This is a genomic window from Lysinibacillus sp. GW821-FHT14F06 (assembly GCF_058803665.1).
Genome location: NZ_JBXAPF010000006.1, coordinates 101634 through 159304, shown reverse-complemented (window position 1 = coordinate 159304; position 57671 = coordinate 101634). Strand labels below are relative to the sequence as shown.

Sequence of the window (57671 nt, the reverse complement as noted above, 5' to 3'; positions counted from 1 at the left end):
GTCCTCATCAAATTCATCTTGAATATCGCCGACAATTTCCTCAATAATATCTTCAATCGTCACTAAACCAGATGTTCCGCCATATTCATCCATTAAAATGGCCATATGAATGCGTTCACGCTGAATTTTAAGTAGCAAATCGTTAATTTGCGTCGTTTCCATCACGCGAATAATCGGCTGCATATAGTCAATTACTGGCTTATCACCATTTGCAGGGTCTTTAATGTAAGCGGTTAATAAGTGTTTCATATTGACTAGGCCGATAATATGGTCCTTGTCACCATCAATAATCGGATAACGAGTGTATTGCTCTACTCCCATTAAATCGAATACTTCTTTAATGGTAAGTTCTTTTTCGATTCCAACGATTTCAGTACGTGGTACCATGATTTCCTTTGCAAGACGTTCTGAGAACTCAAAAATACTGTTTACATATTCATATTCTGAATTATTAATTTCTCCACCTTTTAAACTATCTGACAAAATCATACGTAGCTCTTCTTCAGTATGAGCAACTTCTGATTCTGACATCATCTTTAGACCGAAAAGGCCTGTTAAGCCACGTGCAGATCCGTTCAATAACTTAATGACCGGGTACGTAATGTTGTGGAATAAAATTAATGGGCCAGAAAAGTTTAATGTCACTAATTCTGCTTTTTGGATGGCAAGTGTTTTTGGCGCCAATTCCCCTATAACTACATGCATAAACGTTACGATTGAAAATGCAAGTATGAATGAAAGGATAGATGTAATACTACCATTCAAATTTAGAAACTCAAACACTGGGTGCAATATAATTTCAAAAGTAGGTTCACCAAGCCAACCTAAGCCAAGTGCTGTGATTGTAATACCTAGCTGACATGCAGATAAGTATTCATCTAAATCTGAAACAACACGTTTTGCATTTTTTGCTTTTTTATGACCTTCTGCTAGCAACTGATCAATACGTGTTGATCTTACTTTAACAATTGCAAACTCCGTTGCAACGAAAAATCCTGTCATGATTATTAGTAGGGCGAATGCCGCCAACCTAATGGTTATCTCCAATATGTCTCCGTCCAAATAATTCCTTTGTCCCCGCCCAAATGAGGGAAGTAAACAAAGTGTACACCTCCTATGATTTAAAAAATTGTTGGATGATTCAATCATAAAATATTTAGATGCAAAACACAAATATTGACAACAATTTTTTATCTCTCGATAATCAATCCGTAATTTGGAAAAACTAACACCAAAAGATTGAAAATCAAAAATCATTATGCTACCTTTAAAAGGAGCAAAGATAGTTTATTTAGAGAAGGAAGCATTTGCATCTCATATAAAAACGACACGTCAAAAAATCTCAAGAGAGCTTTATCTGCGAATTTTTTAAATGAATTATTTTTAATAGCATCAAACAAGGAGCCTTCTCAGCTAGTGAGAGGGCTCCTTTTGCTTTAAGTATTATTCTTGTTGGAAGCGCAATTTTAAACACGCTTTTTCAACATCATGAAGCATTTCTTTTAATGGGATTTCGCCTGTAAAGCACGATATGGTAACAGGTGCCTTTTCCGTAATACCCTGCTGTGTTAAAAGATAATTTTTGCCATTATATGTTACATACATACTTTTTACAGATTTTTTTCCGAATGAACTAGTTGGCGTGTCGAATAATGCTTTTAATTGGCTACAATATTCATTGTAAAAATCACTTTTAAAGCCAGAAAGTGACTCGAATTTTTTACTATTGATAGTGCCAGCTTCATCTACTAATTCGAAAATTTTAGCGGAAAATTCAGAAAAAACTTCTTTTACTTTTGCACGAATTAATGCTTTTGAATTATAACTGTTTAAGTCATCTAAAAGTGTGACTTTACTCATTGAAATAGCCCCCTGCATACAAAACATTTATTATCAACTTGATAACATAAATGTATAAGAAAAATGCTGCAATTTCAATAGATGGAAATATTTTTAGCATAAATGATGTGCAAACACTAGTAAAAAATGGGTATATATAGAATCGCTGTTACACGAATAATTTACTATTTTTGTTAATCGTACACATGATACAACATAAGCTCATGAATCATTTTTTTAACATTTTCTTCGTTTGGTGGAATAGGCCCAGTCCATTGGATATTGCCATCCTTTAAATACTCAGCTGTAAAGCGTTCGCGTTGATAGAAAAAGGAAATAGCCCAGCCAGGAAGCTGAGAATTTTCAAATAAAGGCTTAAAGCTGAAATGCTGAATCATAATCAAACCCCATTTCTTATATATGTAGTTAATATTATTCAAGGATAGTAGTAAATTTGCAACTATTCTACCTGAAGAAAATGATGCAAGGTGTTTAATTATCCAAGGGTTTTTCTTTCGTTGAAAATCCTTGCTCTGCTATAATGAGTGCAACAGGCGACAAAATCCGCCAATCATGAATACAATTGAAATGAGAGGGTACTAATGGATAATTTTCTAGTGACTTTACTATTTATGGCCATTATTGGAGCCGCTATCGGCGGTGTAACGAATCACCTAGCCATAAAAATGCTTTTTCGCCCACATGAAGCAATATATATTAAAAATTGGCGTGTACCATTTACACCAGGGCTTATCCCAAAACGACGTGACGAATTAGCAAGGCAGCTTGGATTAACTGTTGTAAACTATTTATTAACACCTGAAACCTTTAGAAAAAAATTCTTTTCTAAAGACATTCAAGACAAAGTAGAACAGTTTGTGCAAACAAAGGTAGAAGAAACTATTTTTACGAATGATAAAACAATTCAAGATTGGCTTACATTAGCTGGATTTTCTAACATGCCAACAACAATTGAGAATAAGATTGAAGCAATTGTTGAGGGACAATTTGAGTCAATGAAGAATACATTATCAACGAAGTCAATTCATACACTGTTATCAGCAGATATTCAATATACAATTGAAGCAAAGATTCCAGTAGTAGTTCGTCATATATTAGAGAAGGGTGAGGATTATTTTTTATCACCTGAAGGCGAATTAACAATAAAAGCGATGATTGATGATTTTTTGTCGTCTAAAGGTTCACTTGGTGGAATGATCAATATGTTTTTAGGTGACTCTTCTTCGTTAGTGGCAAAGGTTCAGCGTGAACTTATAAAATTTTTACAGGCACAGGGCACAACGGCATTATTAACGAAAATCTTTACGCAGGAGTGGGATAAATTAAAAGAACGTCCTGCAATGGATTTTTTACAGGATATTCGCTTTGATTCAATATTAATGAAAGTGCAAGGTTATGTAAAAGAGCAGCTAGCAGTTGAGGAACGTTTGAATCAGCCTATTTCATATTACTGGACAGAGGGCAATACATGGATGAAGGAAACAGTCATTCCGCAAGCTATTGACAAAGCCTTTGTTAAAGCCGAAGAGAAATTAGAAGATGTATTAAAACGCTTAAATTTACAAGAAGTAGTTCGTGAGCAGGTTGATACTTTCCCTGTGGCGAAACTAGAGGAGCTTGTACTAGGTATTTCAAAACGTGAGTTTAAAATGATTACAGTACTAGGTGCAGTTCTTGGCGGCTTGATTGGAATTGTGCAAGGATTAATTGTCTATTTTATTTAAAAAGGGGAAATAAAAGAATGATTAATATTTATAATGAAATTAATGCTTTAGAGGGAACATTCCGTAAAACATCGGAATTCGAAGAGTTGAAAGAGGCGGTTGAACTAGTAAAGAATGATGAAGAGGCATTAAATGTTTTTAAAAACTTTCGTAAAATTCAAATAGAGCTGCAAAAAAAGCAACTAGCTGGTGAGGAAATATTGGAAGATGAATTAGTATACGCTCAAAAGGCAGCTCAACTGGCGCAGCAAAATGAAAAAATCTCTTCAATGCTTGAAGCTGAAATGAAATTAAGTAAGGTGATTGAAGAGGTAAATCGTATTTTAGTAAAGCCTATACAAACATTGTATGAGGGAATATAACGTAATCGTTGCTGTACCAAAGGAATAAATACACTATTAATTGCACATATAACAAATAGGAAAGAAACGTGTCTCCATGGTTGAGGCACGTTTTCACTTTATACACAATTTAAAAATAATGGAGGCAAGTACTATGCATGTAATTATTGAATGGACATATAAAGCACTAAAGGGTGCAACAACTGTACTACGTTCAGAAGAAATGCCTGCAGCTCAAGCATTACTACTGGCTGAGGATATGGAGCGAACGGGGAGAGTTAATTCGTTGCATTGTATTGATCGACAGGAAACAAGCTGGTCGATAAAGGAGCTGAAGGCCTATTTAAAGGAAATTGAGACAGAGCCACATAACATTACCGTTTATTTTGACGGCGGCTTTGATCGTGCTACAAAACAATCAGGGCTAGGATGTGTCATTTATTATGAGCAAAATGGTAAACCATATCGATTAAGAAGAAATGCCTTTTCATCAGAGCTAAATTCCAATAATGAGGCAGAATATGCAGCGCTTTATTTAGGAATCGTTGAGCTTGATTTACTGAATGTTCATCATTTGCCTGTTTGTTTCACTGGTGATTCTCAAGTAGTAATTAATCAATTAAGTGGGGAATGGCCTGCGCTGGAAAAGGATCTATCGAGCTGGGCAGATAAAATTGATGCAAGGTTAGAGGAGCTTAGCATTCAACCTGAATATCAGCTAATATCCAGGAAAGAAAATTCAGAAGCGGACCGACTAGCTACACAAGCCTTGAACGGTATAGATATTACTGGATTAAGCGAAATTGTAAGAGATAAGTAGTCACTGAAACATTGACTGAAAACCATCAATCAAATGATGGTTTTTTTACTTCTTTTAATGAAACTTTTACCAATTTAAAACGACTACTTTTATGAATCTAAATAATAAGGAGAGATTTTATGAACATGAAAAAATTCGCACCTGTAGCAATGACAGTATTATTATTTGGGAGTGCAGTAGTTCCAGTCGCTTCAGCCAATGAAAAACCTACAGAGGCACCGCAAATTCAAATTGATCCTGTGCACATTTTCAACAATACACATGGGGCAGTTGAGAAAGTCCATGCTGGCAAAAAAATTACATATTACACGGTAAAAGATGGCGATCAAACGAATGTTTTAGAAATTACAAATGAAACACCTGTTTTCGATAATACAGGGAAGAAAGTGGAACTTAAAGAGGGAGATAAAATAGTTGCGTATACATTTGCAAACAAGCCTCAAAAATTAATTTATCCACCACAATTCAATCCTGATGTTGTCATTGTTGAAACGGAAGAAGTTGGATTTGTTGAGGTTGATTATTTCTTTGAAAACTTAACAAATACTTATGATATTTTAAAATTAAACATTGGGGAACAGACGGAGCTTGTCAATTCACGGGGAGAAAAAGTCACAGCTAAGGATTTAGCAGAGGAGCATCTAGTTGTTTTCTATACAGCTTCTACAAAAAGCATCCCAGCTCAGACAACACCTTCAAAAGTAATCGTTCTTGATAACAAATTTGCCAATACAGTAGAAAATACTATTGAAGCAGAGATTGCAGCCATTATTGAGGCAGATTCGTATGAAGTAGAAGGAACAAAGATGGTTCCTTTGCGCTTGATTGCTGAAAAACGTGGTTTTACAGTGGAGTCGACAGGTAAAGGGGCAATCGTAACAAAGGGTAATTTATCTTACACAATTACTCGTGGCGAAAAAATGTTTGGTATTAACAAAGCTTTACACCCACTTCATGTAGCACCTGCATTGTTAGAAGCGAATAAAACATATGTACCAATTGAATTTGCAGAGGAATTTTTAAAATAATGTTTCAAAGTAAAACAGTAAGCTAGAGGAGGTATTCTAGCTTACTGTTTTTACTTTCAGGAGTATTTAAAATAAACTTCGGATACTTCTTCGCAAAGGCTTGAACACTTTGCTTGAAATGAAAGGTTTGCATAAATTTTTTTGCTACTATTAATTCATCTGAATACAGTAATGCATGTCGAAAATGCTGCTGGATAAATTTTCGTGCCTGTTCGTAGTGCTTGTTGATAGAGATAGCACCGTAAATCTCTTCTTGATCCATAATATAAATAAAATCACAAGGAACTTTATGCATGCGATATTTTAATAAAACAGTAATGTAAAAGGTCTTTTCATCACAACGCTCTAAATCAAAGTGATGAAATAATATTTCTAGCTGGTGAATAAAGCTTGGAGCGGAAGAAAAATAATTATTTTTTATAAGAACCACTATCAACACCACCTTCACTAAAAATTATAAAGAGAATAACTTAAATTGTCTATCTTTAGACAGAATATTCTGTTATTTAAAACTTCTATTTGTAGCTTTGCTTAACCTAATAAAAATTTGTTACACTATGGTTGCCGTAATTTTGAAAGAAGAGAGCGAAGAAAATGAAAATTATTCACATAGATCAAAATTATCCTGAGGATTGGATTCGCGTATTAAATCATATTGCGAATTTATTTTTTGAGGAATCCAAGCTAAAAGTAAAGTCTGAAGGAGCTGACATATCCATATGCTTCGAGCATCATGTTGCTGAGGATTTTTCTTTATCAACAAAAGCAGTATTAGAGGTAGAGGGAAAGTATTTTACAAATGAATATCATATTCAATATGACACACAGGCTGAAGGACGTGAACTAAATATTCGTATTAAGCGTGCCCTGTCTCATGTTTTTTTAGATGTGCTTGAACAATATACAGGGATGCAACAGCAATGGGGAATTTTAACGGGTGTCCGTCCAACTAAGCTCTATCATAAATTTAGAAAAGAGGGCATGACTGAGAAAGAAATTGCTGACATACTTATTCGTGACTTCCGACTGTCTGCACAAAAGGTTGGACTCTTAAAAGATATTGTTGAACGACAATTAGTAACGATTCCTGATATCGATAACATTGGAAAGGAAATAAGTATTTATATCGGAATTCCTTTCTGTCCAACAAAGTGTGCCTATTGTACGTTCCCTGCATATGCGATTGGAAGCAATCGAAAGCAAGGCCGTGTCACTACATTTTTAGAGGGGCTGCATATTGAATTAAGAGAAATGGGTAAATGGCTGAAGGACAACGATATGAAAATCACATCCATTTATTGGGGTGGTGGAACACCAACTTCTATTGAGGCACACGAAATGGATGCGTTGTATCAGACGATGTACGATTCCTTCCCACATCCTGACACAATTCGTGAAGTGACAGTTGAGGCGGGTAGACCAGATACGATTACTACAGAAAAACTAGAAGTGTTAAAAAAATGGGGGATTGACCGTATAAGTGTTAATCCACAATCTTATACAGATGAAACGTTAAAAGCGATTGGACGTCATCATACAGTTCAGGAAACCGTTGATAAATTTTGGCTTGCGCGTGAATCAGGTATGAACAATATTAATATGGATCTGATTATTGGTTTACCAAATGAAGGTATCGAAGAATTCCAGCATTCTTTAGAGGAATCTGCTAAGATGCAACCAGAGTCATTGACTGTTCATACACTATCATTTAAGCGCGCATCAGAGATGACTCGTAATAAGGATAAATACAAAGTAGCGGATCGTGATACTGTTGCAGAAATGATGCAAATGGCACAAGATTGGACAAAAGAAAATGCCTATGTTCCGTACTATTTATATCGACAAAAAAATATTTTAGGTAATTTAGAAAATGTCGGCTATAGTAAAGCTGGTGAGGAAAGCATCTATAATATTGTGATCATGGAAGAGGTACAGACAATTTTAGGGATCGGCTGTGGCGCTTCTTCTAAATTTGTTCATCCTGAAACAGGGAAAATTACGCAGTTTCATAATCCAAAGGACCCTGCTGCCTATATCATGACATTTGAAGATGCTATAGGTAAAAAAATTGAGTTTTTAGATGAATTATATAAAGCATAAAAGGTAAAGGCAATCTGAGTTGTTCAGGTTGCTTTTTTCACGCTCACAAGAGTGTTTGCTCTGAAGTATAATCATGTTAAAAATAAATGAAGTGGAGGAGTAAAATGAAAGTCGTTATTAGTCCAGATTCATATAAGGGGACCTTGTCAGCCAGTGAGGTGGCAAATGCAATGCAGGCAGGAATCATGGATGTGAACCAGGCAATTAAAACTGTGATGTTACCAGTTGCAGACGGTGGAGAAGGCACATTGGAATCACTTGTTATGGCTACAGATGGTTACTATTTTTCGACGCAGGTGCTTGATCCATTAGGGAGAGAAGTAGAGTCGAAATATGGTGTTCTAGGTGATAACGTTACATGTGTCATTGAAATGGCTCAGGCATCTGGCATTATGTTATTGCAGGACAATGAAAAAAATCCTGAACTGGCATCAACATATGGAACTGGTCAATTAATAAAAGTTGCACTAGATCAAGGATTTAGGAAGTTTATTATTGGAATTGGTGGTAGTGCTACAAATGATGCTGGTATTGGCATGTTAAAGGCATTAGGACTGCAATTTAGAAAAGAGAATGGTTTATTAATTGATGAAGGAGTGTCAGCTTTACTAGAACTAGCCTTTATTGATAGTAGTTGTCTAGATTCGCGATTAGCTGAAGTGCATTTTGTTATTGCATGTGATGTTGATAATCCTTTAATTGGAGAGCAGGGGGCAACAGCTATATTTGGCCCTCAAAAAGGTGTAAAAGAGCAGCAAATTGCTTATTTTGATTGCTGTTTAAAGCAATTTGCAGATATTGTTGAAAAACAATATGGCATTCGATTGCATGATTTCAAAGGGGCAGGTGCTGCTGGAGGCATGGGCGGTGCATTCATAGCCTTTTTAAATAGTAGCTTCTCAGCCGGCATTGATATTGTAATGGATGCCATTCAATTAAAACAACATATAGAAGGTGCTCAATTTGTTATAACAGGGGAGGGGAAATCAGATCGTCAAACATTACATGGAAAAGCACCGCTAGGAATAGCAAAGGCATCCAGATTAGCTAATGCGCAGGCAATCTTATTGTCAGGGAATATTGATGATATTGATAAAGCTGCATTGTACGATTATTTTACGGTTGTTGAGTCTTTAGTAGATGAAAAAGTTAGCGTGCAACAGGCAATGCAAAAGCCTTATGAATGTATTCGTTTGAAAACAAAAAAAATATTTGAGAATCTCTTACAAAAGAGTAGTTCATCATAGAAGATTTTAGAAAATAGTGGGCAGTTCCAAGCTGCTCTTTTTTGTATAATAGAAAAATAGAAAGGAAGTAAGAATATGAAAAAAATAATAGTAATACTTCTTTGTATTTTTTTATTAGCGGGCTGTACAGAGGTTTTAAAGACAGAAAAAGTACCAGTAACTGCTGGACAAGAAATGCGTGTTCATTTCCTTGATGTAGGGCAGGGAGATTCTATTTTTATTGAGTCAGCAAGGGGTAAGACAATGCTTGTGGATGGAGGTGTTAAGGGAGCAGGTCAGCAGGTGGTTTCCTATTTAAAAGAGCTAGGTGTAAATAAACTCGATATAGTTGTAGCAACACATCCTGATGCTGATCATATTGGGGGCTTAATTCCTGTGTTACAATCAATCGATATTGGTCAATTTTATGATTCAGGAAAGGTACATACATCTCAAACCTTTGAAGAAATGCTGACACTAATTGATACGAAAAATATTCCATATCATGTTCCAACAACAGGAGAAAATATAGCGTTTGATGATGATCTTATTGTTAAGGTATTAAATGCTAATGAACATGCTACAGATAATAATGATGCATCCATTGTTTTAAAAATTATGTATGGTAATGTTTCATTTTTATTAACAGGAGACGCGGGAATAGCATTGGAAAAAGATATGCTACAAAATGATATACAAGCAACAGTCTTAAAGGCAGGTCATCATGGCTCAAATACGAGTAGCTCAGAGAAATTTATTCAAGCAGTGCATCCAGAAGTAACTGTCTTAAGCTATGGGGAAGGAAATAAATATGGGCATCCTCATGCTGAAGTCGTTGAGAGATTGCAAGCTGTTGGTAGTAAGATTTATGCAACTGCAGAAGCAGGAACGGTTATCGTATCCACAGATGGGGTAAACTATGATGTGCATTCAAAAGAATGGTCAGGAGCCATTGCCTCAACACCACCTCAAAATGCCACAACTGTAGAGATTGTTAGTAAGGACTTAGTGGATGAGATTGTCGGTATTAAAAATAATGGCAGTGAAGCAGTATCGTTAAAAGATTGGCAGCTTATTTCAATAGAGGGGAATCAAGTATTCCAATTTCCAAATGTGACATTACAGCCAGGTAAAATTATGTATGTGACAAGTGGAACAGATGCGAGAGAAGGCCAAAATTATTTAAAGTGGACGAAAAAACAAATTTGGTTAAATGATGGAGATGCTGCACAATTAAAGAATGCGAAAGGGGAACTTGTTAGTGAGCTCGACTAAATATACCTTAGACCGTATTGAAGATGGCTATGCAGTTTTCTTGAAGTACCCAGAGGAAGAGGAACAACTAATCATATTACAGTCCGCCATGAATAAGCCAGTACAGGTGGGCGATCGTGTGTTAATTGAAGAAATAAACGATATTTATCATATTGAAATTTTACTAGAGGAAACAGAGCAAAAAAAAGCTGAGGTAAAGAGCTTAATGGAACGTCTGCGTAATAAAAATAAATAGTATAAGTACATGACAGGCTGTGCGGAAGGTTACGCATAGCTTGTTTAATTTAGAAGGAATGTGCATAAAATGCCATCCTAAAAATTTTGAAAATATGCTAAAATAAGCAGTATTAAAGGAAGCTAGGAGCTGACACAATGTCAATTAATACAATTATTTTTGATTTAGATGATACACTGCTGTGGGATAAAAAATCGGTTAAAACAGCATTTGAAAAAACATGTCAATATGCAGCAACTATACATAATGTAGATCTGGCAGAGCTAGAGGAAGCGGTGCGAAAGGAAGCTCACACACTCTATGAGGGCTATGAAACATATGATTATACAGTGTTAATTGGTATTAACCCATTTGAAGGTCTTTGGGGAACATTTGATGATCCAACAGATTCCTTCCAAAAAATGAAGGGAATTGTACTAGAGTACCGTACAGCTTCATGGACAAAGGGCTTAGCAGCATTAGGAATTGATGATGCGAAGTTAGGTGCAGAGCTTGGCGAGCGATTTGTGGCAGAACGTAAGGTATCTCCTTTTTTATATGAGGATACGTTTGCTGTGCTGGATGAGCTAAAAGGAAAATATCAGCTCATTTTATTAACGAATGGAGCTCCAAGCTTGCAGAACTTAAAGCTGACAATTACACCAGAAATAGCGCCATATTTTGACCATATTATTATTTCTGGAGACTTTGGTAAAGGAAAGCCAGATGCTTCAATTTTTGAGCATGTTATGGAGAAAGCAGGCATTACAGCTGCTGATGCCATTATGGTAGGCGATAATTTAAATACTGATATTTTAGGTTCATCACGTGTGGGCATGCGGAACGTATGGATTAATCGCGAAAATAATGTTCCAACTGGTACTGTTACACCAACATATGAGGTAGACTCTTTAACTGCACTTTTAGAACTTGTGAATAAGCTATAAGTCAAAAATGTACTGATTCATCAAAGGATCAGTACATTTTTTTTTTTGAAGTTTATCAATGCAAATTCATATTTTACCGAAATTCCTTCCTAATAATTTGAATTATCAATAAAATAAATTTATGCTATTATTGAAAATAAAAATAAACACTTTCAATCTAGTGATTTCGATTTGGAGAAATGTACAAGCCTTTTTTGTTGTAAAGACTGCAAGTTTATGGGGGTGTATATAGTGAAAGCAAATCGTTTAGTGTTTGAAAATGCCATTGATATTAATCCGCGTTCGGGCATTATAAAGTTCAATGGAAATCGAATGATCCTAAAATCAGCTGAGGCACTTGGATTTTTTAGGCGTGATATTATTCAAACGTTGAATATGGAGCGAGCAAAGGGCTTTTTATTACGCTATGGTTGGGCGTGCGGCTATAGTGCTGGTGGCTCTATTGAGAAAATGTACAATTGGAAAGAGTTAAAAGAGTTGATAAGAGCAGGTGCTGCAATCCATACATTAGAGGGCGTTGTCAGTGTAGAAATTGATGTACTTGAAATAAGTGACGATAAATTTGAAATGGAAGGCAAATGGTTCCATTCTTACGAGGCGGAGGAGCATGTTCGCCATTTTGGCTTTAGTGACGAAAGTGTATGCTGGACCTTGATTGGTTATGTAGCAGGCTTTCTAGCAAAAACTTATTCGAGAGAAGTCGTTGTTTTTGAGGAAAAATGTCGTGGTAAATGTGATGACTATTGTAAATTTGTCGTTCGAACTAAGGAGCATGCCACAGCAGAGCAATTAGATTTATTACGATATTTTCAAGAAACTTCTTTATCTGATGAATTAGACGCTACGTATAATGAGTTAAAATCACTGAATAATTCTATTCTACATTCTGACACCATCCACAAACAAATGACACATGCAATGCTTGAGGGCTATACGTTAAATCAACTCTTACATCTTTTAAGTGATGCGTTGCAATGTAGTGTAACAATAGAACGTAGATACTTAATGAAGCCAATTGGTTATTATTTTATGCATAAGGATGATGAGCACATCTATTTTGAAGGAAATCGTAAGAAAAAAGAGTTTCGACGTGAATATGAGATTATGACGATGAAAAAACAATTGGGGACTTTAGTGATTCTTAGTCATAATGAGCTAATGCGAGAGCAGGTAATGATTATTGAACGCGCTGTGACGGTACTCTCAATTTATTTATATACACAAATGCAAATTGCTCAATCACAATGGCAAAGAAAGTCCGATTTTTTAGATGAAATTATGAATAGACAATCTTCCACAGAGGCACTTATTAAAAAGGCTCGTAGCATTTTCTATTTTGATCCCAGTAAAAACAATCGTGTAATTGTCATAACTTCTGAGTATGAGGAACTGGAAACTTTGCATAGCTTTTTAATGACAGAGTATTTAAATATCGAGTGCTTTATTAAAAATCAAGAGATTTTACTTATTCTGGAGGATTGTGAAAAGAATATCAAATATATGTCGGACTTTGTTAGCCTATTAACGAAACGATTAAAAGAGCGATTTAAGCAATCTATATTCCAAATTGGTGTAGGGAAAAATGCCGATAAGCTAGAGGAAATTGGAAACAGCCACAATGAGGCTAGACTGATTTGTCAATTTCTACGATATGCAGCACCTGGACAGACACAATCTGCTATTTACGAAAACTTTCAGCATATTATGCTATTTTTAAAGACAACCAACCCAAGGGAACTTTTACAGTTTTATGAAGAGGTGCTAGGTCAGCTTATCAAATATGATGAGCAAAATAATGCAGCACTTGCCCATACGCTAGAGGTTTTTTTAAACCATAGTGGTAATGTCAATAAAACAGCAAAGGCTTTAAGTCTTTCAATTCCAGGTTTTCGTTATAGAATGGAAAAAATCGAAGCTTTATTGCAGGAAGATTTACGGACAGGAGATGGACGTTTTCGATGCCAGTTGGCCCTGAAAATCTATTATGTAATGAAAGCATTAGAAAATAAAAAGTAAGAAAAGTCAGCGATTTTGCTGGCTTTTTTCTATTTTTTGCATATATTCCTTTCAATTTTGAAGGAAAAACAGTAGAATTCTATACTTTTTATTAATTATCTAAAAATTCCGAAAGAATTATATTTAAATAGACATGTCAAACAAGAAAAAATAATTGTAGGGGGGAAGGGAATGGTTGTAAAACAAGGTACGAAGCCATTGACAGGGCAGGAATATTTAGAAAGTTTAAAGGATAGTCGGGAAATTTGGTTACATGGTGAACGTGTAAAGGATGTCACGACTCACCCAGCCTTTCGGAATTCAGCACGATCGATTTCACGTTTATATGATGCCATGCATGACCCAAAATACAAAGATATTTTAACTTGTGAAACGGATACGGGTAGTGGAGGTTATACCCATAGTTATTTCCGAGCAGCACGCAGCGCGGATGATTTAATTAAAGGACGGGATGCTATTGTTGCTTGGGCCCGCCTTACATATGGGCAGATGGGACGGACACCAGACTATAAAGCATCCTTCCTAGCAACACTTGGCGGGAATCCTGAATACTATTCACCTTATCAAGAAAATGCGAAGCGTTGGTACAAAGAGTCACAAGAACGAAATTGGTTCTTTAATCATGCAATTGTGAATCCACCTGTTGATAGGCATAAAGATGTCCATGAAGTAGGGGATGTTTTTATCCAAGTGGAGCGCGAAACAGACAAAGGCTTGATTGTTAGTGGTTCGAAGATGGTAGCTACAGGTTCAGCTATTACTAATTACAATTTTGTGGGCACGTATGGTTTACCGATTAAAGATAAAAAGTTTGCTGTTGTCTTTATTGCACCAATGGATGCTCCTGGTGTAAAGCTTATTAGTCGAGCATCTTATGAAATGACGTCTGCGATTATGGGTACTCCATTTGATTATCCACTAAGTAGCCGTTTCGATGAAAATGATGCAGTACTTGTATTTGAGCAGGCGCTTATCCCATGGGAAAATATTTTAATTTATGAAGATATGCAAAAGACAACTTCATTCTTTGTAGAAAGCGGTTTCATTAATCGTTTTACTTTCCAAGGGGTCACACGCTTAGCGGTGAAATTAGATTTTATTATTGGTGTACTGTTGAAGGCATTAAAAACGGCAGGCACTGACCAATTCCGTGGTGTTCAGGTTCATATTGGAGAAATTATTGCTTGGCGTCATATGTTCTGGTCATTAAGTGACGCGATGGCATTGAATCCTGAGAAAAAAGAAAATGGCATCGTTATTCCGAATTTAAATGGTGGACTAGCATATCGCGTATTTTTACAGGAAGGTTGGCCAAAAATTAAAGGCATTATTCAGCAGATTGTAGCAGGGAATTTAATTGTCCAGCCATCTAGTGCAAGAGATTTTTTAAACGAGGAATTCCGTCCAACATTAAATAAGCTTTACCGTGGTTCAAATGGTATTGAAGCACTTGAAAAAATTAAAACAATTAAGTTGCTTTGGGATGCAATTGGTACTGAATTTGGTGGTCGAAGTGAATTATACGAACGTAATTATGCTGGAAATCATGAGGATATTCGATTACAAACATTGTTTGGTGCTCAAGGCAGTGGTAAAACAGATGAGTTTATCGCTTTTGCAGAGCAATGTATGGCAGATTACGATTTAACGGGGTGGACAGATCCGACTTGGGTTAATCCAGATGATGTGAATTATTTTACAAATAAATAATGATAACAGTAGGGGGAATGTTTGATGACAAATTTTGATGTAGCGCAACTAGCGCATGTGGAGCTTTTCACACCAAAGCCAGAGGAATCTTTAAAGTTTTTCACAGATTATATGGGGCTACAAATTACAGCACGTGAGGGGCAATCGGTTTATCTACGAGGTTATGAAGATTTTTATCATCACACACTAAAGCTTACAGAAGGAAAAGAAGCGGGTCTTGGACATTCTGCATGGCGAGCAAGTTCACCAGAAGCGCTGGAGCGTCGGGTCGCATCTTTAGAAAAAAGCGGTTACGGAAAAGGTTGGATTGATGGTGATTTAGGTCATGGTCGTGCTTACCAATTTGTCACACCAGATGGACATAATCAAGAAATTTTGTGGGAAGTGGACTATTTCCAGGCAGCTGAAGATCAAAAAACATTATTAAAAAGTCGTCCGCAAAAGCGTCCATTAATGGGTGTTCCCGCTCGTCGTTTAGATCATATCAACTTAATGTGTAGGGATGTAGCAAAAAACCGTGAGTTTATGTCTGAGCATTTAGGCTTCAAGTTACGGGAACAAATTGTATTGAACAATAATGAAGAAATCGGGGCATGGATGAGTGTTAGTCCACTTGTACATGAGGTAGCGTTAATGAACGACCAAACTGGCAATAGTGGCCGCTTCCATCATATTGCATTTTGGTATGGCTATCCACAGCATCTTATGGATACGGCAGATATTTTTGTAGAAAATGGTATTCAAATAGAGGCTGGCCCTGGTAAACATGGTGTAAGTCAAGCGTACTTCATGTATGTAATGGAACCTGGTGGCAATCGAGTTGAATTATTTGGCGATTCAGGCTACTTGATTTTCGATCCTGATTGGAAGCCGATAACATGGCGCGAGAATGAGTTAGATGAAGCGATTATTTGGTATGGCTCTCCACTACCAAATGAGTATTTCCTGTATGGCACACCAGATCGAGCAGTAAAGGTTCCAGTGAAGTAAAAAAGTCCAAACAGCTGTCTTAAATACTACTACAAAGTATTTGAGACAGCACTATATCATGAGGAGGTTATGTAATGGAGGATCGTCTATTTAGAAATGCGATGGGGAAATTTGCAACAGGTGTCACAGTGATTACAACAAATGTAAAAGGCAAAATTTATGGCATGACTGCAAATGCGTTCATGTCTGTTTCACTTGATCCAAAATTAGTTGTCATCTCTATTGGTGAAAAAGCTTCTATGCTAAAGCATATCCAACAAAGTGGAACATTTACTGTCAATTTTTTATCGGCCCAGCAGCAAGAGCTGTCAATGCTATTTGCCGGACAAATCAAAGAAAAGCGGAATGTAACATTCGGTGATTTACAAGGTGCGCCAACAATTGAAGGTGCTATTGCGCAAGTTAGCTGTGAGGTGGCAAGTACCTATATAGAAGGTGATCATACGTTATTTATCGGACGAGTGAAAAACATTCATCTAGAAGATGGGGAGCCATTGCTATTCTTTAATGGACGATATGGTGCATTATCATCAGAAACACCAGTGCAGATATAGGAGGTAGGCTATGGATAGACAATTATACGCAGAGAAATTACAGGAAGCTGAGGTATCGAAGCAACCTATCGCTCCTTTAACATCTACTATTCCAGATATAACTGTAGATGATGCTTATGCTATTCAATTACTTCAAATTGCTTCAAAGCAACAGGAGGGGAAGCATATTGTTGGTAAGAAAATCGGCTTAACGAGTAAGGTGATGCAGCAGCAATTTAATGTGTCAGAGCCAGACTACGGTCATATTTTATCGAATATGGTGGAGGTCGATGGTGCAACAATTTCACTCAATCATTTTATTCAACCAAAGCTGGAATTTGAGATTGCGTTCGTTTTAAAGAAGGACTTATATGGACCACATATTACAGTGGAGGATGTTATTGAGGCAACGGATTACATCGTCCCTGCATTAGAAGTAATTGATAGCCGGATAGTTGATTGGAAAATTTGTTTTGAAGATACGGTTGCAGACAATGGTTCCTCTGCCATGGTGATTATTGGCGGAAAGCCTACAAAATTGCTAGATGTAAATTTACCACATATTGGGATGAATGTTTATCGAAACGGCGAGCTATTTGATAGTGCCGCCGCTGCAGCTGTAATGGGTGATCCATTACGTGCAGTTGCATGGTTAGCTAATAAGCTTAGTAAATACCATATCGGTTTGCATGCAGGTGAATTTGTGTTGGCAGGTGCTTTGACAGCCGCAGTCACAATTGAGGACGGAGATACGTTTGTAGCAGAGTTTGCTCATTTAGGTGCTGTATCCGCTACGTTTAGGCTGAAGGAGGAGAAATGAAAATGGCAAAACTAAAGGTTGCGATTTTAGGCTCGGGTAATATCGGTACCGATTTAATGTACAAAATCGAACGTAGTGAGTACTTATCAATGAGTGTCATGGTAGGAATTGACCCTGCCTCTGAGGGAATTCAACGCGCAAAGTCTCGTGGTTATCTTACAATCACCAATGGAATTGAAGGATTAGTGGCCTGTCCAGAGCTCTTTGATATTGTTTTTGATGCCACAACGGCAAAGGCACATTCGATACACAGTGAGAAAGTGCTAGCTCTTGGTAAAAAGATTATTGATTTAACGCCAGCTGCTATTGGTCCATTTGTTGTGCCGTGTGCTAATTTGGAAAAATTCGCAACGGCCGACAATGTCAATATGGTGACTTGTGGTGGGCAAGCGACTATTCCAATTGTCTATGCGATTAATCAAGTAGCTGATGTTGAATATGCGGAAATTGTTGCTACCGTAGCAAGTAAAAGCGCTGGACCTGGTACTCGGGCTAATATTGATGAGTTTACACGAACTACAGCAAGGGCAATAGAGGACGTGGGCGGAGCGAATAAGGGCAAGACCATTATTATTTTAAATCCAGCTGATCCGCCGATTATGATGCGTGATACTGTGCATGTTTTAGTAAATGAGCGTAATAAGGAGCAAGAAATATTAAAAGCTATTGAAGATATAGTGCAAGCTGTTCAACAATATGTACCAGGATATCGACTGACAAGTGTACCTATTTTTAATGGTCAACAAGTATCGATCTTTTTAGAGGTTGAAGGGGCAGGAGATTTCTTCCCGACTTATTCAGGAAACCTCGATATTATGACGGCTGCAGCAGTACAAGTAGGGAATGAAATCGCTAAACAGCAACATGAAACAGTGAAATCGAATTAAACGGAGGTGAGTGTTATGAAAAAAATAACAGTTTTAGATGTAACATTGCGTGATGGTAGTCATTCTATGCGTCATGCATTTACAGAGCAGCAGGTGAGAGAGGTTGCGCGTGGTTTAAGGAAGGCAAAGGTGAAATATTTTGAGGTATCCCATGGAGATGGATTAGGGGGCTCCTCATTACAGTATGGATTTTCCAAAGTAGATGAGCTGAAGTTAATCGAAGCAGCACGAGAAGAATGTGGGGATTCGGCTATTTCGGTGCTAATTTTACCGGGCATTGGTGTAAAGGAAGATTTAAAAAATGCAGTAAAGGCTGGAGCTAAAATGGCTCGTGTTGCAACCCATGTAACCGAGGCCGATGTTGCTGGTCAACATATTTACTTAAGTCGAGAGCTAGGGTTGAAAACAGTTGGATTTTTAATGATGGCACATATGGCTCCAACATCTGTAATAGTTGAACAAGCAAAGTTATTTGAGAGTTACGGCGCTGAAATTATTTATGTGACGGATTCAGCAGGCGCTATGCTACCGCATCAGGTTAAGGAACGAGTAGCTGCATTAAAATCGCATGTGTCCTGTGAGATTGGCTTTCATGCACATAATAATTTATCACTTGCAATGGCCAATACGATTGCTGCTATTGAAGCGGGTGCTACGTATGTGGATGGTAGTTTACGCTGTTTAGGTGCAGGTAGTGGTAATACACAAACGGAGGTAATGGTGGCTGTTTTTGATCGTCTGGGCTATGAAACTGGCATTGATTTATATAGTGTAATTGATGTTGCGAATGAAGTGGTTGCACCTTTTATGCCTCGTCCTCAAGAAATAACAGGCTCTAGTTTAATAATGGGCTATGCAGGTGTTTACTCTAGCTTTTTATTATTTACGCAGGAAGCGGCAAAAAAATATAACGTAGATGAGCGTGAAATTTTAGTGGAGCTTGGCAGAAAGAAGGCGGTAGGTGGGCAAGAGGATTTAATCGCAGAAATTGCTCGTGAGATAGCCAATCATAAGCAGACAGTAAACTAGAAGTGGAGGAACGCGCGATGATGAAAACCGATACGTTAGATCAAATTGCGTATGAGTTGTATAAAGCAGAGCGAGAAATGACAGAGGTTACGAAGTTTGTTGATCAATACCCAGAGCTGACGGTGGAAACTGCCTATAATATTCAAGACAAATTAATTGAACTGAAGTGTATGCATGAGGAAACAACCATTTCAGGGCTAAAGCTTGGGTTAACGAGTAAGGCAAAGCAACAAATGATGGGAGTTCATGAGCCTTCTTACGGTATGCTGTTAGCGAATATGGAGTTAAATGCAAAGCAGCCGATTTCATTAAAGTCTCTCATTCATCCGAAAATTGAACCGGAGATTGCCTTTGTATTTAAGCAGGATTTAGGTGGCCCGATTGTAACCGTTGCACAGGTGTTGGAAGCAACTGACTATATTGCGCCTGCAATGGAGATTATCGATAGTCGTTATTTAAATTTCAATTTTACATTACCGGATGTGATTGCTGATAACTCTTCTTCCTCGCGTTACATAGTGAGTTCGCAAAAATATGCGGTGAACGAGGTGGATCTTGTGAATATGGGCTGTATTTTCACACAAAATGATGAGATTTTTGCGACAAGTACAGCAGGTTCTGTAATGGGACATCCGGCACGAGCCATTGCGTGGATGGCTAATAAATTGATCGCTCGTGGACAGCATATTCGAGCTGGAGATATTGTGCTAAGTGGCGCGCTAACAGGCTCTGCAACAATGCATGCAGGTGATAACTTTACTGTAAGCTTTGACGGAATGGAGTCGTTAATAGTTCAAATAGAACGATAGCAAAGGGGGCAGGTGTAATGCCATTTATTCAAGTAACATTCATTGAAGGACGGACACCCGAGCAAAAGGAACGGTTAATTGCAGAAGTAAGCCAAACTGTTTCATCTGTTTTAGATGCACCACTTGAAACAGTTCGTGTGTGCTTAAATGAAATCCCAAGCACTCATTGGGGAATTGCAGGGAAGTCTATCCAGCGTCGTCAAAATGAATAATAAGGAGTGGTCTACGATGGAGAATACACAAACGAAATTGAAAGAAGTTAAATTATTTATAAATGGAGAATATGTAGAATCTTCTTCTCAAACATTATTCGAGGTGAAAAATCCTGCGACCCAGGAAATTATTGCAAAAGTCCATGAAGCAAGCTTTGAAGACGTGGATCGGGCGTGTGAAGCGGCACGGCAAGCTTTTGAAGTAGGTCCATGGCGAAGAATGCCTTTATCTGAGCGTTTAGCCAAAATTCGTCGAATGGCAGAAATTATTTTAGAACGCAAAGAGGAGTTAGCGCGCCTTGAAGCATTGGATGTAGGTAAGCCTTATCAAGTAGCATTAGAACGTGAAATTCCTCGTGCCGCGGAAAATTTGAAGTTCTTTGCTGATTTTATGGAACAGCAAGGCGGTGAAGTATATCCGATGGATGATGCTTATTTAAATTATACACGCTATGAACCAGTTGGGGTTGCAGCATTAATAACTCCTTGGAATTTACCGTTTATGTTAACAACATGGAAGCTTGGTCCATGCCTAGCTTCAGGAAATACAGCAGTCATAAAACCAGCAGAAATTACACCATTAACTGTATCGTTACTTGGTGAGATTGCACAACAGGCGGGCATTCCAGACGGGGTCGTTAACGTTGTCCACGGCTTTGGAGTGCAGTCAGCAGGGGAATTTATGACGACACACCCCGAAGTTGATTTAATTTCCTTCACAGGGGAAACAACGACAGGAAAAGCAATCATGAAAAACGGTGCTGACTCATTGAAAAAGGTTTCCTTTGAGTTAGGGGGGAAGGCAGCGAATATTATTTTTGAAGATGCGAATTTAGAAAAAGCCATCCCCGTATCGATTCAAGCGGCATTTATGAATTCCGGTCAAGTTTGTCTAGCGGGTTCGCGTATTTTAGTGCAACGCGCGATTCTAGATGAATTCCTTACACGTTTTAAAGAAGCAGCGGCAGCATTAGTAGTTGGTGATCCGCAAGATGCTAAGACGAATATGGGGCCAGTCGTAAGTGAAGCACATTATAACAAGGTAACAAGCTATTTAAGTGTAGCTGAATATGAAAATTCTACGCTTATTTATGGTGGTAAACGACCTAAATTACCAGCTCAATTGAGTACGGGTTATTATTTACAGCCGACAATTTATTTACAAGAAAATCCGCAAGCTCGCATTTGCCAAGAGGAGATTTTCGGTCCTATCGTTACAATTATCCCGTTTAATACAGAGGAAGAGGCACTTGCAATAGCTAATGGAACAGAGTACGGTTTAAATGCAGTTGTCTGGACCGAAAATTTACAGCGTGCACACCGTATTTCTCATGATGTACGTGCAGGTACAATTTGGGTAAATTGCTGGTTTGTGCGCGACTTACGAGCTCCTTTTGGAGGCTTTAAAAAGAGTGGCATAGGACGTGAAGGCGGCCACCATAGCTTGGAATTTTTCACAGAAGCAAAAAATATATGTATTGCGTTGAAATGAAAATAATCAGTGGAGGACGAATTGGCCCTCCACTGATTAAAATGCACTTTATCGAAACTATTTAGAGAAATATCGATTAAAAGTGTACATTAAATGCAAGATACAGCCATGTAAAGGCAGCTGCAATAAATAGTTGAACCACAGCGCTCGCTATTAGGTAACCTCGAGGTTCGCCAGCTTTTTTTCGATAGTATATTTGCATTATAGAGTAGATTGTAAATAAGCTATATATTGTCATTACGTGTATCGAATGCCAAAGTAAATAAATAGCGTATAAAATACCTGAAAACAAGACAAGCATGACGGCATTTGCGATGGCATGTTCAACTGTTGCAGCGAAAAAGCGTCGTTCAGTATGAGGCATTCTTTTTTTAGCTAGCCATAGTGTGAGGTGTGTAAGTAATATGAAAATATTTACTATAATCATCTTGGTGGAACGTTTATCATCGTAGTAATACCCTATTGAACTAAACGCATTTTCTGATTGAATGGCATGCTCAGTTTGGATATTAAAGAGAGTATCGTTGTTTAGTACCTTCCATTTCTCTTGAGTTCCATCTGAATAGACAATCAATAAGTCTTGAGGTTTAATGTAACCATTTTCTTCCCACTGTTGAGCTGTTACAGAAACTGTAGGCGCATGTTCCATTTGTTCTTCTAGCTGAGATAATAGTTGTTTATTAGTATAGCATTGCTGAGGTATATAAAGGCATGATGCTTTTGCGATAAACGTTTTTTTATTTTCATTAGTTTGTACATAGACTTTAGCAATTGTTTTATTTGCATCTGCTGTGAGTGGCAGGTCAGTCGGTCTTTGGATAAATGACAAAATTAATATCGAAAGAATGGTCATAAATAGTAGAGACACTACAGGCATCTGCCAAGCTTTTTTTGTTGGCCGTTTTTCTATTATCGTAGGTGTAGTAATATGGTGTAGTATTTTTTCCTGCTGCTGCTTTGTTAGCTTTAAGTCACGTAAATGTTGCCAAGACTTATCATAGCTCTTCATCAAATTCACCTCCAAGTTGCTTTTTTAATGCAACAAGTGCACGTTTTAAAGTGTTTTTTACTTTCCCTTCATTCCAGCCTAAGACATCACAGGTCTCCTGAATGGTTAAGTCCTCAATCTTTCGTAAAATAATAACATCTCGATAAGTAAGCTTAAGTTTGCTAATTGCAAGATAAAGCGTCTGTGCATCTTCTTGCTGAGTTATCCATTGATGTGGGGAGGTAGGGTCTTGCTCCTCATGATCGTTTAAAAAAGGGACAAATTGAATAAGCCTTTTGCGGCGGTAATGATCGTAGGCTAGATTACGTGCAGTGCTCCTTAACCATGCTAGTTCAGCACCTTCTTTAATTGTCTGCTGGTATTTGAAAAAGCGAATAAATGTCTCCTGTGTGAAATCCTCCGCTAACTTTTCATCATTGAGTAAGTAATATAAGTATTTAAAAATGGTTTGATTATGTAGATAAAATTGTTCTTCAAACATCCAGCCTCTGCACCTCCTTTTCTTTAAAGACGAATGACTTAGCAAAAAGTATCGTTTAAGCTAAAAAACGCACTTGCCATAAATGGCTAAGCACTACGAAATGATGTCTTTTTCTTATTAAATCTAGGAACAGACTGAGCAGATTGCTGCAGAATCTAAATCCATCCTATTATCACATCATTTTTCTCGTTTCACTTATATATTTGTAAAACTAGTTTTGGTTTCTGCAATTTTTTTAGTAATAAAAAAAGACCCGAGTATTTAACCTCAGGTCCTTACCATAAACTCTATTAAATTATAGGCTAATCGCTTTTACTTCATCAATATTTTCCAATTGTGCAACGAATTTTAAATCTTCTTCTGTTACCACATTGTCGATTGTAAGCATCATGACAGCTGTTCCTCCAACCTGTGCACGGCCAACCTGCATTGTTGCGATGTTGATATCTTTTTCAGCTAGCTTTGTGGCTACGCGACCGATTGCACCTGGTTTGTCCGTGTTTTTAATGTAAAGTAGGTGACCTTGTGGAATCACGTCAACAACATAGTCTTCTACTTTGACAATACGTGCACCTAGACCGTTTAATAATGTACCAGCTACAGTATGTGTTTCATTCGCTGTTTTAATTTCAATCGTAATTAAGCTAGTGAAGCCTTTAGCTGTTGTAGTCTTATGCTCATTAATTTTCATGCCGATACGCTCAGATAAGTAGCGAGCATTTACGTCATTCACATGGTTACCGTGATTTTTAGATAATAAGCCTTTTAATGCATTTGATGTTAATGGTCGCACATCATAGTTTGCTACCTCGCCAGCATATGATAAATTGATTTCCTTTACAGGCTCAGCTGTCACTTGAGATAAGAATGAACCTAGTTTTTCCGCTAACTCGAAGAACGGTTCAACTTGTGCAAGTAGCTCTTTCGGAATAGAAGGCATATTCACTGGGTTAGTTACAGTACCAGTTTTATAGAATTTAATAATATCATTTGAAACATCCACAGCTACAGATTCTTGAGCTTCAATTGTAGATGCACCTAAGTGAGGTGTTGCGATTACTTGTGGTAAAGTAAGTAGCTTATGATCCGTTGCTGGCTCAGATACGAATACGTCAAGAGCAGCACCTGCTACCTTACCTTCTTCGATAGCATCGTATAAATCGTCCTCATTAATAATACCGCCACGTGCACAGTTAATAATGCGTACGCCATCTTTCATCATAGCAAATTTCTCTTTGTTAATAAGATTACGTGTTTCTGGAAGAAGTGGTGTGTGTACTGTAATGAAATCTGCATTTTCACAAATTTCTTCAACAGTTGATTTTGTAACGCCTAATTCTTTTGCACGTTCATCTGTTAGGAATGGATCATATGCCTTTACGTTCATACGTTGACCTTTAGCACGATATGCTACTTCAACACCGATACGACCGAAGCCTACAACACCTAATGTTTTATTTTTAAGCTCAACCCCAACATATGATTTACGATCCCATTTCCCATTTTTTAATGTGTTAAATGCTTGTGGTATATGACGTGCAAGGGAAGTCATCATGGCAATAGTGTGCTCTGCTGCAGAATTTGTGTTACCATCTGGTGCATTTACTACGATAATACCATGCTCTGTTGCCGCAGTAAGATCGATATTGTCCACACCTACACCAGCACGTCCAATTAGCTTTAAGTTTTTAGCCGCTTCAATTACTTCGCGTGTTACAGTTGTTTGAGAACGCACTAATAGAACATCTACATCCCCAATTTTTGCGATTAATTCTTCTTGTGCTAAACCAGTATCAACAATGATATTAAGATCTAAATCTTGTTCTTGACGAAGTGGGAAAATACCATCTTCACTTAGTGGATCAGCGATAAATACGTTAATTGTTTTTGTTGCAGTAGTCATTTGTAATTAGCTCCTTTTAATTAAAATTTAATGGTTTCTATATACGATAGTCTGAAATTTGTAAAATTCGTACATCTTACAGCATACAAACAAGCTCCTTTCAATATTCGTGACATCCGCCAGTAGCTTTATCTTCATTCAGTAGTTACTTACAAAAACATTTTATGTTGTCGATTCGCTTTCGTACTGAAAGAAGTGCAGAATGAAAATAAAAAAGCCTTTCACCCCTTACAAACACAGTTATTGCGTTGTAAGGGGCGAAAGGCTTAATAAACATTAGTTCGCGGTACCACCCTTAATCACTGCTAGTAGAAATTTTGCAGTCTTAGCTATATGCGTAACGTGCATGTGACGGATAAGCTTACTTTGGAATGTTCTGCCTATCTATTCAGGAGTGGAACTATTATCGTAGAAATCACTGATTTACACCAACCATCAGCTCTCTTGAGATTTTCTTGCGACTAGCGTGTCTCCGTCGTTATATTTTTGTGTAATTAAATTTGTTAACATCATAATCCCTATTGTTCACCTTTGTCAATAATATTTCTGAAAAAGTTAAAAAATATTGACTTCAAAAGTCTGAAAAATACCTAAAGACGAACTTTTTATTCCATTTATTTAAAAATAGTTCGTCTTTTTAGAGAGGACAATGAAAGCGCTAACGAAATGTCTTAAGTCAGGTAACAAGGGCATTTGAGATAAAGTTGAGGTGAAAAATTATATGGCAATTTATTGGGAGATGATTGCTGCAATGAGTGGAATTTTCAATGTTTTCAGGAAGAAGGCGAACGTTATTTTCTTGTCACACTTTCGTCAAAAATATGAAAAGTAGAAGGTAAACGAACTATTAGAGAAGAATGTAAGTAAAGTACGATTGATTTTTTGGGGGTGTGAAATGTTGTATGATGTTGCAATTATTGGAGCAGGGTTAGCAGGTTTAGTCGCTGCATGTGAATTAGTAGATGCCAAGAAAAAGGTTTTATTGGTAGACCAAGAGCCTGAAAATTCAATGGGGGGACAGGCATATTGGTCTTTTGGCGGTATATTTTTAGTAAATTCACCTGAGCAAAGACGACTTGGTATTAAAGATAGTAAAGAGTTAGCGTGGCAGGATTGGCAAGGTACTGCAGGCTTTGATCGCTTGGAGGACGAAGATTCGTGGGCATTTAAATGGGCAAAGGCTTATGTTGAATTTGCAGCGGGTGAAAAATATGAGTGGCTAAAATCGTTAGGTATAAAGTTTTTTCCTGTAGTTGGTTGGGCTGAGCGGGGAGGCTCATTAGCTGGAGGTCATGGAAATTCGGTGCCTCGATTTCATATTGTATGGGGAACAGGACCTGGTATTGTAAAGCCTTTTGTAGATAAAGTAAAAAAGGCAATAAAGGATGGTTTTGTAGATTTTAAACCAAGGCATCGTGTAGATGAATTTATTCAACATGAAGGAAGAATTGACGGAATTAGTGGAACAATTTTAGCTGAAAGTTATGCAAGCCGCGGAGAGAAAAGCTCAAGGATTGGAATAGGTGAGTTTTCCTACGAAGCTAAAGCTATAATTGTTGCTAGTGGTGGCATAGGGGCAAATTTTGATTTAGTAAGAAAAAATTGGCCACAACGACTGGGCACACCGCCTAAAAATATGGTTTGTGGTGTACCTGCCTACGTAGATGGCAGAATGCTAGAGATTACAGAGCATGCAGGAGGGCGTATTGTTAATAGAGATCGTATGTGGCATTACACAGAGGGCTTAAAAAATTGGGATCCAATTTGGCCTAATCATGGTATTCGCATTTTGCCTGGCCCATCATCATTATGGTTTGATGCAGAGGGAAATCGTTTCAGCGCACCAAATTTCCCAGGCTTTGATACACTAAGTACGTTAGAAGCCATTCAAAAAACAGGCTATGAGTACTCGTGGTTTATTTTAACGGAAAAGATTATTGAAAAGGAATTTGCCTTATCGGGTTCTGAACAAAATCCTGATTTAACCAATAAAAGCATAGGAGAAGTCCTTAAACGTATTTTGCCAGGCCCACCAGCTCCAATTCAGGCATTTAAAGAGCATGGGGAGGATTTTGTTATAGCGGATAACTTAAAGGAGTTAGTTGATGGTATGAATAAGTTAGCCGGTAACGAGCTTCTTAATTTTATGAAAATTAAGGAACAAATAATGGCAAGGGATCGGGAAATGGATAATAAATTTACAAAGGATTTGCAAGTTAATGCCATTCATGGAGCAAGGAATTATATTGGAGATAAATTAGTTCGAGTTGCCAAGCCACATAAGATATTAGACCCTCATAATTGGCCACTGATTGCGGTACGTTTAAATATTTTAACGCGGAAAACGTTAGGAGGCCTACAGACAAATTTAGATGGCGCTGTGCTCGGGATAGATGGTCAGCCAGTACCTGGTCTATTTGCGGCTGGCGAAGTAAGCGGCTTTGGAGGCGGCGGTGTTCATGGTTACCGCGCTTTAGAGGGAACATTTGTGGGAGGCTGCTTATTTAGTGGGCGACAGGTTGGGCGCTATTTAGCTAAAGGAAAATAAGAAAATTAGGAGAAAGCTCCGTCGCGATGGGAAAGTGCTCGGGTAAGGCGTGAAACAGCTCAGGTACAAGTGAAAAACGCTCAGGTAAGGTGTGAAATTGCTCAGATCCAAGTGAATAACGCTCAGGTAAGGAGTTGAATTACTCGGGTTCAAGTAAAAAGCGCTCAGCTCAGGCAAGCAACTGCTCAGAGATTAAATAAAAATAATTCGCCAAAAGATAAAGCATCACCCGCCAATTGGATGATGCTTTACATATATATAATCATATGAAACTCATTAAACTGCTTGAACTTGAGCAATTTTAGCAATTTGTTCTTCAATCTGCTCCGATGTCCAGCCATTCGCTTCAACGAAGAAGTTACGCTTTGCACGGCGGCAATCATCTGAACAGCTACGCATATAAAATGCTTCGTGCTTTTCCTCACAAAGCATTAATCGATGGCATTCGGGGTTTGCACAATTCGTATAGCGTTCAGAAGGCTCGCCCGTGAAGAAATCTTGTCCGATAACCACGTGCTCAACCTGATTAATTGATACACTGCGACGCCGATCAAAGACAAACATTTGTCCATCCCAAAGCTGCCCCTTTACCTCAGGGTCTTTCGCATATGTGGCAATTCCTCCGTGTAATTGAGCTACGCTTTCGCCATAACCTTCACGCTTTAACCAGCCTGAGAATTTTTCACAACGAATCCCACCTGTACAATATGTTAATATTTTTTTACCTGTAAATTCCTCTTTATGATCCTCCATCCATGCGGGAAGATCGCGGAAGTTTTCGATATCTGGACGAATAGCACCGCGGAAATGTCCAAGATCATACTCATAATCATTACGTGCATCAATAATGACGGTCTTGTCTTCTTGCATGCGCATCATAAACTCTTTTGGTGATAAATAATCTCCTGTTATTTCTAAAGGATTAATATCATTCTCTAAACCAAGATGCACAATCTCATGACGAGGACGAACATGCATCTTTTTAAAGGCATGCCCTTCCGCTTCATCTATTTTCCACATGATATCGTTAAAACGAGAGTCAGCCTTCATCAGCTCCATATAAGCGTCCGTTTGCTCTATGGTACCTGACACTGTGCCATTAATTCCTTCATGCCCTACTAAAATACGACCAAGAAGCCCAATTTCTTTACATAGCGATAAATGTTCTTCCGCAAATGCTACAGGGTCTTCAATGGCAATATATTTATAAAAAAGTAATACACGATAGTCTTTCTGTGTCACAATACTTAACCACCTTTAAACAATATTCGACCTTTAATATAGCATATCAAGTGCAAGTTTGCGCAGCATAGAAGGAGTTTTCTAAAAAAACTAGAATAATACATAGTGAATGACTATTCATATTTGGGGGTGCAAGGATGGAATTTTCAACAATTACTTTGGAAAAATTAGAGCGTCGAGCAACATTAACATTAAATCGTCCAAAGGCGATGAATGCTATGGATGATGTGATGATGCGTGAGCTGGCAGAATGCTTTGAGGCACTACAACAAGAACAGGATATACAGGTGCTTGTTATTCGTGGGGAAGGGAAGGTCTTTTCAGCAGGTGGTGATATTAAAGCGATGTTAGATCCAAATAAACCGCTTAATATTGAAGAAGCAATGGTTTATTTATCTCGCATTGTAAAAGCCTATTATCAATTACCGATGATTGTTATTGCTGCAATTCACGGAGCATCTGCGGGATTAGGCTTTAGTCTTGCTTTAGGGGCAGACATTGTTGTAGCCTGTGAAAATAGTAAGCTTGCGATGAATTTCATTGGCATTGGACTTATCCCTGATGGAGGCGGTCATTTCTTTATGAAGGAACGTGTAGGCACTGTTAAGGCAAAGCAAATGATATGGGAGGGCAAAGTATTAACTGCAGCAGAAGCACATGAAGCCAGATTAATTGACTACGTCGCTCCAGAAGAATCTGTTTTTGCTGTGGCTGACCAACTCGTTGGAAAAATGTTGGCGTCCCCAATTGCATCTATGATCACAACTAAGAAAATACTGCATGCTCAAAATTTACCACAATTAGAAAGTATGTTGGCAATGGAGGCAGAGGGGCAAACCGCTATGCGGCAAACAGCTGATCATTTAGAGGGGATTCATGCATTTGTAGAGAAGAGAACACCAGTTTTTTCAGGAAAATAATTAGGGACAACATAGTGAAAGGCGCGTAGAATTATTACTACGTGCCTTTTACTAGTCACTTTTAGACATGGAATAGGATTAATTTACCAGAAGAGTTGACAAGGCGATGAGTTTTATCGGCAACACCTTTTTCTTCGATTTGCTGTTGACCGTTAATTTTTGCAGTCTCATCGTTTTCGAAAGACCATGTTTCATCAAACAATGTTTCCCCTGTTTTTTCAAAAGCTGTGAAACGATAATTCTCCATTCTACACCCCACCCTTACTTAAATATATATCTATTATACATAGAAGATTTATAAACTTCACGGTAAATCTAGCGGAAATTTTGATAAATTACGAAAATTGTGGAAAATTGAAGGCGATATTATTAGGGAATATATATTGAATAAATTTCTCATCTAATGAGAAGTATGATAAAATAGAACAAATATTCGGTTTGAGTTGATGCTATTTTATCTAAACTTCTTCGTAACTGAGAATGTAGATATGATATTACAAAGGTTCAAATTATTTATTACTTGAGGTGATTGGATGTCTGCAATTCGTTTTTTTCATATGGCGGATTTACATTTAGATAGTCCGTTTAAGGGCTTATTTGGTTTACCTGAACACCATTTTAAAAAAATTCGAACGAGTACTTTTGAGGCTTTTAATACAATTATTGATAAAGCTATCCAAGAGAAACCTGATTTTTTACTAATAGTTGGTGATATCTATGATGGTGAAAATCGTAGCTTACAGGCTCAGCGCCGATTCCAGGAGGCAATGGAAAAGCTCTTTCAGCATAATATCCCAGTTATTTTAAGTTATGGCAATCACGATCACTTAAACGGTTCTTGGACTCGCTTTGCCTTACCAAGTAACGTCTATGAATTGCCAGCGGAGACGAGTGTTGTTCAGCTAAATATACGAGGGCAGCAAGTGAATATCTATGGCTTTAGTTATAGTGAACGACATGTAAAGGAATCAAAGATAGAGAGTTATCCTATTGCCTCTGACCAACATGTACTTCATATTGGTATGCTCCATGGCAGTGAGTTTAGTGATACCACACATGCAGTTTACGCACCTTTCACAAAGGATCAACTGCTTGAAAAAAACTATCATTATTGGGCTTTAGGACATATTCATAAACGCCAGCTGCTACATCAAAATCCACCTATTGTGTATCCAGGTAATATTCAAAGTCGACATCGTAAGGAACAGGGAATCAAGGGTTTTTATGATGTCACTTTATCGCAAGCCTCTGTTGAACTGGATTTTGTACCAACATCTGCTGTTGTTTATAATACTGTGGAGGTAGATTGCAAAAATATTTTTCATGCAAATGAACTTTTAAAAAAATGTGAGGAAGCACTTTCTCTCAATCGACAATCCTATGGGGCGACCGTTGTGGAGCTTCACTTAAAAAACATTGATGAACAAGCCTCTTCTTTATTTGAACATGCTACTGTGGATGCATGGCTAGAAACTATACGGGAGGCAGAAGATGGAATGGAACCAATGTGTTGGGTACAGAAGCTAGTGCTGCATAATTCGTCTGCGCTGTACGAACATACTGCTGCAACTGAATCTGTGGTGAATTTAATGGAGCAATGGGACATTTCAGCCTGGAGGGATATATTAAAAGACCTATATCAACATGCAGGTGGAGCAAGATTTATCGACCCTTTAACAGAACAAGATATTAAAGCCTTAATGCACAATGCACAGGAATTATTAGCAGAAGAAATTCAAAGGACGTGAATGACATGCTGACAATACGAAAAATCCAAATTTATGGTTTTGGGAAGCATGACAATATCACAATCTCTTTATCTGATGATATTACTATTTTTTATGGCATGAATGAGGCAGGAAAAACAACGATTCAACAGTTTATTTTACAATTGCTCTTTGGTTTTCCTACAAAGCAGCAAACACAACGCAAATATGAACCGAAAACATCAACTAGATTTGGCGGCCAGCTTACAATTTGGCATCCAATATACGGACAATGTACCATAGAGCGTGTTAAAGGAAGGGCAGCTGGAGATGTCACGATTTATCTTGAAGATGGTACAGTTGGACAGGACGAGCTATTAGCAAAACTGCTTTATGGCTATTCTAGGGCTTCCTTTGAGTCAATTTTCTCCTTCTCTATACATGAGCTACAGGGCATTGAGAAAATGTCTGAGGAGGAGCTGACACATTTGTTGATTGCCTCTGGGACAACAGGCGTTCAACAATTGTCTACTATTGAAAGGAAAGTGGAAAAAGAGGCTGGTGATCTTTTTAAAAAGTCAGGCAAGATACCTATTATTAATCAAAAGTTAGAGCATTTAAAGCAGCTTGAGCGCACAATTAAACAGGAGCAGAGCAATATACAAAGCTTTGAGGACAAATTGCTGCAATTAAAGCAGCTTGACCAAAAACTTGAAGACTTGTATAAGCAGCAAAAATTACAGCAACAGAATTGGCAGCAGCTCAATATTCTTAAGCAGGCAATGCCCTTAATGAAACAGCAGAAGGCTCTGGAGCAAACATTAAAGATTTATGAGCATGTGCAGTTTCCACCAGAAGGAATAAGACGCTATGAGCAATTAAAGGATCGGCTAATGCACGAAACATTGCAATTGCAGCAGCAAAAAGAGCAGGCCCAAGAACTACAACGCAAACTGTCATTAACAATAGACGAGCAAGCTATTCATGAAATGTCTCGACTTTTGAATAAGGAAGCAACGTGGAATCAGTTAATTGTAAAAGAACAAAACTTAATGGATAATTTGTATTTATTAGAGCAAGAAATAGAAGCACAGTTTCGATTATTAGGTGTACAGGAAAATGAAGCACAGCTGAATCTCCTTGAGGAGACGGTCTCATTGCAACAAGAGGAGCAATTTCAACGACAACTAAGTTTGCTGGAAGAAGCGGAGGAAGAGTTAAAATTTCATTTACGTTCCCTAGAGCAAATACACATCGAACTAGATTCAATTGCCCAGCATAAGCAGCGTCTTCAACAAGAGGCATTAACAGCGGAAGAAGAACATATTTTAGCACAGTGGCCGCAACGTAAACGAAAGCTTGAGCAATACCGTCATGTAAGGTCACAGCGCTCAAAGCAGAAGCAATCCAGTGCTTTAATATGGATTTTATTAGCTATAAGTATATGTTCAATTATATATGGTGTTTTTGGAAAAAATATGGCTGTCATCGTTTTAGGAGCAGCTATCGTTTTATTCCTTATTTTATATTTGAAGTTTTCGAGGGATGAAAGTCAAGCATCGGGGCAGCCCAATCAGCAAATTCGCGAATTAGAGCAGGAGGAAAATATTGCTCAGGCGATTCTGCTGAAAAAACAAAGGCAAGAGGAGCGTTTGTTGCAGATCCATGAACAGCAGCAAGAAAAAGAACGTCAATATGTGCAGCTAGAATATAAAATACAACAGGCTGAAAGGGTGAGTGAGGAAGCAACTCAATCCTTACAACAATTTTTAGGGCGTTTTCATTTAGAGGGGAATATAGCGAGAACATTGTTACCAGAGCTTTTTATGCGAATACGGGGAGCCCAAGAGCTAGAGGCAAAAAGAAAGAGTACGAGTAACCTTTTACAAACGATACAGGTGGAAAAGCATGAGCTATATGAACAGCTACAACAAGTTCTGAAGGCGGAGTACAGTGAACAAGAAATTTTTATGCATTTGCGTACTACATTCCTTACTATACAGCAAGAGCAAAAAATGACTCAGCATACAAAAGAGCAATTGACTAACCTTACTATTAATATCCAAGGGATACAGTCTCATATAGAAAACGTTGAATCGCAAATTGCTCAATTATTTAGTGCTGCAAATGTTCAATTAGATAAGGAGTACTACGAGATACATGAACAATTTGAACAACAGCAGAAATTCAAAGCTGAACTTCTTACAATAAAAAGTCAACTTGCTTCATTGGATATACCGAACGATAAGTCAATGATGCATGACAGCCAGCTCAGTGAACGTTTAAATACTTTGGAAACGGAACAGGAAGCGAGTCAGTTAGCTATCGATCATTGCTTAGAGCAACGTGCTACACTACATGTCCAAAAGGAGCAACTACTAAATGACGAGAAGTATGGTCAATTGCTTCAGCACTTTGAGCAAGAGAAATCCATACTGCAACAGCTGATAGGGCAATGGGCAACAAAAAGGGCATTGTCTAATGCTATTCATGAAACATTATTTAGCTTAAGAGAAGAAAAACTACCCTATGTTTTAACAGAGGTTAATGCTATCTTTTGTTTATTAACAGGTGAACGTTATACAAAGCTATTCATTAATGATGCTGGCTATTTTGTTGCTCAGGATGCTGCTAGTGGCTTACATTATCATATGGCTGAACTATCACAGGCGACGAAGGAGCAAGCTTATATTTCACTACGTATGGCACTAGCAAAAACACTTTCAACTTCTGCACCATTTCCATTTATTATGGATGATCCTTTTGTCCATTTTGATCGAATCCGAACAGACAAAATGGTACAATTAATGAAAGAAGTAGGATATGAATGCCAAGTTTTATATTTTACTTGTCATGACACGATGCTCAAATATTGGCGCAAAGATCAAATTGTCGATATAAGCGCATTAGCAAATGAAAGGGGAGTGGCGTCAACATGAAAGGAATAACGACGCTCCAGGTTGGAGAAGCAGTTGATCAATTTTTATTAATTAAACAAGCGACAAAAGGGGTTACAACGGTTGGAAAGCCCTTTATGTCGTTGTTATTACAAGATAAAAGTGGAGATATTGAGGCAAAGCTGTGGGATACAAATGAAGATCATGAAAAAATGTATCATGCCGAGGCTATTGTGCGTGTCGGTGGTGAAATACATGACTATCGTGGAAAAAATCAATTACGAATAAAATCCATTCGCGTAGCTAAACCAGAGGAGGGAATTGCAATCCATGATTTAGTTCCTTCTTCTGCTACGCCTAAAGAACAATTATATGAAGAATTAACACAATATTTCTTTGAAATTAAAAATCCTCATATTTCAAGAATTACACGTGCAGCTATTAAAAAACATCAGGATGCTATTTTAGTATTTCCAGCAGCGACAAAAAATCATCATGATTATGCCTCAGGATTACTTGATCATATGGTATCCATGTTGAAACTTGGCAAAGCCATTGCTGATTTATATCCTACATTAAATCGTGACTTATTGTTTGCTGGCATTATTTTGCATGATATTGGTAAGGTAGTGGAGCTTTCTGGCCCTGTCGCAACAATGTATACAGTTGAAGGGAATTTACTAGGTCATATTACGATTATGGTAAATGAGATTGCTAAGATTGCTAGTGAACTAGAAATTGAGGGAGAAGAGGTTATGCTTTTGCAACATATGGTATTATCCCATCATGGCAAGGAGGAATGGGGAAGCCCTAAAAAGCCAATGCTTCAGGAAGCTGAAATTTTGCATTATATTGACAATATTGATGCAAAGATGAACATGCTAACACGAGCACTTGGTAAAACAACTCCTGGTGAATTTACAGAGAGATTATTCCCACTCGATAATCGATCGTTTTATAAGCCGACTATATAGTGAATGAAAAAGGGGTTACGCTGATACAAGCGTAACCCTTTTTCGTAGAGTAAGATAATCACTATTTAGATTCTTTTTCAGTATCTTCAGCTTTCTCTTCTTTGTCTTTAGCTGCTTCTTCAGCTGCCTTAGCTTCTTCCTCAGCCGCTTTAGCTTCTTCCTCACTTGTTATGCTCAAGGTCTTTAATGCTTCTTGTAAAGATTTATCAGATGTTTTAAAATCAGCCTCTTTCACTAATTTTGCGACAACATCTTTAGCAACTGTTTGAATTTCACCTGATTTTTTCAAGTTTTCAAGCATAGTTTCACTAATTTTCTTCTCTTCATCTTTAAAGGAGCCAATATCTTTTACATCACGCTTGTCCGTTACTTCGATAATATGGTAGCCAAATGCAGATTTTACAGGCTCACTAAGTGTATTTACTGGTAATGCATAAGCAGCATCACTAAATTCAGGAACCATTGAACCAACAGAGAACCAACCAAGTTCGCCCCCTTTTTGTGCAGAGCCTGTATCAGTTGAGAATTCTTTGGCTACATCCTCAAATTTAGCGCCACCCTTAATTTTTTCAATCACTTCTTTAGCTGTGTTTTCATCTGCTACTAAAATATGGCGAGCATTTAGCTCTGTTTTCATTTGTTCATAATATTTTTTTGTATCAAATGTATCCTTTACAGCTTTATCTTGAAGAAGTTCAATGCGTAAAGAATCTTTAAAGCCTTCTTTTGTAAAGCCATTTTTAGCAAGTGCTTCTTCAAAGCCATCACCGAATTGCGCTGCATAATTGTCATAAGCTTCTTTAAATTCTTTATCTGTTACTTTGTATTTTTCACTTAATACTTTTTCAGTCGCCATTTGTTGAAGTACAAAAGAACCTGCTAAAGTTTTCGCTTGTTCATTAAAGTCAGCTACTGAAATATCACCGACTTTTGATGTTGCAATTGTTTTACTGTCCCCTCCGCTACAAGCTCCAAGCGCTAAAACAGAGGCGGCTAATGTTAAAGATAATACGGTCTTTTTCATTGTGGATATTCTCTCCTAACATGGTTTTCGTCCATTTTTTACTATAACATAAACGTTTTAAAAACAAAATGGTTCCCCCCTTGAGTATAGCCTATATTTCCATTTTTGAAGCGCATAGGATATAGAAAAGAAAGGGGGTGAAGTTATGGGCAACGGAGGATATGGCGGCGGTGGCGGCTACGGCTCAGGCTTTGCTTTATTAGTTGTGCTATTTATTTTATTAATTATCGTTGGTGCAGCGTTCCTATACTAATTAATAAAATGTCGAAAAGCTAAGGGTATAATATCCTTAGCTTTTCTTAACAATGAAAGGCATTCGCGTCGCACGCTTGAGGTCACATTCAAAACAAGAATCCATCAGCAAGAGTTGATACACTTCCCTCGTTGCGTGCGAACGGGCGCGGATGCACTTTTTTAACTATACTGCATATAAAATTTCAATATAAAATGAGACAAGTAATATTGTAATGAGTATATTTATAGTTCGGAATATTTTTGGCTGATTTTCTTCGGGAATTTCACGTCGCATGCACAGTGCATATGTCATGCGGTTTATTTGAAATAAATAGAATACCGAGAATAGAACCACGATCATTAATAGCAAGTCTATTCCTCCCCTCTTTCAATAGTAATAGCATAACAAAAAACGTCAATAAAACACAAGTACAAGCATTTTAATGAATAGTAGGCGGTACTAAAATTTCATAGCCCTTTGGTGTTTCTTCAATTTGGGAGTCCCTAGGTGAATTCAATAAGTATTTTACATATAGGATATCAATTAAACATAAACTACAATGATAAGCTAATAGCAATGTGCCGTAATGTGTGTAGGCAGGTAATAAAAGTGTACCTATTAATATGGCTGTATTAAGCACGAAAAATGGTGTAAGTAATGCCATAATATAACGACTTTTTGATAATGGCTCACGTATGCGCATATGTAGAACAGGAATTACATAGAATTGCGAACGCACACGTAATGTTAAATGCTCCCGTAGATCATACAATGCTAGAAAGTGTAAGCATTTATGAATTGGATAAAGGGCAAATACTGCAATGACAAATAACCAAAATAAATGATCAGTATAGTGTTCATCATTAAATAAATTAAATGTTACATAAGATAGAGAAAAAACGGTTAAAAACACAAATACAGACATTATTATAATACGCGTTGTACCGTAGTGATGTTCAAGATTTAATATTTTCCAACAGTGCATGCTTTATCAACTCCATAATTGGAAGGGTCCTATTTAATGTAAATTGATTTATGTTAGAATGCAAGAAAAAGGAGGTATCTCAGAAACATTTTCTGAAATACCTCCTTTAACATGATGTTTTAACGTATCGTAAGGCGCATACCCCAGATTGCGATTTACGAACGTTTATCCTCAATTGATTGACTTATAATCAGTAGGAGAAGAAGCAATTCCTACAAATAAGTTTCACTTTATCCTTTTACAGTTGAACGTTCTTCTAGCTTGTCAAAGGAATCACGGAAGTGTTGAAAGGAGCGCTCAAAAATGTCAATGAAGTCCTCCCCATAAATATTGCGGATTACAGCCATAACATCTAAAAATTCTGGGAAGCGACCATATAAGTCTTTTAAAGCTAATGAACCTTCGAGGACAGAATGATACGTATTATGATAATTGCTATTCATTTCAACAATTAGTTCTGTGCCTGCTTCAGTTAGTTCAACATACGTATTACGTTTGTCGTCATCACGCTTTGAAAACTTCAGGAATCCACGTTCTTCTAATTTTTTTGAAAAGTTAAATGCTGTGGAAACATGCATCACGCCAAATTTTGCTACATCGGAAATCGAAGCGCCTTTTAGATGATACGAAATCCATAAAATATGATGCTCATTGATGTTTAAATCGTATGGTTTAATCCATTGTTGCCAATCTTTTTCAACCGCTTTCCATAAGGCTTTTGATAATTGCGCAATTCTTTGACTATAAAGCATCGCCTCTTTTTGTGTGTATAGTTCCTCTGACAAAGCCATCACCTACTGCTTTCTTTAACGTTTTAAAAATATTATAGCAATAAAGAAAAAAAGTTTAAAGTTAGAAAAATTAAATAATTGAAAAGTGGTTAAATAATAATATTTTATAACATTTTTTTAATAAAAAAATAGATTTATTTTTATTTAACAAGGACTTTAGTCGCTTATTTTTTCTTGCGATTTTTTCTTTTTTTCTGTGAATTGTGCAACGTTTTTCTCGATTTCGCTAATTGTATTCTGTAATGCCTCTATTTCTTGTTGTAAATTATTTTTTGTTGGTTCGATTTCGTTTGAAAATGTAGTAATTGTTTGTTTTAATTCATTTATTATTTGCGGTATATTATTTTTGACTTCATTTGTTAAGGAATTAACTGACTGTTTAACATTATTAACCTGATGTTTAACTTCGAAAAGTTTGACCTTTGAGATTTCAGCATTTTCTCGCAAATTAGTGCGCAATTGTCTACCTGATTGAGGAGTAGAGAAAAGTACAGCAATAGTCCCTCCCACAATGCCAGTAACTAGTCCAAATAAAAATGGTTTTGCTTTCATATCGAATACCTCATTTCTGTAATAATTATATTACCCTTATTAAACCACGAAATGCACATATACCAAAAGAAAAAAGAAGCTAAACGAGTAATTTTCCATCACGTTTTAGCTTCTTTTAGTAGTTGAAAGTACTTTTTCCTCAAAATAAGGGTTCGTACTACATATTAAATTTGAGAAATAGCTGTGTTGAATTTAGAACGCTTTAATAATTTTACAACAATTGGATAAATAATAACAAAAGCAATCACATTAAATGCTACAGCAGGTAAGACAACACCTACAAAAAGCATAGCAAATGTTGCACCAACATTGGCATTGAATACAGAAAGTGCTACCGTTAAGAATACCGTACCTGATAATATTGTTCCTACACCTACTAAGACAGCTGATACTGCAAAATTGTTTGCCAGTTTTTTTAGGGCGATTAAAATGGCTAAAAAGACGAAACCAGTAACAGCCTTATCGATAATATTTGGAACAAGACCGGCAGGAAATGTTGTAAATAGTCCTGATAGAACACCTGTTGCTAAAGAAAGTAAAAATGTTTCTTTAATAGTAGGGAACAGTAATATCCCGATAAACATCATTGTTAGCATGAAATCGGGCTTCATGCCATTTACCATACCTGGTGTGACTAAGTAAAGTGCTGCACCGACACCGACCAAAAGTGCCATTAAAACTAAATTCTTTGTATTCAATTCTAATCTCTCCTCAACTATGCTAATCTATTTGTCTCCCAACGTGTCCTCTTGACCGTTAGCGAAACTTATTTGTGATTGTACGATAAAAGTTTTTAAATTGCAAGGTACTATTCTGAAAATTAAAGTATATCCTTATTATTTAAAGATGTGCTTTTATACTTTCTGCAACTTCTGTTAATTGCTCTGGTGTATATTTTTGTGTTTGCCAAATTAAACCTAGACCTTCTTTTTCGTCATAACGCGGAATAAAATGTAAGTGGTAGTGGAAAACAGTTTGTCCAGCAGCGGCTCCATTGTTATTAATTGTATTTAAGCCAATAGGTTGAAACGCTGCTTTGATAGCATTTGCAATTTTAGGTGCCGCGGCATAAAGATTGCGTGCTACATCCTCTGGCATTTCAAATAAATCCTGACAGTGCTGCTTTGGAATTAATAAAGTATGCCCTTTAGCAACTGGTGAAATATCTGTGAATGCAAAGACATGGTCGTCTTCATAAATTTTTGTACTTGGGATGGATCCATCAATGATTTTACAAAATAGGCAATCGCTCATTCGTAATTTCCCCTTTCATTTATGTATGTAATTATATTCTATCATACTCATAACTGTATCATTTGCTAATTTTTGATAAAATATAAAACAAGAAGAGGAGTGAGGTCATGTCAGTATTAGAGGTACAGCATGTGACAGGTGGCTACACAAGAAAGCCTGTTATAAAAGATTTATCATTTACCATTGGAAAAGGGGAGCTTGTTGGCTTAATTGGCTTGAATGGTGCTGGTAAAAGTACAACGATTAAACATATTATTGGTACAATGCTTCCTAAAGAAGGGGATATTCGATTAAATGGTGTCACATTAAAGGAAAATACGGACAAGTATCGTACATCATTTTCTTATATACCTGAAACACCTGTATTATACGATGAGCTAACATTACGGGAACATTTAGCATTAACGGCAATGGCTTATGGTCTAGATGAGGAGACACTTGCAGCTCGGTCAGAATTATTATTGAAAGAATTTCGGATGGAGAAAAGACTGAATTGGTTCCCATCACATTTTTCTAAAGGAATGCGTCAAAAGGTAATGATTATGTGTGCCTTTTTAGTTAATCCAAGTCTTTACATTATTGATGAGCCCTTTGTGGGTCTCGATCCTCTTGGCATTCAATCATTGCTAGATCAAATGGATGAAAAGAAAAAAGAGGGCGCTTCTATATTAATGTCCACTCATATTTTATCAACGGCTGAGAAGCATTGTGATCGAATCATCTTATTGCATGAAGGACGTGTTCGAGCACAAGGAACGATGAATGATTTACGTCAGGCTTTTGCTATGCCACACGCGACATTAGATGAATTATATATTGCTATGACAAAGGAGCGGGACCATGAAGAACTTGCGTGATGTATGGTCTTCTCGCTTCATGCATTATATAGGAGAAGTACAAAAGTATATGCAATTTATTTTTACTGGGCATATCGCGATTGTACTCGTATTTCTTGTTGGAGCAGGAGGCTATCAATATAGTGAATGGCTAAAAATCGTGCAATTAGATTTTCCAGCAGAATTAGTAATTGCTGTAATCGTCGGGATTTTATTAGCTTTTAGTCGACCTACTTCGCTTCTGAGAGAGCCGGACCAGGTGTATTTATTACCTGTAGAATCGAAAATGTCACAGTACTTTAAAAAGGCGTTAGCATGGACATTTTGGTCTCAGGTTTGGATTGTTGCGATTGTTTATATTGTAAGTATCCCTTTACTTAAGGCCGTTACTGATTTAACAACAATTCAAATTTGGGCAGTATTTGTACTAATTATTGTATTGAAATTTCTTAGTGTCCAAGGTGAATTTAGCTATCGTTATAGTGAACGTGGCAAACTGATTTGGGTGGACAGACTAATTCGAGCAATCATATTTGGTGTGACTATTTACATGGCGCTCCAAACTCAACTGCTATTTGCAATCGCTGCAACTGTTATTGGTTGTATTTACATTCTTATATTCAGAACAAAATGTAAGGGGGAGCCGGTGCCATACGAGCATTTTGTGGAGCTAGAGCAAAATCGTATGATGAGCTTTTATCGGTTTGCAAATTATTTTGCGGATGTGCCCCATTTAAGAGGAATCATTCGTCGTAGAGCATGGCTTGACTGGTTGTATACATTTATTCCTTATAAGAAGGAGAACACACAAAAATATTTGGTGTTTCGCACTTTTGTACGTACAGACGATCATTTTTATTTATGGCTTCGTTTAACAGCTATTTCTGCTGTTATTGCAGCATTTGTTGATATTCCTATTGTGACCTGGATTGTTGTAGGAGCATTAAGCTTTGCGTCCACGATTCAGTTAAAGCAAGCCTTATTGGCAAGTGGAGAATTTCGTATGGATATGCTCTACCCATTGCCTGATCATTCGCGCAAAGTAGCCGTTCAACAAATTGTACGTGTAGCGATGGTCACTCAAGCCGTTATTGTTGGCATATGTAGTGTGATGCAGCCAATGTTCTATATAGGAATAGTAATTATTATTGTTGTCAGTGAAATAACGACGAAGGTTTCTAAACCTTAATAAAAAGTCCGTGTAGTTGTCTACATGGACTTTTTGAATGGTTAATAACTTAATATTTGTTAATTATTTGATTAATTGATAATCGAGGGCTGCTGTTAATAATACCTTTGCTGCCACTATCATACCTTTTTCGTCTATATCAAATTGAGGATGATGGTGAGGTGCTGGCGCAATAGGTGCAGCTCCTGTAAAGAAAAATGTGCCTGGTTTTTCCTCTAAGTAATATGAAAAATCCTCAGCCCCCATTGTTGTCTCCATTTCAAAAACCTCACAAATATCCTTGGCAATCTCACGAATAAATAATGTTTCGTTTTCATGATTAACAAGTGCAGGGTAGCCACGACGAAAATTAAGCTCAATCGAACAATCGTGGGTAATTTCCGTACCTTTAATAATACGCTTAAATTCACGCTCCATTGTTTCACGTATGTCTTTATCAAATGTACGAATAGTACCATTTAAATAAGCAGTATCGGCTATAATGTTGTCAGCATTTGAAGCGACAAAGGAGCCAACGGATAATACGGCTGGCTCTGTTGGCGCAACTCGACGTGCCACTATTTGCTGTAGGTTCATGATAAGCTGTGCCCCAATTACAATTGCATCTTTAGTTTGATCAGGGTGTGCACCATGTCCACCCTTGCCTTGGATTTTTAGGTCAAAGCTGTCCACAGCTGCCATCATTGGACCCACACGATAGCCGATTGTTCCTGTTGGATGATTTGATGATAAATGTGTACCAAAGATAGCATCAACGCCTTGTAAAACACCTGCTTGAACCATGCCAATGGCACCGCCTGGATCAACTTCCTCTGCATGCTGATGAATCAAAATATATTCACCTACTAAATCATCGCGCATCTCCCATAAAAGCTTGCCGATAATCAATAATGTTGCTGTATGACCATCATGCCCACAAGCATGCATAACTCCAGGCACAGTAGATTTATAGGGAACATCTTTTTCATCTTGGATAGGAAGTGCATCAAAGTCTGCACGTAAGGCAATAGTTTTGCCAGGTTTGCTTCCTTTAATTCGAGCAATGAGTCCGTAGCCACTGATATTCGCTTCAACTGGTACCCCAAGATTTTTATAAAATTGACTAATATAATTAGCGGTTTCGTGCTCCTGGAAGCTAAGCTCCGGATGCATATGTAGATGGCGGCGGATAGCCACCATTTCTTCAAAATGAGCATCGATTTTCTCAAGTAGATGTTGATCCATAGTCAAAACTCCTTTATCAGATTATTCTAGATAAAAACAGTGAGTCAAAAAGAATTTTATTCTTCGTTTTCTTCTTTTGTGGCAACGCTATAGGTTGTAATATAGGAAGCGGCTGAAAATATATTTTGCTGACGTACGCCTGCTGGTTCTTCACGTTCAGCATGTGCTGATGTAAATGCTTTTGAACTTTTCCATGCTTCAAAAGAATGTGGACCATTCCATTGCGTCATGACAATATAGGTTTCGCTATTTAATGGACGAAGTAGTCGGAATGCTAGAAAGCCTGGTTCATCCTCGATAGCATGTGCACGCTTTAAGAAGCGATGTTCAAAAACAGGTCGACCTTCATCTGTAACAGGAATGTTGTTAAAAACAAAAAATCCGCGTTCTTCTAAATCGTTTACTGAATCCAATACCTCAAACTTACGTGGTGTGGCAAATACAGATTTTCCTTCAGTTTCATGTATAAGCACAGAATTTCCTTCACCGTGTAATAGAATCATCTCCTGGTTTGAGTGCTTTTTTCTTACTTGCTCTAAAAAATCTCCTGTACCTGAAGTTAAATAAATATACATAAATTTGCCCTCCTTATCAATTTCGCCTTGGCTCAGTATAATAGCTTGATTATCTCCATTTAAGTGGAAGTCTATAGCTTTGTCAAAAAAGAAATCTTTTAGAAAGAACAATTTTATGACATTTCATGTGGAAAACTATACAATTACTAAGGAAGCGTTTACTATTGAAAACGGATATCAATAATAAAGGAATAAACTAAAGATTTATACGATATGAATTTTATTGAGGGGAAGGAACTATTCATGACAACATTTAATGATACACTTCTTCGTGCTGCACGAGGGGAAAGAACAGAACATACACCTGTATGGTATATGCGACAAGCAGGACGCTCTCAGCCAGAATATCGTGCGATTAAAGAAAAATATTCGTTAGAGGAAATCACACATCAACCTGAGCTTTGTGCGTATGTAACGCGTTTACCAGTAGAAAACTATAATGTTGATGCGGCCATTTTATACAAGGATATTGTAACACCTCTCCCTGGTATCGGTGTAGATGTGAAAATAAAAGCAGGAGTTGGTCCTGTTATTTCCAATCCTATTCGTTCTGTCGCTGATGTAGAAAAATTAGGTGAATTTAATGCTAAGGAACAGACTCCCTTTGTATTAGAAACAATAAAATTATTAACACAAGAGCAGTTGAATGTACCTCTAATTGGTTTTGCTGGAGCACCTTTCACACTAGCAAGCTATATGATTGAGGGCGGGCCTTCAAGAAACTATAATAAAACAAAATCATTTATGGTATCAGAACCTCAAGCATGGTTTGCATTAATGGATAAATTAGCTGATATGATTATTTCTTACGTAACAGCACAAATCGAAGCAGGAGCAAAGGCAATTCAAGTATTTGATTCTTGGGTAGGTGCTTTAAATGTTGAAGACTACCGTATCTTTATTAAACCTGTAATGACACGTATTTTTGCTGAGTTGAAAAAAGAAAATGTGCCACTTATTCAGTTCGGTGTTGGAGCAAGCCATTTGGCAAAAGAATGGAATGACTTACCGATTGACGTTGTTGGCTTAGATTGGCGTTTACCGATTAAAGAAGCACATGCAAATGGTATTACTAAACCAGTACAAGGTAACTTAGATCCATCTTTATTAATTGCAGATTGGTCGGTTATAGAAAAGCGTGCAAAAGATATTATCGATCAAGGCTTAGAGATGCCTGGACATATTTTTAATCTTGGGCATGGCGTATTCCCAGAGGTAGATCCAGAGGTATTGAAACGATTAACAGCTCTTATTCATGATTATAGTGCTCAACAAATCCAAGCACGCTTATAAAATAAAGAAGCTTTGACTAAATCTTGTCTGTGAATGCTACATTATGTACAACACAGCAAGGGAGCTGTCCAACCTAATGAATTGGACAGCTTCTTTTTGCCACATATTATTTATAAGAAAAAATATATTCAAACTATTATTTAGAGGTGAAAAGGGTAATGAAAGAAATCAAAGGCTTATTAGTAATGGCATATGGAACACCTTATAAAGAAGAAGATATAGAACCGTACTATACGCATATTCGCCATGGTCGTAAACCATCACTAGAGCATTTAGAAGATTTACGTAGTCGATATGAAGCAATCGGCGGATTATCACCACTTGCTGCGGCGACAAAAGCTCAAGCAGAAGCTCTATGTGCACGATTAAATGAAGTTCAAGATGCTGTAGAATACAAATTATTTATTGGTTTAAAGCATATTCATCCATTTATCGAAGATGCTGTAGAACAGATGGTAGCAGAGGGTATTAAAGAAGCGATTACTATTGTATTAGCGCCTCATTTCTCAACATTCTCTATCAAGTCTTATAATGGACGTGCAGCAGAAGCGGCTGGAGATCGTTTAAGCATTACTTCTGTAGAATCTTGGTACAACGAACCAAAATTCATAGAGTATTGGAAAAATAAAGTGAACGAAACATTTAATGGTATGTCTGAAGAAGAACGTGAAAAAGCATGTTTAATCGTATCTGCGCATTCGCTTCCAGAGAAAATAAAAGAGTTAGGCGATCCATATGAAGACCAATTAATCGAGACAGCTCGTTTAATCCAAGCAGCAACTGGTGTACAAAATGTAGAAGTTGGTTGGCAATCAGCAGGTCAAACACCAGAGCCTTGGATTGGTCCAGATGTTCAAGACTTAACTCGTGACCTATATGAGCAAAAAGGCTTCCGTTCATTCGTTTACACTCCAGTTGGCTTTGTAACAGAACATCTAGAAGTTTTATACGATAATGATTTTGAATGTAAAGTTGTTTGTGATGAACTAGGGGCAAAATACTATCGTCCAGCTATGCCAAATACACATCCATTATTTATTGATGCGATGGTAGATGCTATTCATAAAAAATTAAGCTAAGCGAAAAGAAAGTGATGATGTTGGTGACTCAGAAAAGACGAAAGGTAGTTGTTGTAGGCGGTGGTATTACTGGTCTTACAGCTGCGTTCTATATGCAAAAAGAAGGAAGCGCACAAGAATTGCCCTTAGATATCGTACTTGTCGAGTCGTCACTACGTCTTGGCGGAAAAATTCAAACACTTAGAAAAAATGGTTTCATTATAGAGCGCGGACCAGAATCTTTCTTTGATCGGGAGAACTATGTATATACGTTGGCAAAAGATTTAGGAATTGAACAAGAAATAATTACGAGTAACACAGGTCCGACTTATATTGCTGTTGGTAGTCATCTTTATCCAATTCCTAGTAATCTTCTGTCTGGAGCAACACCGCATGTCTCGTCATTTATTACATCTGGTTTATTTTCACTTAGCGGAAAAATACGTGCAGCAGGGGATTTTTTTATTCCTCGCTCTGCACAGAATGATGATCAGCCATTAGGGCAGTTTTTCAGAAGAAGATTTGGTGCAGAAATTGTCGAAAATTTAGTTGAACCATTACTTGCAGGAACATTTGCAGGAGATATTGAGCAGTTAAGTATGTGTTCAACCTTCCCACAGCTTTATGGATTAGAACAAAAATATCGTAGCCTTTTACTAGGAATGAAAAAGTCTGGTACGAATTTTTTAAGTAATAATCTTATTGCTAAGGATAAGGGGATTTTTCAAACCTTTAATAATGGTCTGGAGACACTTATCGAGGAACTTGAAAAATCATTACTTCCTGGATCAATAATGAAGGGTGTAAAGGTCGAAGAGATTGAACATCGTAAAGATGGCTCAGTTCAAGTTGTGTTAAATAATTTTACTCAAATTAAGGCGGATGCTGTTATTATTGCCACGCCATTTAATGTCGTAGAGAAAATGTTTAGTAAACAACAGCTTTTAACTGAATTGAGTACGATGAAGGCAGCTACTATTGCTACTGTGACAATGGCTTTTACAAAAGATCAATTAGGCGATCTGGATGCACTATCGTTTTTTGTCTCCCGAAATAGCGATTTTTCAATAACTTCCTGTACTTGGATGAATCGTAAGTGGCCAGGTACCTCACCTGACGATTATGTGCTATTACGCAGTTACATTGGTCGAGTGGGCGACGAAGCGATTGTAGCGTTATCAGATACTGAAATTGAGAAAACTGTGTTACAGGATTTAAATAAAACTATAGGTATAGATGGGAATCCAATAATGACAGTGGTTACACGTTGGAAAAATGCGATGCCGCAATACACTGTTGGGCATGAGGCGAAAGTCCAGAGCATAAAACAAGAATTACAAGAACATTTTCCAACTGTAAAATTGGCAGGTAGCTCATTTGAGGGAATATCCATACCAGAATGTGTGCAACAAGGTAAACATGTTGTAGAAGAAGTGTTAAAGGAAATATTTTAAATAATAGAAGAGCAATAGTACGAACTTTAATCATTAAGTTCGTACTATTTTTTGTATTTATGTAAGTTTAAAAAAACAAAAAGAAACAGCAAACTTGCTATTTCTATTACCAATTATTTTAACCAGTAGTACCTGTAACCCCAGCAGAACCGAATGTGTGATACAGATTATTTTGAAAATTTTTAATGAATATTGGTTTGGTTTTATACTAGATTATAGCTTTCAAAATATATAGCTTAATTTATTAGGAGTTCTTATGCTCTTTAATTAAAATACCTTCAAAATACTTTTTAGTGTGTAAAACTTTTTCATCGTTTGGAATAAAGGATCTAGCTAATTCGTTATGGGCATTGGCTAATTCGTATTGTTGTAAACCGTCAAAAAGTACACAAAGTTGTAAATGAGGTAACCACGTAGTATAGGTTTTATTTTGGAATGGGGCGTTTGGGTTTTGTTTAATGACGAGAGCTTGTTCGTACCAAAATATAGCTTCGTAATTTTTAAATTGTTCCACAAAGTGGAATCCGAGTCTGCAACATGCTTCTGGGCGAGGAATATCGTATTCAAAGCTTCTTAGTATAGAGCTCAAATAATTTTCTTTATCTTTTAAATTGAAATAGCAATCTGCTAATTTATAGCAGGCTTGAATATTATCTTCCACCCAGCCCAATTTGGAGGTTAAAAATGTTTCATAGTAAAATAAAGCATCATCGAATTGTTCATGATCCAGTAATTCATTTGCGTAATAAAAGGTATCACGGGGAGAGAGGTTCTCCAGATGGGACGAGTTGCCTATAGATGTTAATATTCCGGCTATGATCATGACTGAGTGGTAAATGACTGACAGCAACATCACTATCTAAAAGATTGCCACCGACTTCTAAATATTCATGGACAGCTCCTATCCACTGAAATTGTTTATCCTTTCTTACTAAACGATATCTTCTTAATAGAGAGCTTACATTGCCCTCACTATCAAAACTTAAGTGATAATTCATTGAAACTGCATCTATATTGGAGTTTAATGATCCTTTCAGCAAATTTAAATTTCTCCTGATCCTCCGCTAAAAATACATCGTCTGCATCAAGCCATAAAATGTACTCCTTTGTTGCTTGTTGAAATGAAAAATTTCATGCTGCTGCAAAATGGTGAATCCATTTAAAATCAATAACACGCTCTGTGAATTGCTTCGCGATCCCTTTCGTATTATCAGTAGAACCAGTATCAATAATATTAATCTCATCAACTAAGTCTTTAACGGATGCCAAACATCTACCGAGGACATCCTCCTCATTTTTTACAATCATACATAAGCTAATTGACACCATAACTGAAACGCCTCCTTACCCGAATCCATGTAGTATATGTTTATTAAAGGGGGAGAGTTAGATAAATGTTTGTTAAAGTAGTGTTATTTATAATGAATCTGATAATGGCGTTGGTTTGTCATAGAATTACCAATCAAGTTTCACTCGGATTTCACAAATGTGAAGTATAGTTAAGAGGCAGAGGTGATGATGTTGAAAAGGTTTGCATTCTTCATTCTTTCTTTACTTCTAGTAGTGTGGTTGGCTGGCTGTACAGATTTATCCTTTAAGCCTATCAAGAGCAAACAGAACTTTATTGCGTCTTTAAATATACAAGAACCATCATTAGATTTTATAGATGAACAGGGGAAGGTAATAGCTACATGGTCGTTTGATAAAGCTTATACTGGTGCAGTATTACTTGGAGACGATCGTATCTTATTGTTCGGTCATCAGTTAGATAAAATTGATGTTTATACATTATCAACTGGGGAAAAGCTCTATTCAAAAAAAGTGAAGATTGGTACTACAAATGTTTATTATTCCGAAAATGATAAACAATTCTTTATTACGAATAGCACTACGAATACAGTGACAAGCTTTGATGAGAAGGGAAATGAGCTTGCCTCACAGCAGTTAGGTAATTACCCTATGTCCATGGCAGCTTTTAAGGAAAAGCTATATATCATAAATTTTAAAGATACCAAATTATCAATTTTAAATGTCAAAAATCTGAAAGTTGAACAGGAGTGGGTAATTCCAAAATCAGCACATGGTTTAACAATAATAGAAGAAACAAATGAATTGTGGGTTGGAGGGCATGGTGATGGAAGTAAACCTAATAGCTCCGTAAAACGTTATGATTTATCTACAGGTGAATTGCATGGAGAAATAGAGATGCCATTAATGCCTGTAGGATTAACAAAAACGAAAGACTCAGTCCTTGTGGTTAGTCATGGACATAATGAATTATATGTAGCTGACTTTAATGGTAAGGTGAAATGGCAGCTAGAGGTAGGGGCTAACCCATTTGTTGTTAATCAATTTAAGAACTATATTGTGGTTGCCGGATATGATGATCACACATTGTATTTTATTAAGAATGGTCATGTAGAAAAAACAGTGGATGTTGGAAAAGGTGCATTTCAACTGTTAGTAAGGGAGGAAAAATTGTGACAACTGTATTAATTGTTGATGATGAGCGAGATATGCGCAATCTAATAGAGATGATGCTTAATAATTCTAATTTTGAAACCTTTACTGCAGCAAGTGGTATGGAGGCATATGATATTATTGTTCGTGAACAAATTGATTTGGTTCTACTAGATGTTATGATGCCGCATGAGGATGGCTTTGTAGTATGTCAAAGTATCCGAGCAATGTCGAATGTACCAATCATATTTTTAACTGCCCGTGACGCGAATGAAGATAAGGTAAAGGGGCTAACGCTTGGCGGGGATGATTATATTGTCAAGCCATTCACAGTAGAGGAGCTACTAGCTCGTATACGTGCAGTTTTGAGAAGAACTGGCTCAAGTATAAATGAAATACAGCAAAAATATATCGTTACTGGACCCATAAAGCTAGATGAAATATCTCGAAAAGTATCAGTGAATGATAAAAGCATTCCACTCACACTAAAGGAATTTGAATTATTGCATCTATTTATGAAAAATCCAGGAAATGCGTATACAAGAGAACAATTATTGGAACGCATTTGGGATATTGATTATATTGGTGGAACAAGAACAGTGGATACTCATATTAAAACGTTACGATTGAAGCTTGGAAAGGAAGCCGCGGCATATGTACAAACCGTCTGGGGAGTAGGCTACCGTTTTGACGCAAACGAATGAAAAAGATATCTACTCGTATTTGGATATTAATTTTTACTTTTTTAATTATAACGGTTGTATTTATGTATGTTTTGACTGATTTTTTATATGAACGTCTTTATGTGGAAGACACAGAAGATATGATGATTGAAGTCGGTACAAAATTACAAACTATGTATGCAGGTGGAAAGGTAACAGATGAATTTATTGCAGATATTGAACATTATAGTAATTATTCAAATTTAAATATTTTTGCAGTTAGAAATCCTCGTGAGCTTAGCGCTTGTGTTCCATTCGATATTGATTATGAAACATTGATTGGTCCTGAGGATCGCCAGCAATTATTAGCAGGACATTATGTACAAAAAATAGGATATGAACCTCGATTTGACAGACAGCTTATTTCTGTAGTACTTCCATTAGTGGATCAAAATAGACTTGAAGGCATCATCTATATTTACTTTCCATTAGCAAAAATTAGTGAGTTAGCAAATGAACAGGTTACTTTTCTAGTTGGAAGCGCCCTATTATTTTTAATCGTCATTAGTTTTTTAATTTATAAAGGGATTCGCCATATAATGCGACCATTAAGTGAATTGCAAAGGGCTGTAGAAGAAATGTCGGATGGAAATTATGGGACTCGTGTGCCGGTTAATTCTAGAGATGAGATTGGGCGATTATCTAGTACCTTTAATAAAATGGCAGCGTCTATACAGCAAGAGGATGAGGCTCAAAAAACGTTTTTAGCTACCGTTTCTCATGAATTACGAACGCCTATTAGTTATGTGAAGGGCTATGGTGAAGCATTGCATAATGGCTTCATACAGGAAGAACAAAAAGAAGAAACCATTCAGCTGATTGTTCGCGAGGCAAATCGTATGGAGCGTTTGACAAATGAACTGCTTCAACTAGCTCGGATGGAGAATGAGCAAACAGAAATCACGCTATATCCAATTCCACTTGCCGAAACATTGCGTGAAGTTCAAAAAATATTAATTCATCAGGCAGAAAAAAAGAGGATAGTACTGAAATTAGAAGCTGATGATGCTTTAATTATCAAAGCAGATGAAATCAAGTTGAAGCAAATTTTTATAAATATAATAGAAAATGCTATTAATTACTCGAATGAGCAGTCAAAGATAGAAATAGTAGCTGTAGAGAATCATAACAGTGCTCAGATTACAATAAAGGACTATGGAATTGGTATTCCACAGGAGGACCTACCACATGTGACAGAGCGTTTTTATCGTGTCAATAAGGCACGTGGTCGAGAGGATGGTGGTAGTGGCTTAGGCTTATCGATTGTGGAGCAACTTTTAAAACAGCTATACGGTAAAATTGAAATTGAAAGTAAAGTAGAAAAGGGCACAACGGTGAAAATTACGTTGCCATTAATGGAGGAAGAATAAATGAAAAAATGGTTGTTAGCATTAATAGCAGTACCAGCATTATTAGTAGGATGTGGGGAAAAAGAAGAACCCACAACATTAAAGGAGCCTGAGGTACCTCAAATACCAGATGTTGAAATCTTAACAGCAAAAGAAGTAGCAATCAATGAAACGATTGAACTTGCTGCACATGTTGAGCAAGGTGGAAAAAATGTTGATAATGCTGTTGTGGAATTTGAGGTTTGGGAATCTGGCAAACGTGATGAAGGGCAAATGATTGAAGGAAATTTAGAGAAGGATGGCGTTTATAAAGCAGAAACGACATTTGACCATGATGGTGTTTATTATATGTATGCTCATACAACAGCTAATGGCGTTCATAATATGCCTAAGCAACAAATTACAGCTGGAAACCCTGATATGTCACAGATCGTACCAGAGGATGACAAAGCGAATAACAGTATGGATAATAATATGATGAATCACGATAATGATACAGAGCAAAGCGATCAAGAAAAAAATGAAAAAAATCATCATTAAACACTTGCATTATTGTTAAAATAGGAATATGATAATGACCAGATGACCGAAATGGTTTTCTGGTCATTTTGTTTCTGTGTACTAAGAATGTACATAACCTAACAAGAAAGGATGTTATTAATGGATCGTAGGCAGGAAATTCTTGAAGCAGCTGCAAAATCTTTTACATTGTTTGGTTACAAGGCGACAACGATGGAGCAAGTAGCGAAAATTGCTAATGTCGGTAAGGGAACGATTTATACATTCTTTGCAAATAAAGAAATTTTATTTCAAGAGATAGCTATGTCACTTGTACGAGAGATGAAGGCAGAAGCAGATGCAGTGTTGGATGCATCAGCGAGTTTTATGGACAATGCACATAATGCTTTAATGAAAATGCTACAGTTCCGTGAAAAACATCTTTTATTTGCGAAGTTATTAGAGGAGGAAAAAGAATTACGAACGCCAGCTGTCAAACAAGTTCTCATCCGTATCGAGACTGAGATTTTATCGTATGTTGCTGAGTTAATTCAAAGGCGTATTGATAAAGGTGAGATTAGAGACTGTGATGCAGAATTAGTGAGCTATCTGTTGCTAAAGGCATATCTAGCATTTGTTGTTGATTGGCATGAACTGCATGGCGACATGATACCAGAGGAAAAGATTTTAAATCTTTTTAAAGAAACAATCTTCCGTGGACTACTTTTAACTTGATTCGGCAATTTTAATTGGATTAAGTACCAGTCTATTCACTGGAAGGTTTCGATTTTTTTTGAATTTAAATGACCGATTGACGTTTTCGGTCAACTAGTATAGGAGTGAGGTAATTTTATGATTAAAGCTGAATGGCTGAAAATCTTGAAAACAAGAAAAATGCTTGTGTCAATCATTGCTGTATTATTTATTCCAGTCATGTATGCAGGCATGTTTTTATGGGCTTTCTGGGATCCATATGCAGGTCTACCTAACCTGCCAGTAGCAATTGTCAATGAAGATAAGGGTGCTAAAATGGATGAGGTAAAATTAGATTTAGGTGACACCTTGGTTGAAAAGCTTGTTGATAGTGAGCAATTTAACTTTATTGAGGTATCTAAAGAACAGGCTGAAAAAGGCTTAAATGGCCGTGACTATTACATGATTTTAGAAATTCCAACAAATTTCTCTGAGCATGCTACAACACTATTAGATGACAAACCTTCTAAATTAGTGATGAACTATATTCCGAATGAAGGATTAAACTTCCTTGGTGCACAGATTGGTGAAACGGCAATGGATCGTGTACGTGCGGAAGTAAATGCACAGGTTTCAGCAACTTATGCAGAAAAATTATTTGATTCCATTGCAACACTTGGGGATGGCTTTACAGAGGCCGCTGATGGCTCTAATAAGCTAGATGAAGGTGCTCAAAAAGTTGCTAATGGTGCGAAAGATTTAAAAGGTTATCTTGAACAGCTGGCATCAAGCACAATTGAATTATCAAATGGTACAGATAAAATTACAAAAGGTGCTGGAGATGCCGCTAAAGGTGCAAATGATTTATCTACTGGTTTAGTAAAGCTTCAGGATGGTACAGTGCAATTACAAAAAGGTGCGCAACAAGCAGCAAATGGTGCTACAAGTCTTGAGCAAGGTTTAACGCAATATACACAGGGTGTTGCGAAAGTGGAAGCAGGTTTAAACACTTTAAATGATAAACAACAGCAGATTAGTACAGGTGCAGCTTCTATTGCTGAAAACGCTGGTGCATTAAATGGTGCAGCAAACCAATTAACAGCGGGTTCTGCAAAAGTAGAGGCAGGAATTACAGCCTTATCTAATCAATTACAAGGTATGTTGGCTTCAATGCCTGAAGAGCAAGCTGCAGTATTAAAGCAAACATTAGCAGAACTTCAAGCTGGAAGTGCAAACGTGCATAATGGTTTAAATTCGTTATCAGCAGGCACAGAAAAATTACAAGCTGGTGCAAATCAAGTTAGCACTGGAGCAACTCAAATTGCAGCAGGTCAGTCAGAAGTGCTAGCAGGTGCTAACGCGTTAACAGCAAAGAGCAGTGCTTTAATGGAAGGTGCAAAAGGTCTCCAAGCAGGTAATACGACATTAGCAGCAAAATTAGGTGAATTAAATGCTGGTGTGAATACAGCAGTAACAGGTTCTAAAACACTAGCATCTGGTTTAAATGAGTTAGCGAATGGGACAACAACCTTAAATCAAGGTACATCTACACTTGCCTCAAAATCTGGAGAGCTAGCACAAGGCTCTGCAACACTTGCAGATGGTTCAACTGAGCTTGCAGATGGTACATCAACTTTATCTGGCAAATTAGGAGAAGCAAGTGAGAAAGCAAATGAAGTACATGCAAATAAAGACACATATGATATGGTAGGTAGTCCAGTTCAAGTCGATAAGGAATCCGTTAACCATGTGCCAAACTACGGAACGGGCTTCGCTCCATACTTTATTTCTCTTGGCTTATTCGTCGGAGCATTATTAATCTCCATCGTGTTCCCACTTGTAGAGCCAGCTATTCGTCCGAAAAATGGGGCAACTTGGTTTACAAGTAAGGTGTCAGTATTAGCAATCGTCGGCTTAGTTCAAACTATATTAACAGTGGTTATTGTTAAATGGGGACTTGGTCTTGAAGTAAATAATTTAGGATACTTCGTATTAACAGCATTATTAACAAGCTATGTTTTCTTAGCTTTAATTCAAATGTTAGTGTCCATTTTCGGTGATCCAGGACGCTTTATAGCAATTGTTGTTCTGATTTTACAATTAACAACAAGTGCGGGAACATTCCCACTAGAGTTAATCCCATCACCATTACAAGTATTTAACAAACTATTACCAATGACATATACTGTTCAAGCCTTTAAATCAAGCATTTCTACAGGCGATATGTCTTTCTTAATGCAAAACTACGGCGTACTATTAGGCTTCCTAGTTGCATTCTTAGCGATTACTTTCGGATACTTCATGTTACTACACACAAAACGCTATTCCAAAGTAGCCGAAGAAAATTAAAATTCAACTACTTTGCACCCACCAACTAAATGGTGGGTGTTTTTATGTTGCTATTGTATTGAGTATTTTCAAAGACTTGGCTATTATGAGAAATTTCTCAGGGGGAGGGGAGGTCCGCTCAGGCATGGGGAGGATTCGCTCAGGTAGAAGGCAGACCTGCTCAGGTTGAGAGAAAATTTGCTCGGGTGAGAGGCAGACCTGCTCAGGTTGAGAGGAAATTCGCTCGGGTGGGAGGCAGACCTGCTCAGGTTGAGAGGAATTCGCTCGGGTGGGAGGGAAAACTGCTCAGGTTGAGAGAAAATTTGCTCGGGTGAGGGGCAGACCTGCTCAGGTTGAGAGAAAATTTGCTCGGGTGAGAGGCAGACCTGCTCAGGTTGAGAGGAAATTCGCTCAGGTGGGAGGTAAACCTGCTCAGGTTGAGAGAAGATTCGCTCAGGTGAAAGGAAAAACTGCTCAGGTTGAGAAAAAATTCGCTCGGCTAAGAGGTAAACCTGCTCGGGTGAAAAAAAACTGCTCATGCTAAGTAGAATTTCGCTCAGGCAGTAAGTCTCCTCTACCTAGGTAATGGGAAAATCTCCTAGATCCTGGAAACAACAATAAAAAAACAACAGCTGATATGAGCGTATCAGCTGTTGTTTTGTAAGTGTAAGAGATTTAATTAAGGGTTCATCAAAAATGATGAGGGGTGTCATTAATGGTACGTGTGGGGCACGTAAATGACAATATTACAGAATAGGCAAATGCTTATAGGTGGTTACATTTTTCACAAGTGTTGCTGTAGCATTCACTTTGCTCTTCAATTTTTTCACCGCATTCTGTGCATTGCTTTGCAGGTAAGTTCTTGAAAAATTCAACTACGTTTTCTAACATTGTGGACTCCTCCTTTAAGTTCATCTGTACTATTACTGTTTTGATATTTCTTAGTGTATTATAACAGATGCTTTTCGTCAACACAAAATGCCTAATTTGCGTTAAAATAAATATGGATATTTTGTGAAGGAGGAAAAGTAAATAATGATTTTTGTTGATAATAAAGGAATTCATGACCCACGCATTAACCTTGCCATTGAGGAGTACTTATTAAAAACAATGGATGTTGAAAAGGAACCTGTACTCCTTTTTTACATAAACCAGCCTTCCATCATCATTGGGAAAAATCAAAATACTATTGAAGAGATTAATACAGATTATGTGGAGGACAATGGTATTATTGTTGTGCGACGGCTATCTGGCGGTGGTGCTGTGTATCATGATTTAGGGAATCTTAACTTTAGCTTTATTACCAAAGATGATGGCGAAAGCTTTATGAATTATAAAAAATTCACACAGCCTGTTGTAGATGCACTGGCTAAAATGGGTGTAAATGCAGAGCTTTCGGGGCGTAATGATATTTTAGCAGAGGGACGTAAGGTTTCTG

56 protein-coding genes, 1 pseudogene and 1 other annotated feature (2 of these 58 cut by a window edge) are annotated in these 57671 nt (G+C 37.3%); of the genes and pseudogenes, 37 read left to right on the top strand and 20 right to left on the bottom strand.

Features of this window, described 5'->3' with window-relative positions; all coding sequences use genetic code 11:
- From AC1RNS_RS07915 to AC1RNS_RS07905, 3 genes are all read right to left on the bottom strand, one after another.
- On the bottom strand, positions 1–1047 hold the 5' portion of the coding sequence (locus AC1RNS_RS07915) for a hemolysin family protein (RefSeq protein WP_492991751.1). It extends 291 nt beyond the left edge of the window; only the first 1047 of its 1338 coding nucleotides appear in the window; its start codon is at positions 1045–1047; its stop codon lies off the left edge, out of view.
- A gap of 396 nt (positions 1048–1443) precedes the next feature.
- A complete protein-coding gene (locus AC1RNS_RS07910) occupies positions 1444–1860 on the bottom strand; it encodes a hypothetical protein (RefSeq protein WP_492991750.1) in 417 nt (138 codons plus the stop codon).
- A 173-nt stretch (positions 1861–2033) separates the two neighbouring features.
- Positions 2034–2237 (bottom strand): YheE family protein, encoded by a 204-nt coding sequence (locus AC1RNS_RS07905; RefSeq protein ID WP_492991749.1) that lies wholly within the window; start codon positions 2235–2237, stop codon positions 2034–2036.
- Between the two features lie 204 nt (positions 2238–2441).
- Between AC1RNS_RS07905 and AC1RNS_RS07900 the strand changes: the two genes are divergently transcribed.
- The 4 genes from AC1RNS_RS07900 (at position 2442) to AC1RNS_RS07885 (ending at position 5773) form a co-directional block, all read left to right on the top strand.
- Positions 2442–3584, top strand: coding sequence for a DUF445 domain-containing protein (locus tag AC1RNS_RS07900; RefSeq protein ID WP_492991748.1), 1143 nt, complete (start codon positions 2442–2444; stop codon positions 3582–3584).
- 17 nt (positions 3585–3601) lie between these two features.
- Positions 3602–3946, top strand: a complete 345-nt coding sequence (locus AC1RNS_RS07895) for a YlbF family regulator (RefSeq protein WP_492991747.1) — start codon at positions 3602–3604, stop codon at positions 3944–3946.
- A 133-nt stretch (positions 3947–4079) separates the two neighbouring features.
- Positions 4080–4745, top strand: coding sequence for a ribonuclease H family protein (locus tag AC1RNS_RS07890; protein ID WP_492991746.1), 666 nt, complete (start codon positions 4080–4082; stop codon positions 4743–4745).
- 119 nt (positions 4746–4864) lie between these two features.
- Complete coding sequence (locus AC1RNS_RS07885; RefSeq protein WP_492991745.1) at positions 4865–5773, top strand: stalk domain-containing protein; 909 nt, start codon at positions 4865–4867, stop codon at positions 5771–5773.
- Between the two features lie 22 nt (positions 5774–5795).
- Here the strand turns inward: AC1RNS_RS07885 and AC1RNS_RS07880 are convergent, their stop codons facing one another.
- The gene (locus AC1RNS_RS07880) at positions 5796–6203 is read right to left on the bottom strand and encodes a hypothetical protein (RefSeq protein ID WP_492991744.1); all 408 of its coding nucleotides are present in this window, start codon (positions 6201–6203) and stop codon (positions 5796–5798) included.
- 164 nt (positions 6204–6367) lie between these two features.
- Between AC1RNS_RS07880 and AC1RNS_RS07875 the strand changes: the two genes are divergently transcribed.
- From AC1RNS_RS07875 to AC1RNS_RS07805, 15 genes are all read left to right on the top strand, one after another.
- A complete protein-coding gene (locus AC1RNS_RS07875) occupies positions 6368–7873 on the top strand; it encodes a coproporphyrinogen III oxidase (RefSeq protein ID WP_492991743.1) in 1506 nt (501 codons plus the stop codon).
- Between the two features lie 104 nt (positions 7874–7977).
- Positions 7978–9120 carry a glycerate kinase gene (locus tag AC1RNS_RS07870; protein ID WP_492991742.1) on the top strand — a complete coding sequence of 381 codons (1143 nt, stop codon included), beginning with the start codon at positions 7978–7980 and terminating at the stop codon, positions 9118–9120.
- A 75-nt stretch (positions 9121–9195) separates the two neighbouring features.
- Positions 9196–10374 (top strand): MBL fold metallo-hydrolase, encoded by a 1179-nt coding sequence (locus AC1RNS_RS07865; protein WP_492991741.1) that lies wholly within the window; start codon positions 9196–9198, stop codon positions 10372–10374.
- Positions 10361–10609: a DUF3006 domain-containing protein gene (locus AC1RNS_RS07860; RefSeq protein ID WP_427550014.1), complete on the top strand. Its 249-nt coding sequence runs from the start codon at positions 10361–10363 to the stop codon at positions 10607–10609. Before AC1RNS_RS07865 ends, AC1RNS_RS07860 begins: the two co-directional genes overlap by 14 nt.
- 137 nt (positions 10610–10746) lie before the next feature.
- The gene (locus AC1RNS_RS07855; RefSeq protein WP_492991740.1) at positions 10747–11535 is read left to right on the top strand and encodes an HAD family hydrolase; all 789 of its coding nucleotides are present in this window, start codon (positions 10747–10749) and stop codon (positions 11533–11535) included.
- Between the two features lie 231 nt (positions 11536–11766).
- Positions 11767–13551, top strand: coding sequence for a XylR N-terminal domain-containing protein (locus AC1RNS_RS07850; protein WP_492991739.1), 1785 nt, complete (start codon positions 11767–11769; stop codon positions 13549–13551).
- Positions 13552–13722: 171 nt separating this feature from the next.
- A complete protein-coding gene (locus AC1RNS_RS07845) occupies positions 13723–15261 on the top strand; it encodes a 4-hydroxyphenylacetate 3-hydroxylase N-terminal domain-containing protein (protein WP_492991738.1) in 1539 nt (512 codons plus the stop codon).
- A 24-nt stretch (positions 15262–15285) separates the two neighbouring features.
- Positions 15286–16251, top strand: coding sequence for a catechol 2,3-dioxygenase (locus AC1RNS_RS07840; protein ID WP_492991737.1), 966 nt, complete (start codon positions 15286–15288; stop codon positions 16249–16251).
- Positions 16252–16325: 74 nt separating this feature from the next.
- Positions 16326–16805, top strand: coding sequence for a flavin reductase family protein (locus AC1RNS_RS07835; RefSeq protein ID WP_492991736.1), 480 nt, complete (start codon positions 16326–16328; stop codon positions 16803–16805).
- Positions 16806–16815: 10 nt separating this feature from the next.
- Positions 16816–17604: a 2-keto-4-pentenoate hydratase gene (locus AC1RNS_RS07830; protein ID WP_492991735.1), complete on the top strand. Its 789-nt coding sequence runs from the start codon at positions 16816–16818 to the stop codon at positions 17602–17604.
- A gap of 2 nt (positions 17605–17606) precedes the next feature.
- Positions 17607–18491: an acetaldehyde dehydrogenase (acetylating) gene (locus AC1RNS_RS07825; RefSeq protein WP_492991734.1), complete on the top strand. Its 885-nt coding sequence runs from the start codon at positions 17607–17609 to the stop codon at positions 18489–18491.
- A gap of 15 nt (positions 18492–18506) precedes the next feature.
- Complete coding sequence (gene dmpG / locus AC1RNS_RS07820) at positions 18507–19520, top strand: 4-hydroxy-2-oxovalerate aldolase (protein WP_492991733.1); 1014 nt, start codon at positions 18507–18509, stop codon at positions 19518–19520.
- A 17-nt stretch (positions 19521–19537) separates the two neighbouring features.
- A complete protein-coding gene (locus tag AC1RNS_RS07815) occupies positions 19538–20329 on the top strand; it encodes a 2-keto-4-pentenoate hydratase (RefSeq protein ID WP_492991732.1) in 792 nt (263 codons plus the stop codon).
- Positions 20330–20346: 17 nt separating this feature from the next.
- Entirely contained in the window at positions 20347–20541 is a 195-nt protein-coding gene (locus AC1RNS_RS07810; protein ID WP_492991731.1) for a 4-oxalocrotonate tautomerase, read from the top strand.
- Positions 20542–20557: 16 nt separating this feature from the next.
- Positions 20558–22033: an aldehyde dehydrogenase gene (locus tag AC1RNS_RS07805; RefSeq protein ID WP_492991730.1), complete on the top strand. Its 1476-nt coding sequence runs from the start codon at positions 20558–20560 to the stop codon at positions 22031–22033.
- A gap of 76 nt (positions 22034–22109) precedes the next feature.
- Here the strand turns inward: AC1RNS_RS07805 and AC1RNS_RS07800 are convergent, their stop codons facing one another.
- The 3 genes from AC1RNS_RS07800 to serA form a co-directional block, all read right to left on the bottom strand.
- On the bottom strand, positions 22110–23042 hold the full coding sequence (locus tag AC1RNS_RS07800) for a hypothetical protein (protein ID WP_492991729.1): 933 nt from the start codon (positions 23040–23042) through the stop codon (positions 22110–22112).
- Positions 23029–23523, bottom strand: a complete 495-nt coding sequence (locus AC1RNS_RS07795; RefSeq protein WP_492991728.1) for an RNA polymerase sigma factor — start codon at positions 23521–23523, stop codon at positions 23029–23031. The genes AC1RNS_RS07800 and AC1RNS_RS07795 overlap by 14 nt, the downstream gene beginning before the upstream one ends.
- A 295-nt stretch (positions 23524–23818) precedes the next feature.
- Complete coding sequence (serA, locus tag AC1RNS_RS07790) at positions 23819–25426, bottom strand: phosphoglycerate dehydrogenase (RefSeq protein WP_492991727.1); 1608 nt, start codon at positions 25424–25426, stop codon at positions 23819–23821.
- Between the two features lie 250 nt (positions 25427–25676).
- Positions 25677–25914 (bottom strand) — a binding site (T-box leader).
- A gap of 407 nt (positions 25915–26321) precedes the next feature.
- Between serA and AC1RNS_RS07785 the strand changes: the two genes are divergently transcribed.
- Complete coding sequence (locus AC1RNS_RS07785; protein ID WP_492991726.1) at positions 26322–27974, top strand: FAD-binding dehydrogenase; 1653 nt, start codon at positions 26322–26324, stop codon at positions 27972–27974.
- A 276-nt stretch (positions 27975–28250) separates the two neighbouring features.
- On the opposite strand, the gene trhO is transcribed toward AC1RNS_RS07785, so the two are convergent.
- Complete coding sequence (trhO, locus tag AC1RNS_RS07780; protein ID WP_492991725.1) at positions 28251–29216, bottom strand: oxygen-dependent tRNA uridine(34) hydroxylase TrhO; 966 nt, start codon at positions 29214–29216, stop codon at positions 28251–28253.
- 137 nt (positions 29217–29353) lie between these two features.
- Here trhO and AC1RNS_RS07775 point away from each other — a divergent pair, with 137 nt between their 5' ends.
- A complete protein-coding gene (locus AC1RNS_RS07775; protein WP_492991724.1) occupies positions 29354–30136 on the top strand; it encodes an enoyl-CoA hydratase in 783 nt (260 codons plus the stop codon).
- Positions 30137–30197: 61 nt separating this feature from the next.
- Here AC1RNS_RS07775 and AC1RNS_RS07770 read toward each other — a convergent pair whose 3' ends face one another.
- Positions 30198–30383 carry a YhzD family protein gene (locus tag AC1RNS_RS07770; RefSeq protein WP_492991723.1) on the bottom strand — a complete coding sequence of 62 codons (186 nt, stop codon included), beginning with the start codon at positions 30381–30383 and terminating at the stop codon, positions 30198–30200.
- 286 nt (positions 30384–30669) lie between these two features.
- Between AC1RNS_RS07770 and AC1RNS_RS07765 the strand changes: the two genes are divergently transcribed.
- From AC1RNS_RS07765 to yhaM, 3 genes are read left to right on the top strand one after another with little or no spacing between them, the layout of a single operon-like run.
- Positions 30670–31884: a metallophosphoesterase family protein gene (locus AC1RNS_RS07765; RefSeq protein ID WP_492991722.1), complete on the top strand. Its 1215-nt coding sequence runs from the start codon at positions 30670–30672 to the stop codon at positions 31882–31884.
- Between the two features lie 5 nt (positions 31885–31889).
- The gene (locus AC1RNS_RS07760) at positions 31890–34781 is read left to right on the top strand and encodes an AAA family ATPase (protein ID WP_492991721.1); all 2892 of its coding nucleotides are present in this window, start codon (positions 31890–31892) and stop codon (positions 34779–34781) included.
- On the top strand, positions 34778–35713 hold the full coding sequence (gene yhaM / locus AC1RNS_RS07755; RefSeq protein WP_492991720.1) for a 3'-5' exoribonuclease YhaM: 936 nt from the start codon (positions 34778–34780) through the stop codon (positions 35711–35713). The genes AC1RNS_RS07760 and yhaM overlap by 4 nt, the downstream gene beginning before the upstream one ends.
- Positions 35714–35774: 61 nt before the next feature.
- On the opposite strand, the gene AC1RNS_RS07750 is transcribed toward yhaM, so the two are convergent.
- Positions 35775–36737: a peptidylprolyl isomerase gene (locus AC1RNS_RS07750; protein ID WP_492991719.1), complete on the bottom strand. Its 963-nt coding sequence runs from the start codon at positions 36735–36737 to the stop codon at positions 35775–35777.
- Between the two features lie 145 nt (positions 36738–36882).
- Between AC1RNS_RS07750 and AC1RNS_RS07745 the strand changes: the two genes are divergently transcribed.
- On the top strand, positions 36883–36990 hold the full coding sequence (locus tag AC1RNS_RS07745) for a YjcZ family sporulation protein (RefSeq protein WP_492991718.1): 108 nt from the start codon (positions 36883–36885) through the stop codon (positions 36988–36990).
- A gap of 165 nt (positions 36991–37155) precedes the next feature.
- Here AC1RNS_RS07745 and AC1RNS_RS07740 read toward each other — a convergent pair whose 3' ends face one another.
- The 6 genes from AC1RNS_RS07740 to AC1RNS_RS07715 all read right to left on the bottom strand — a co-directional run bounded on the left by AC1RNS_RS07740 (position 37156) and on the right by AC1RNS_RS07715 (position 40554).
- Complete coding sequence (locus AC1RNS_RS07740; protein WP_008173337.1) at positions 37156–37341, bottom strand: hypothetical protein; 186 nt, start codon at positions 37339–37341, stop codon at positions 37156–37158.
- A gap of 70 nt (positions 37342–37411) precedes the next feature.
- Positions 37412–37957, bottom strand: coding sequence for a DUF3267 domain-containing protein (locus AC1RNS_RS07735; RefSeq protein WP_492991717.1), 546 nt, complete (start codon positions 37955–37957; stop codon positions 37412–37414).
- Between the two features lie 230 nt (positions 37958–38187).
- A complete protein-coding gene (locus AC1RNS_RS07730; RefSeq protein ID WP_492991716.1) occupies positions 38188–38748 on the bottom strand; it encodes an HTH-type transcriptional regulator Hpr in 561 nt (186 codons plus the stop codon).
- 156 nt (positions 38749–38904) lie between these two features.
- A complete protein-coding gene (locus tag AC1RNS_RS07725; protein ID WP_492991715.1) occupies positions 38905–39300 on the bottom strand; it encodes a YtxH domain-containing protein in 396 nt (131 codons plus the stop codon).
- Between the two features lie 164 nt (positions 39301–39464).
- Entirely contained in the window at positions 39465–39998 is a 534-nt protein-coding gene (locus tag AC1RNS_RS07720; protein ID WP_492991714.1) for a tryptophan transporter, read from the bottom strand.
- Positions 39999–40140: 142 nt separating this feature from the next.
- Complete coding sequence (locus AC1RNS_RS07715) at positions 40141–40554, bottom strand: HIT family protein (RefSeq protein WP_492991713.1); 414 nt, start codon at positions 40552–40554, stop codon at positions 40141–40143.
- A gap of 107 nt (positions 40555–40661) precedes the next feature.
- Here AC1RNS_RS07715 and AC1RNS_RS07710 point away from each other — a divergent pair, with 107 nt between their 5' ends.
- Positions 40662–41411 (top strand): ABC transporter ATP-binding protein, encoded by a 750-nt coding sequence (locus tag AC1RNS_RS07710; protein ID WP_492991712.1) that lies wholly within the window; start codon positions 40662–40664, stop codon positions 41409–41411.
- Entirely contained in the window at positions 41395–42579 is a 1185-nt protein-coding gene (locus AC1RNS_RS07705; RefSeq protein ID WP_492991711.1) for an ABC transporter permease, read from the top strand. The genes AC1RNS_RS07710 and AC1RNS_RS07705 overlap by 17 nt, the downstream gene beginning before the upstream one ends.
- A 63-nt stretch (positions 42580–42642) precedes the next feature.
- Here AC1RNS_RS07705 and AC1RNS_RS07700 read toward each other — a convergent pair whose 3' ends face one another.
- Entirely contained in the window at positions 42643–43803 is a 1161-nt protein-coding gene (locus tag AC1RNS_RS07700) for an amidohydrolase (RefSeq protein WP_492991710.1), read from the bottom strand.
- Positions 43804–43859: 56 nt separating this feature from the next.
- Positions 43860–44378, bottom strand: coding sequence for an antibiotic biosynthesis monooxygenase family protein (locus AC1RNS_RS07695; RefSeq protein ID WP_492991709.1), 519 nt, complete (start codon positions 44376–44378; stop codon positions 43860–43862).
- A 243-nt stretch (positions 44379–44621) separates the two neighbouring features.
- Here AC1RNS_RS07695 and hemE point away from each other — a divergent pair, with 243 nt between their 5' ends.
- The 3 genes from hemE (at position 44622) to hemY (ending at position 48183) form a co-directional block, all read left to right on the top strand.
- Positions 44622–45671: a uroporphyrinogen decarboxylase gene (hemE, locus tag AC1RNS_RS07690; protein ID WP_492991708.1), complete on the top strand. Its 1050-nt coding sequence runs from the start codon at positions 44622–44624 to the stop codon at positions 45669–45671.
- A 158-nt stretch (positions 45672–45829) separates the two neighbouring features.
- The gene (gene hemH, locus AC1RNS_RS07685) at positions 45830–46750 is read left to right on the top strand and encodes a ferrochelatase (protein WP_492991707.1); all 921 of its coding nucleotides are present in this window, start codon (positions 45830–45832) and stop codon (positions 46748–46750) included.
- Positions 46751–46764: 14 nt separating this feature from the next.
- Positions 46765–48183, top strand: coding sequence for a protoporphyrinogen oxidase (gene hemY / locus AC1RNS_RS07680; protein ID WP_492991833.1), 1419 nt, complete (start codon positions 46765–46767; stop codon positions 48181–48183).
- Positions 48184–48427: 244 nt separating this feature from the next.
- Here hemY and AC1RNS_RS07675 read toward each other — a convergent pair.
- A pseudogene (locus AC1RNS_RS07675) lies at positions 48428–49512 on the bottom strand (glycosyltransferase family 2 protein).
- 186 nt (positions 49513–49698) lie between these two features.
- On the opposite strand from AC1RNS_RS07675, the gene AC1RNS_RS07670 reads away from it, so the two are divergent.
- The 6 genes from AC1RNS_RS07670 (at position 49699) to AC1RNS_RS07645 (ending at position 56254) form a co-directional block, all read left to right on the top strand.
- A complete protein-coding gene (locus AC1RNS_RS07670; protein WP_492991706.1) occupies positions 49699–50667 on the top strand; it encodes a YncE family protein in 969 nt (322 codons plus the stop codon).
- On the top strand, positions 50664–51347 hold the full coding sequence (locus AC1RNS_RS07665) for a response regulator transcription factor (RefSeq protein WP_492991705.1): 684 nt from the start codon (positions 50664–50666) through the stop codon (positions 51345–51347). The genes AC1RNS_RS07670 and AC1RNS_RS07665 overlap by 4 nt, the downstream gene beginning before the upstream one ends.
- The gene (locus AC1RNS_RS07660; RefSeq protein WP_492991704.1) at positions 51344–52735 is read left to right on the top strand and encodes a sensor histidine kinase; all 1392 of its coding nucleotides are present in this window, start codon (positions 51344–51346) and stop codon (positions 52733–52735) included. The genes AC1RNS_RS07665 and AC1RNS_RS07660 overlap by 4 nt, the downstream gene beginning before the upstream one ends.
- Positions 52736–53254, top strand: coding sequence for a FixH family protein (locus AC1RNS_RS07655; protein ID WP_492991703.1), 519 nt, complete (start codon positions 52736–52738; stop codon positions 53252–53254).
- A gap of 120 nt (positions 53255–53374) precedes the next feature.
- Positions 53375–53947, top strand: coding sequence for a TetR/AcrR family transcriptional regulator (locus AC1RNS_RS07650; protein ID WP_427541059.1), 573 nt, complete (start codon positions 53375–53377; stop codon positions 53945–53947).
- 117 nt (positions 53948–54064) lie between these two features.
- Positions 54065–56254, top strand: a complete 2190-nt coding sequence (locus tag AC1RNS_RS07645) for a YhgE/Pip family protein (protein ID WP_492991702.1) — start codon at positions 54065–54067, stop codon at positions 56252–56254.
- Positions 56255–56998: 744 nt separating this feature from the next.
- Here the strand turns inward: AC1RNS_RS07645 and yhfH are convergent.
- On the bottom strand, positions 56999–57124 hold the full coding sequence (gene yhfH, locus AC1RNS_RS07640) for a protein YhfH (RefSeq protein WP_012292204.1): 126 nt from the start codon (positions 57122–57124) through the stop codon (positions 56999–57001).
- A 144-nt stretch (positions 57125–57268) separates the two neighbouring features.
- Here yhfH and lplA point away from each other — a divergent pair, with 144 nt between their 5' ends.
- Positions 57269–57671: the 5' end (the start) of a lipoate--protein ligase gene (gene lplA / locus AC1RNS_RS07635; RefSeq protein ID WP_492991701.1), read on the top strand. It continues 590 nt past the right edge of the window; the window shows 403 of its 993 coding nt (coding positions 1–403); it begins with the start codon at positions 57269–57271; its stop codon lies beyond the right edge, outside the window.

What these genes read in the sequence shown, in the direction of transcription:
- AC1RNS_RS07910 (WP_492991750.1), bottom strand. Translation starts at nt 1,860, where the DNA reads ATGAGTAAAGTCACACTTTTAGATGACTTAAACAGTTATAATTCAAAA.
- AC1RNS_RS07905 (WP_492991749.1), bottom strand. Translation starts at nt 2,237, where the DNA reads ATGATTCAGCATTTCAGCTTTAAGCCTTTATTTGAAAATTCTCAGCTT.
- AC1RNS_RS07900 (WP_492991748.1), top strand. Translation starts at nt 2,442, where the DNA reads ATGGATAATTTTCTAGTGACTTTACTATTTATGGCCATTATTGGAGCC.
- AC1RNS_RS07895 (WP_492991747.1), top strand. Translation starts at nt 3,602, where the DNA reads ATGATTAATATTTATAATGAAATTAATGCTTTAGAGGGAACATTCCGT.
- AC1RNS_RS07890 (WP_492991746.1), top strand. Translation starts at nt 4,080, where the DNA reads ATGCATGTAATTATTGAATGGACATATAAAGCACTAAAGGGTGCAACA.
- AC1RNS_RS07885 (WP_492991745.1), top strand. Translation starts at nt 4,865, where the DNA reads ATGAACATGAAAAAATTCGCACCTGTAGCAATGACAGTATTATTATTT.
- AC1RNS_RS07875 (WP_492991743.1), top strand. Translation starts at nt 6,368, where the DNA reads ATGAAAATTATTCACATAGATCAAAATTATCCTGAGGATTGGATTCGC.
- AC1RNS_RS07870 (WP_492991742.1), top strand. Translation starts at nt 7,978, where the DNA reads ATGAAAGTCGTTATTAGTCCAGATTCATATAAGGGGACCTTGTCAGCC.
- AC1RNS_RS07865 (WP_492991741.1), top strand. Translation starts at nt 9,196, where the DNA reads ATGAAAAAAATAATAGTAATACTTCTTTGTATTTTTTTATTAGCGGGC.
- AC1RNS_RS07855 (WP_492991740.1), top strand. Translation starts at nt 10,747, where the DNA reads ATGTCAATTAATACAATTATTTTTGATTTAGATGATACACTGCTGTGG.
- AC1RNS_RS07845 (WP_492991738.1), top strand. Translation starts at nt 13,723, where the DNA reads ATGGTTGTAAAACAAGGTACGAAGCCATTGACAGGGCAGGAATATTTA.
- AC1RNS_RS07840 (WP_492991737.1), top strand. Translation starts at nt 15,286, where the DNA reads ATGACAAATTTTGATGTAGCGCAACTAGCGCATGTGGAGCTTTTCACA.
- AC1RNS_RS07835 (WP_492991736.1), top strand. Translation starts at nt 16,326, where the DNA reads ATGGAGGATCGTCTATTTAGAAATGCGATGGGGAAATTTGCAACAGGT.
- AC1RNS_RS07830 (WP_492991735.1), top strand. Translation starts at nt 16,816, where the DNA reads ATGGATAGACAATTATACGCAGAGAAATTACAGGAAGCTGAGGTATCG.
- AC1RNS_RS07825 (WP_492991734.1), top strand. Translation starts at nt 17,607, where the DNA reads ATGGCAAAACTAAAGGTTGCGATTTTAGGCTCGGGTAATATCGGTACC.
- dmpG (WP_492991733.1), top strand. Translation starts at nt 18,507, where the DNA reads ATGAAAAAAATAACAGTTTTAGATGTAACATTGCGTGATGGTAGTCAT.
- AC1RNS_RS07815 (WP_492991732.1), top strand. Translation starts at nt 19,538, where the DNA reads ATGATGAAAACCGATACGTTAGATCAAATTGCGTATGAGTTGTATAAA.
- AC1RNS_RS07810 (WP_492991731.1), top strand. Translation starts at nt 20,347, where the DNA reads ATGCCATTTATTCAAGTAACATTCATTGAAGGACGGACACCCGAGCAA.
- AC1RNS_RS07805 (WP_492991730.1), top strand. Translation starts at nt 20,558, where the DNA reads ATGGAGAATACACAAACGAAATTGAAAGAAGTTAAATTATTTATAAAT.
- AC1RNS_RS07800 (WP_492991729.1), bottom strand. Translation starts at nt 23,042, where the DNA reads ATGAAGAGCTATGATAAGTCTTGGCAACATTTACGTGACTTAAAGCTA.
- AC1RNS_RS07795 (WP_492991728.1), bottom strand. Translation starts at nt 23,523, where the DNA reads ATGTTTGAAGAACAATTTTATCTACATAATCAAACCATTTTTAAATAC.
- serA (WP_492991727.1), bottom strand. Translation starts at nt 25,426, where the DNA reads ATGACTACTGCAACAAAAACAATTAACGTATTTATCGCTGATCCACTA.
- AC1RNS_RS07785 (WP_492991726.1), top strand. Translation starts at nt 26,322, where the DNA reads ATGTTGTATGATGTTGCAATTATTGGAGCAGGGTTAGCAGGTTTAGTC.
- AC1RNS_RS07775 (WP_492991724.1), top strand. Translation starts at nt 29,354, where the DNA reads ATGGAATTTTCAACAATTACTTTGGAAAAATTAGAGCGTCGAGCAACA.
- AC1RNS_RS07770 (WP_492991723.1), bottom strand. Translation starts at nt 30,383, where the DNA reads ATGGAGAATTATCGTTTCACAGCTTTTGAAAAAACAGGGGAAACATTG.
- AC1RNS_RS07765 (WP_492991722.1), top strand. Translation starts at nt 30,670, where the DNA reads ATGTCTGCAATTCGTTTTTTTCATATGGCGGATTTACATTTAGATAGT.
- AC1RNS_RS07760 (WP_492991721.1), top strand. Translation starts at nt 31,890, where the DNA reads ATGCTGACAATACGAAAAATCCAAATTTATGGTTTTGGGAAGCATGAC.
- yhaM (WP_492991720.1), top strand. Translation starts at nt 34,778, where the DNA reads ATGAAAGGAATAACGACGCTCCAGGTTGGAGAAGCAGTTGATCAATTT.
- AC1RNS_RS07750 (WP_492991719.1), bottom strand. Translation starts at nt 36,737, where the DNA reads ATGAAAAAGACCGTATTATCTTTAACATTAGCCGCCTCTGTTTTAGCG.
- AC1RNS_RS07745 (WP_492991718.1), top strand. Translation starts at nt 36,883, where the DNA reads ATGGGCAACGGAGGATATGGCGGCGGTGGCGGCTACGGCTCAGGCTTT.
- AC1RNS_RS07735 (WP_492991717.1), bottom strand. Translation starts at nt 37,957, where the DNA reads ATGCACTGTTGGAAAATATTAAATCTTGAACATCACTACGGTACAACG.
- AC1RNS_RS07730 (WP_492991716.1), bottom strand. Translation starts at nt 38,748, where the DNA reads ATGGCTTTGTCAGAGGAACTATACACACAAAAAGAGGCGATGCTTTAT.
- AC1RNS_RS07725 (WP_492991715.1), bottom strand. Translation starts at nt 39,300, where the DNA reads ATGAAAGCAAAACCATTTTTATTTGGACTAGTTACTGGCATTGTGGGA.
- AC1RNS_RS07715 (WP_492991713.1), bottom strand. Translation starts at nt 40,554, where the DNA reads ATGAGCGATTGCCTATTTTGTAAAATCATTGATGGATCCATCCCAAGT.
- AC1RNS_RS07710 (WP_492991712.1), top strand. Translation starts at nt 40,662, where the DNA reads ATGTCAGTATTAGAGGTACAGCATGTGACAGGTGGCTACACAAGAAAG.
- AC1RNS_RS07705 (WP_492991711.1), top strand. Translation starts at nt 41,395, where the DNA reads ATGAAGAACTTGCGTGATGTATGGTCTTCTCGCTTCATGCATTATATA.
- AC1RNS_RS07700 (WP_492991710.1), bottom strand. Translation starts at nt 43,803, where the DNA reads ATGGATCAACATCTACTTGAGAAAATCGATGCTCATTTTGAAGAAATG.
- AC1RNS_RS07695 (WP_492991709.1), bottom strand. Translation starts at nt 44,378, where the DNA reads ATGTATATTTATTTAACTTCAGGTACAGGAGATTTTTTAGAGCAAGTA.
- hemE (WP_492991708.1), top strand. Translation starts at nt 44,622, where the DNA reads ATGACAACATTTAATGATACACTTCTTCGTGCTGCACGAGGGGAAAGA.
- hemH (WP_492991707.1), top strand. Translation starts at nt 45,830, where the DNA reads ATGAAAGAAATCAAAGGCTTATTAGTAATGGCATATGGAACACCTTAT.
- hemY (WP_492991833.1), top strand. Translation starts at nt 46,765, where the DNA reads ATGATGTTGGTGACTCAGAAAAGACGAAAGGTAGTTGTTGTAGGCGGT.
- AC1RNS_RS07670 (WP_492991706.1), top strand. Translation starts at nt 49,699, where the DNA reads ATGATGTTGAAAAGGTTTGCATTCTTCATTCTTTCTTTACTTCTAGTA.
- AC1RNS_RS07660 (WP_492991704.1), top strand. Translation starts at nt 51,344, where the DNA reads ATGAAAAAGATATCTACTCGTATTTGGATATTAATTTTTACTTTTTTA.
- AC1RNS_RS07655 (WP_492991703.1), top strand. Translation starts at nt 52,736, where the DNA reads ATGAAAAAATGGTTGTTAGCATTAATAGCAGTACCAGCATTATTAGTA.
- AC1RNS_RS07650 (WP_427541059.1), top strand. Translation starts at nt 53,375, where the DNA reads ATGGATCGTAGGCAGGAAATTCTTGAAGCAGCTGCAAAATCTTTTACA.
- AC1RNS_RS07645 (WP_492991702.1), top strand. Translation starts at nt 54,065, where the DNA reads ATGATTAAAGCTGAATGGCTGAAAATCTTGAAAACAAGAAAAATGCTT.
- yhfH (WP_012292204.1), bottom strand. Translation starts at nt 57,124, where the DNA reads ATGTTAGAAAACGTAGTTGAATTTTTCAAGAACTTACCTGCAAAGCAA.